Raw genomic sequence first — 57671 nt, 5'->3', positions numbered from 1 at the left:
CTCCTGGCCCCTGCCCTGACGGTTCGAGGTGTCCCGGCACCGGTCGGGACGGACCGGTGCCGGTCGGGACGGGCCAGTGCCGGTCCGTCACGACCGCTGCCGAGCGCTCCGCTCCGCCGGGTCAGCCCCGGCGGATGGTGATCGTCGTCCAGGCGCCCACGTGGACGCGGTCGCCGTCCTGGAGGGGGACCGGGACGAAAGGCTGGATGGGTTCCTCCGAGCCGTTGACCGTGGTGCCGTTGGTGGAGTTCTGGTCTACGACCGCCCAGCTGCCGTCCGGCTGCTGCACGAGCACGGCGTGCTGGTGCGAGACACCCGGGTCCTCCGGCGGCACCGACAGATCGATGTCGGGGGTGTCGCCGGTGGAGTGCCGGCGGCGGCCGATGGTGATCTGGTTGCCGGTGAGGGTGCGGTGCTGCTCGGGGGAGTACGCGGGCAGGTTCAGGCCGGCGGCCTCGGGGCCCGAGCGGTGCATCATCGCCATGAAGTACTCGCGGTCCGGGCCGATGGTCGCGCTCCAGGTCGACGGCGCCTGCGGGTACGCGGGGCCGGGCGGGGCCTGGGTGACACCGGGCTGCGGGTAGCCGTAGCCGCCGGGACGCGCTCCGGCGGAGCCGGGACCACCGGGGCCGCCCGGACCACCATGGCCGCCGGGGCCCGAGGACGGCGGGGAGATCACCCAGTCGTCGTCGCCCCCGAAGGCGGGGCCGCCCGGACCGCCGGGGCCACCAGGGCGTCCGGTCTCCTGCGGGAACGAGGGGGGAGCCGGCGGAGCCGACTGCTGGAACGCCTGGGGCGCCCCGCCCGCCGGGCCACCACCGGGACCACCAGGGCCACCGGGACCGCCCGGACCGCCACGGCCGGGCAGGCCGCCGGGCCCGCCAGGACCTCCGGGGCCACCCGCCGCACCCGGCGTCGGGCCGGGCGGGGGCGGGACCGGACGGGACGGATCGCCGCCGAAGCCGGAGGGGCCACCGGGCCGCGAGGGGTCACCGCCGAACGCCGGCGGACCGCCGGGCCGCGCGGGGCCACCGGGACCGGCCTGGCCGCCGGGGCCACCGGGGCCGGGGAAGCCGTCACGCCCACCGGGGCCGCCGGGCCCACCCGGGCCGGGGAAACCTTCACGCCCGCCGGGCCCACCGGGACCAGAGAAGCCATCCCGACCACCAGGTCCACCGGGTCCACCCGCCGAGCCACCGGGGCCGCCGGGACCGGGGAAGCCGTCACGCCCACCGGGACCGCCCGCCGGGCCGCCGGGCCCACCGGGACCGGGGAAGCCGTCGCGTCCGCCAGGCCCACCGGGGCCACCCGGACCGGGAAACCCGTCCCGGCCGCCAGGTCCGCCAGGTCCACCGACCCCACCCTGTCCCCCCGGCCCGTCCCCGAACGGCGGGCTCGGCGGGATCGGTTCGGCCGGGCGGTTCACCTGGGAGGGGCGGGAGCCCTGGTAGTCGTAGGCGTCACCGCCGTAGGAGGGCGGAGGCGGCTGCTGGAAGCGGAGCGCCGGGTTCCCGCCCGGACCGCCACCCGGGCCGCCCCCACCCGGACCGCCACCGGGACCGGGACCGCCAGGACCACCCGGCCCCCCGGGGCCCGGAGCGGGCGGGCGCGGCGCGGCCGGGGTGTAGGTCGTCGCCGTATTGGTGAGGAAGTTCCAGCGGCACTCCTCGCAGAAGGGCGCACCGCCTTCACGGGGCGTGCGGCACTGCGGGCAGAGCTCCGGCTCGGCACCGAGATGCGGGCGCGCGCCGCCGGGACCGCCAGGGCCTCCGGGGGGCGGGGGAGGCGAGCCGGGCGGCGGGTAACCGTAACCGGCGCCCGGGGGCGGCGGCGGTGGAGGCGGCGGCGGGGGCACGGCACCGGCCATACGGTGACCGCAGACCTCGCACCAGTCGTCGGAACCCGACTGGTGTCCGTTCGGGCAGGTCGGCATGTCGGCGCTTCCCCCTCTCCTTTCGGCCCCTCGGCCGGTTGTTGTGGCCGCGACGGGCCGGTGTGGCCGGTTCGCTCCGGGCCCCCGGTGGGGGAGCCGGGCTGACGTGCAGCGGTACGTTCCGGTTACTGCGTGTGCTACGGGTGTTACGGGTGTTACGGGTGTTGCGAGTACTGCGAGTACTGCGGGTGTTACGGGTACTACTGGTTCGTTCTCGGCACTTCTGTACTACTCGGCACTTCTCTACTTCTTTACACGAACAGTCTTTGTGGACCGCGTCTCAAGAGTCATCTCGTCCGCCTCCGTGACCTTCGCCTTCAGTCGCACAGTACCTGTCGCCGCGTCGACCACGTCCACCACCTTCGCAAGCAGTTTCGCAGTATCCGCGTTCCCCGACGCGCTGGCGAGCTGAACGGCTCGGCCCAGCTTGGCCGTTGCTCCGTCCATATCGCCCGCTTTGCGTGCATCAAGCCCCTGTTGAATGACTTGCGCCAGTTCGGCCTGACCTGTGTAGTGCGCGACCTGGGGGTTGATCGAGGTGGACGCGACCATGTCGTCGGTCCAGACGGCCTTCACCAGACCCTGGGCGCCGAGGTTCTGGGCGGTGCCTCCCCCACTCTCGGCTCCGCTCGAGCGGGAGGTGCCCCCAGGCTGGGGGATCACCAGGGAGACGCGGGCGGCGAGCATCTCCTGGTTGAGCGAGGCAGGCGGGACCTCGACGCACACGTGGTAGTCACGGGACTCATCTCCCCACGAGCCCGTCGGATAGTCCCCGGCGCGCGGGCCGGCCTCCGTGCGACGGTCGGTCAAGTCCTCGACGCTGGGCGCCACTTGCTTCACGAACTTGATCCGCGTACCGACCGGTGTCCACAGGCGCAGCGCGACATCGGCGACCTCCTTGCCCATGGTCGCCTCCATCATCTGTGTGAAGTCGGCGGACAGGGCGGCCGGGTCGGCGACGATGTCAGCCGTGCCGAGCAACGCGGACGCGATCTGGGTGACCTCCTTGACCTCCCAGTCGGTGCCCACTCCACGCGCGTCACAGGTGAACCGTCCGGCACAGGCGTCCAGCGCGGCCTTCAGATCCTCGGGCGACTCGTGCTCGTTGCGGCCGTCGGTGAGCAGGATGCCGTGGCGGATGGCGACATCGGCGGAGGCGAGGAGGCGGTCGGCGAGCTTCAGCCACGTACCGATCGCGGTGCCGCCGCCCGCGCTGAGCCTGCGCAGCGCCTGTTTGGCCTGGTCACGGGTGGAGGCATCGGCGACGGCGAGCCGACCGCCGCCGGGGTAGACCTCGCGGGCCACATGGGTGCCGTCGATCACCGCGAAGTGAACTCCGTCACGCAAGGTGTCGATCGCGGCGGCGGTGGCGTCACGGGCGTTGCGCATCTTGGTCGGCGGATAGTCCATCGACCCCGAGCAGTCGACCATGATCGCCACGGCGGCGGAGGGGCCCTGGCCGGGCGAGTACAGGTGCGGCGCGGTGACCGCGCTGCCGATGGTGCCCCCGCCGGTCGCCGAGACCGTCACGATGGCGTTGACCTCGCGGCCGCCCTCCGGCAGGTACTCGTTCTGGTACACGTCCACCGAGAACTGCGGCACGTTCGACTTCGAGAAATTGGCCATGCCTACCCTGATCCCCCTAGTGGCCCCACAGCACGTGGGGTGACGACTGTGCGTGCCCGTGTCCGGACCGGTCCCCTCCGGTCCGTCGGCCGTCCCGTCCGGCCGCCGAGGAGTCCACGGGCAGGGGGAGGACGCACCGCTGTGCGGCGGCCTCCCCGCCCATGAGTTCTCTCAGGCCGATCCTGCCCCCTGGGGAGGGGCCGGGAACGGCAGGACGGCCACTGTTACGTTGTCGTGGCCACCACCGTCGAGGGCCCGGCCCACCAGAACCTGGGCGCAGTGCAGCGGACGCGCCGCCGCGTCGAGGGGCACGGCCTCGGCCATCTCCTGTGCCGCCTCCGCGTAGTTCCACAGCCCGTCGGTGCACACCACCACCGCACCCGGCCGGTCCGGCTTGAACGAAGCGGTGTGCGGCTCCAGTTCGTACGCGTCCGCGCCGAGCCAGCCGGTGATCGCGTGGGCGCGCTCGTCGGCGTACGCCTCGGCCTCGCTCATCAGGCCGTTGGCCACCATCTGCGCCGCCCAGGAGTCGTCCTCGGTGAGGCGTGCCGAGGGCGCGGAGCGGTCGACGGGGACCCAGTAGGCGCGGCTGTCGCCGACCCACCCGACGACGAGCAGGCTGGGGGTCACCACGGAGCCGACGATCGTGCACGCCGGCGCGTTCTGGTGCGGGGCGTGCTCGGCGGCCGTCCGGGGCTCGTCGGCGAGGGCGTTGACGGCGCGCGCGGCGGCGACGATCGCGTCGTGCATGGCCTGCTGCGGATGCGTGCCGCGCGGCAGGGCTTCGAGGAGCGTCTCGTTGGCGGCGTGCGCGGCGGCCATGGAGGCGTCGTCGGGGCGGGTCGCGGACGACACGCCGTCGCAGACGATCGCGACGACCGCCGGCGAGCCGTCGGGCAGCGCGGTGGAGGAGATCGCGAACGCGTCCTCGTTGCGGTGGTGGCGCAGACCCCGGTCGCTGACCGCGGCGACGGCGCCCAACTCCAGCTCCATGTGGTCGCGTTCACGCGGCTGGGCGTGTCCGCAGTTCTCGCAGTAGCCGTCCCGGTCGACATGGCCGGCCCGGCAGGCCACGCACAGCTTCGTCCCGGGCGGCGGCGGTGCGGTCGGCTCGGCGGTGCGCGGGTCCGGCGGCTGGGGCGCGGCCAGCGGGTAGTCCTCGGGCTCACGGGGCCGGTCGAACCGTACGCCCCGCCCGGGGCCCGGTAGTTCGCCGCCGCCGGACTCGGTGCCCTGGAGGTCGGTGGGCAGGACCACCGGCGGGGTCGTCCCCGCGCTCGGCTCGGAGGCGACGGGCCAGGCCATGGGCGCGGCCTCGTCCGGGGCGGCGCCGGCCGTGCCGTTCAGGGCGATGGTCGGGTGGTCCTCCCGCTGCGCGGGCGCCACGGAGAGATCGTGTCCGCACGCACCGCAGAAGCGGTCGTCCGAGGCGAGCGGCCACTCGCAGATCGGGCACTTCGTCAGCGCGGTCGGCTGGGGCATCTGCGACATGAACTACACCCACGTCCGGGGGCGGTAACGGTTGGCACGTTCCACCAGGTCGATCCTCTCCTCGCCGCCCTGCGCGAGCCGGGCCAGCGTGCGGTACGAGCGCTCCAGGCCGAAGCGGAGGCCACGCTCGTCCAGGGCGCTGCCGAGCAGCACCCGCCCGGCGTCCGCCGGGGACGAGGCCCCCTGGGCACCGGAGAGTACCCAGTCCAGGGCACAGCCAAGGACCTCTGTGGACAACTGCTCGCGGCGCACCGCGTCCAGACCGTATCCGCCGAGCGCCTCGATCTGGCCCGCGGCGGCGACCAGATCGTCGAGGAACGGAGTATCGGGCACACCCTCGGCCGTGGTCTCCGCGCGGTGCCGCAGCCGGGCCCGTACGGCGGCGACCCGGGCCGCGGTGTAGTGGATGGACGCCTCCGGAACGGTCTCCAGGGTGCGTACGGCGTTCTGCCGGTCCCCGGCGGTCAGGCGGACCCGGGCGAGGCCGAAGGCGGCGCTGACATAGCTGGGGTCGGTCGTCCACACCAGCCGGTAGTACTCGGCGGCGTTGTCCATCTGCCCCAGCACCTCGGCGCACAGACCGAGGGCCAGCTTGGGGGCCGGCTCGCCCGGAAAGGCGTCGTAGATCGCGTCGAAGGACAGCGCCGCGTTCTCGTGGTCGCCGGTCGCGAGCGCGGCCACGCCCCGGTACCAGACCACCCGCCAGTCGTCGGGGTGGTCCCGCTCCAGCGCGTCCAGTGTGCTCAGCGCGATGGTGAACTCGCCCATCTCCAGCCGCGCCCGCAGCTCCCGCAGCCGCAACTCCAGCGACCCGGTGGGCGCCGCGTGCAACGCGGTGATCAACTCGGCGGGCGCCGAGGCGATGAGCCCCGCCAGGAACCCGGCGTTCGGGTCGCCCGGGTCCACGCGGGGGACGGGCAGCGCGAGAGCGGCGGCAGCGGTGTCGAGGGGTTTGGTGAGCTGGGCGGGGCTGGAAAACGAACGTTCGCTCGCGGAAGCTTGCCCCCCGTGGGAAAGCGAACGTTCGCTCGCGGAAGCCTGACTGTGGGAAAACGAACGTTCGCTCACGACAGCCCCGCCCGAAAGCGAATGTTCGTTCACGGCAACCGCCCCCGAAAGCGAACGTTCGTTCCGCGCCCGCACCCCCGCCTTCCCCCGCCGCACCCCCCGCCCTTCCCCGACGGCCCGCACCCCCAGCCGCGACACCTCCCCGTCCAACTCGGCGAACAACTCCGTGTCGGTGACCTTCAGTTCGGGCCCGAACAGTGTCGACAGCGCCGGCCGCGCACGCCCCGTCTGCAGTGAGACGACCTCCCGCAGCACACCTGTCAGCTGCTCGGACATCTCCTGGGCGGAGGCGAAGCGGCGGGCCGGGTCGGGGTCCGTCGCGCGGACCAGCAGCCGGTAGAAGGACTCGTACTGGCGGAAGACCTCAAGGTTGTCGGGGTCGGGCAGGGAGTCGACGAAGACATTCGTGTAGCCCTGGAAGTCGAAGGTGAGGACGGCGAGGGTGCGGGCGACGGTGTAGAGGTCGGAGGCCACGGACGGGCCCACGTCGGCGACTTCGGGGGCCTGGTAGCCGACCGTGCCGTAGATGGCCGACTCCTCGTCGTCCATCCTGCGCACCGCGCCCATGTCGATCAGCTTGAGCTGGTCCTCGGTCTGGATGGCGTTGTCGACCTTGAAGTCGCAGTACAGCAGGTTGCGGCTGTGGAGATGGCCGAGAGCCTCCAGCGCCTCGATGCCGTACGCGCACGCCTGTTCGACCGGCAGTGGATCGCGCCGGCCGTCCGCCGTGCGACGGCCGTTGGCGATCTCCTTGAGGGACTTGCCGCCGACGTACTCCATGACGATGTACCCGTCCAGCGAGCCGGTGCGCTGGTCGAGATGTTCGACGAAGTTGTAGATGCGGACGATGTTGTTGTGTTCGATCTCGGCGAGGAAGCGGCGCTCGGAGATCGCGGCGGCCATCGCGTCCTGGTCCCCGGTGTCGAGGAGGCCTTTCAGCACGACCCAGCGGTCCGAGACCGCCCTGTCTATCGCGAGATAGATCCAGCCGAGCCCGCCGTGCGCGAGACAGCCCACCACTTCGTACTGGCCGCGCACGATGTCACCGGTGTGCAGCTTCGGCACGAAGGAGTACGGGTGGCCGCACTTGGTGCAGAAGCCCTCCGTGCGCCCCGGCCGGTCACCGCGCGCCCGCCCCACCGGCGCCCCGCAGTCGGAGCGCGAGCAGAACCGCTTGCGCTCGGGCACCTCGGCGGTCTCCAGCACCATCGAACGCGGGTCCGGACGCGGTACGTCCGGCACCTGGACCAGGCCAACGCCCAGCCGGGCCCGGCCCGATGAGGCCGCGGTCTTGCCGGAGCTGCGGACCGACACCGAGCGGCCCGTCGACTTGCCCGACAGGGCGCGCGAGAGGCGCCCGGAGACCGAGCGGCGGGACTGCGAGGAGCGCGAGGACGGCCGGGAGGCGCGCGAGGAGCCGCCGGAGCCGGAGCCCCGTGAGTCCCGGCCGCCGCCGGTGATCCCGGTCGGCGGGGAGGCCACCATGCCGTCGGGCGAGACCACCGGCGCCAGACCGCAGGTGTCGCAGTACAGCTCGCCGCCACCGACGTCCTCGTACGATCCCTCGCAGCCGGGCCGCTGGCACGGCCGCTGCGGACCCTGCCCGCCCGTCTCGCCGCCGGTCTGTCCGCCTGTCTCCTGGCCCGTCTGTGCGCCTGTCCGTGCGCCCGTCCGGCTCTCGTCCGGCTGACTCACGATTCCTCCCCCCTCCGGTCCTGGGGCGCCCGCTGCGCGGGCACCGACTGGCCGAGCAGCTCGGCCGCCGCCTGCTGGTAGCGCAGGACGGCCTGCTCGGCGACGCGCAGATCGCAGGGCGCGCTCCACAGCATGCGACGCGCCACGTCGTACCGCTCCACCAGCAGCGAGTCCTCCGCGAAGCCGAACCGGGCGACCTTCGCCTTGTACGCGTCGAGTCGGCCGCGCAGCTCGGCGCGCACGGCCAGCGGCGCGGTGACCGCCGTCAACGACTCGCGGGCGCGCAGCAGTTCGTCGTCCGCCTTCTGCTCAAGGGACTCCAGCAGCGGTGACAGCCGGTGCCACTGGGCATGTCTTCTGTACTCGGCGGCCATCGCCAACTGCTCCTGCAGCACGGTCGGCGGGCCGCTCACCACGGGCACCTCGGTCGCGGCGATCTTCGCCAGCACCTCACCGCGCGCGAGCCGCGCCTCGGCGAGCGTACGGTCGGCGCGGCTGAGCACGTCCCGCAGTTTCACCAGCCGGGCCTCCGCGTCCTGCCGGACCGTCAACACCGCCTCGATCTCCCGCCGTACGTCGTCCAGGGCGCGCGCCTCACGGTCGTACGACGAGGTGTCCGGACGGCCGCCGCCGGGGGCCGAACTGCCGGGCGTCGGCAGCCAGAAGGCCAGCGGATCGGAGACGACCTGCTCACGGAGTCCGGTCAGGGTGCGGGTGATCCGCTCCAGGTCGTCGCCCGAGGGGTGTTCACCGGGGCGTACGCCCACGGAGTGCGCGAGTTGGCGGGTGCGCTGGAGCTCGGCGGACAACAGGTCGATACGGGCGGGCAGCGCGGACCACACCGCGTCGGCCGCCACGACCATGTCCAGCGAGGACGCGTACAGGTCGTTCATCCGGTCCACCAGGGCGGCCAGCGAGAACTGCTCGCTGAGGCGGCCCGCGCCCCGCAGTGTCGGCGCGTTCGCCATGGCGGTGGCCGAGCCGGCGACCGTGACGGCCTGGCCGCGCAGCAGCTCGGTCAGCTCCGCCAGGTCCTCACGGCTGGACCAGCGGCGGCGCGAACGGATCTCCCGGGCGCCGCGCAGGGCGTCCGTGTACGCGTCGAAGTAGGCCCACAGCAGCGTGATCGACGCCTCCGTGGACTCCCAGCGTTCCTTGGTGACGCCGGTCAGTTCGGCGCCCTCCAACAGCCTGCGGCCCGCGTGGTCCTGGAGGGCGAGCAGCGAGGTCTCGATGGCCTCGTGCTCCGCGCCGAGCCGCGCAAGCGCACGGTCCACCTCGTCCCGGTCCATCACCGGCCCGGTGGAACCCGCGACGCCCATCGATCACCTCTCGCTGCTGTCGGTGTCGGTCAGTTGAATACCGGTCGGTCGAGTGTCGGTCGGTCGGATATCGGTCGTCGGATATCGGTCGGTTGATCGGTCCTTGCGCGTGTTCCGTGCACCGCATCTCAGTCCCGGTAGCCCTGGTTCGTGGGCGGCCGGGAGTCCGTCGAGTCGCTGCCGAGGGTCTGGGACAGCCACTCGTCGTACGAGTCCTGCCAGCCGTCCTTGAGATAGTCCACCAGCACCTGATTGACCCGGCGTACCAGATCGTCCGCTTCCTTGTTCATCGCCACGCCGTAGTACTCGGTGGTGAACGGCTCGCCCATCAGCTTGACCGTGGGGTCCTGCGCCGCCTGGCTCGCGGCGAGCGCTCCATCGGTGATCACGGCGTCGGCTTCGCCGAGTTGGAGCCGCACCAGACAGTCGAGTTGGTTGGGGACTTCGATGATCTTGGTGGAGGTGGGCTCGCCCGGCTTCGGATCGGCCTTGAGCGCGCTCAGGGCGGTGGAACCGGAGGCCGCGCAGACCCGCTTGCCGGACAGTGTCGTGTCATAGCCTTCGATGTCCGAGGAGTTGGGGGCCAGGACTTGCTGGCCGGTCTTGAAGTACGGCTGGGAGAAGGCGACTTGCTGCATACGGCTGCAGCTGATCGTCATGGTGCGGACCACCATGTCGACATCCCCGTCCTGGATGGCGGGAATGCGTTGGTTGGTGGGAATCGCCTTGAAACGCACCTTGTTCGGGTCGTCGAGGATCTCCTCGGCTATGCGGTGCGCCAGATCGATGTCGAAGCCCTCCAACTCGGCGCCGGCCTCGGTGTTGTTCGGGTCGCGATAGCCCCAGCGGTAGCTGTTCTGGTCGACGCCGATGGTGATGACGTCGTTCTTCTTGATCCTCGCGATGGTGGGGCCGGACTCGTCCGACGAGGGCCGCAGGCTCTGGTTCTCCGGGTCCTTCATGGTGTCGCACTCGTCCGCCCGCGCCTGGGTCGCCCGGCCGACGCCCTGGCCGCCGGTGGCCTGGGAGCCGTCGCCGCGTGTTCCGCTGATCGGCAGCACCAGGGCGAAGATCACGGTCAGGGCGCAGAGGACCGCCATCGCGCCCACGCCGCCCCAGCCCCGGACACCGGCCCTCAGACGTCGTACCGCACTCATCGCTCCTCCTTCCACCGTGTCTCTTTCCGCCCGTCTCATCGGTACTCCGAAAGCCTGCGACCGATGCCCAGTACGGCGCCCGCGGCGGCCAGCACCGCGAGGACGGCGGCGCCGACCGGGAGCCCGGTCATGGCGCTCCGGCCACCCCGGGCGGCCTGCTCGAACTCGATCTTCTCGTGGTCGAGCGCGGCATCCAGATTGTCGTCGACCTTGTCGAAGCATTCGCCGGTCGGCTTGTCGCCCTGCGGGCAGTCCTCGGAGGCCTCGCCGCCGATCACCTGGTTCAGCGCACACTGGTAGTTGCCGTCGTCGTCGGCCGCGCGGGCGCTTTTGTGCCGGTCCTGCCACTCCTCCATGTTGCTGACGGCGGCCTTGACGGGCTGTTTGCCGCTGTCGTCGTCGGCGATCCGCTCGGCGGCGGCCAGCCGGGACTCCAGTTCCTTCATATTGGCCGAGAAGGTGTAGTCGAACTCGTCCACGTCCTCCTCCTCGCCGTCGACCTCGACCTTCTTGGTCTGCGCGCCCCGGCTGATCAGCGTCAGGTTCTCGTTGCCGCGGGCCGTGAGGGAGGCGATACGGGCGTCGTTGAGGACGGTCAGGGAGCGTACGCCGTTGTCGTACGAGTTGTTCAGGCCCGTACGGGCGAAGGTGTGACCGGCGGTCAGCCACAGCAGGACGATCGTGGAGGCGGCGGTCGCCGCGACCAGGCCGTGGTTCAACACCCGGTTGGTGCGGCGGTAGTTGCGGCGCTGGGCCCAGATGAGGGCGCCGATGGCGAGGGCACCGAGAACGATGGCCGCCCAGGGGTACGAGGTGGCGTCGGCGTAGTCGTCGCGCAGCCGCTCGTTCTCGTTGTCGTAGATCCGCTTCGCCTCCGGGAGCATCTCCTTCTGCATCTTGTCGTTCGCGTAGCGCAGATAGGCGCCGCCCAGGGGGTAGCCCAGCCGGTTGTTGGCTCGGGCCCGCTCGATCAGGCCCTTGTACTCGGGGAGCATCTTGTTCAGCTCGGCGATGCGCTTCTCGGTGTCCGAGCCGGGCTCCGAGGCGGCGGCGGCCGTGGCCAGATTGTCGGCGGCCTCCTTGATCTCCCGCTCGTATCTCTCGCGGGAGTCCTTTGTCTCCTGCCCGCCCGCGAGGAAACCGCTGGAGGCGGCGGTGTTGGCGTCGGCGAGGGAGCTGTAGATGGCGGCCGCGGCGGAGCTGAGGGGCTGGCTGCCGTTCAGTACGTCGTCGGCGGCGCTCGAACGGTCCGTCATCTGCCAGGCGGTGACCGAGCCGAACGCGACGACCAGGAAGGCGAGAACGGCGCCGATGATGCGCAGCCGGCCGGGCTCGGTGACCGCGGCCGCCCTCAACTGGTCGAGGCCTTCCGCGAACGCGGTCCGGCGGGGCGGTTCGCCGTCGGGACCGCCGGGGCCTCCGGCGGGCGGCACGGGTGGCCGGGACACGGGCTTGCCGCCCTGCGGCGGTACGGCCGGGAGCGTGCCCCCGTTCTGGCCCTGGCCGGAGGGCGGGACCGGCGGTGCCGGGCTGCCGTTCGGCGTATATGTCACGTGACCTCCCCCATGGTCATCCCTCGGTCACCTCCGCCCGTACGCCACGCCGACTCGACCGGGGTCCGGTGGCCGGGGCCGTGTCCGGCGCTCGGCACATGGGCGGAGGAGCGCGGTCGCCGCAAGTATCGCCGCCGGGACTGACATCCGCACAGGCCTTGACTCGATCTTGTTCCCCGATCGTGTCCGTATGGCTTTTCGGTACCAGTTCCTGCCCATGAATACGCGGTCCGATGTGCGGTGGTTCCCGCAGGCCGAGCCAACTCCCGGGGGCTGCCGCCCCCGTACCCCTGCGGGGGATGAGGGGGTGTCGGGTGTGTGAATGTCGTGTGCGGGTGGGTGGGGGTTGCTCGCGCAGTTCCCCGCGCCCCTAAAAGACACGGCCCCTGCGGGCCGAAAAGCCCAGCCCTTGCGGACCCTGATGACTGGCCCCGCAGGTCCTGAAGACGGCGGCCCCGCAGGTCCTGAAGACGGCGGCCCGGCGGGCCCGAAGACGCCGGCCCGGCGGGCCCGAAAACGGCGGCCCGGCGGGCCCGAAGACGGCGGCCCCGCAAGCTCGAAGACAGCGGGCCTCCGGGCCGGAAGATGCCAGCCTCCGGGCCCAAAGATTGCCCGGCCCTGCGGCCCGAAGACAGCGGCCCCGCAAGCCCGAAGACGGCGGCCCCGCAAGCCGGAAGACGGCGGCCCCGTAAGTCGGAAGACAGCGGCCCCGCAAGTCGGAAGACGGCGGCCTCGGGTCGGAAGACGGCGGCCCTTGAGCCTGAAGACGGCGGCCCTGAGTCGGAAGGCGGCGGTCCCCGGGCCAAAGACGGCGGCCTTGCGGGCCTGAGGACGGTGGCCTCGCGATTCTGAGGACCGCAGCCTCCGGGCCAAAGGACGGTGGTCCTGTGGGGCTGAAGGCGGTGGCCCCGTGGGCCGATGAAAAGGCTGGGCGCAGCCCGCGTTTTCAGGGGCGCGGGGAACTGCGCGGCCAGCCCCCACCCACCCGCACTCGCCTCACAACCCCACCCCCCACCCCCTGACGCGGGGGTCGAAGGGGCGTAGCCCCTGAGGATGGGACGGGTAGGGGCGGCGGGGGCGAAAACAGCTCACGCGCCCTCGAAACGCGCACGTACGCGCGCGTGCACCCCTTCCCCCGCCCCCACCCGATCCAACCCCAACAACGCCGCCCCCAACACCGGCGCGGCCACGACCACCTCAGGCACAGCCTTGGGAGCCACCCCGGCCAACAACTCCCGCACCCGATCATCGAGTCGACCATGACGAGCGGCGAGAACACTCCCCCCCAGCAGCACCGGAGTCTCCTCCCCCAACAGATCCAGCCGCGACAACGCGACCGCAGCCATGGCGACCACCTCCTCGGCCAGCCGATCCACCAGAGAACAGGCCACCGCATCCCCCGACGCCGCCACAGCGAACAGCACCGGCGTCAGCTCATGCCGCCGCACAGGATCGATCTCCTCCAGATGAAGCGCCTCGATCAACGCGTACATGGACTCCAGCCCGAAGTGCGCGGGCAGCGCCCGCGCGAGCGCCGTGGGCCCACCCCGCCCGTCCTCCGCCCGCGCCGCATGCCACAACGCCTCCTCGGCCAGCCCCCAACCCCCGCCCCAGTCCCCGGAGATACGCCCCAGCGCGGGAAAGCGGGCGGTACGCCCGTCGGGCCGCATACCGACGCAGTTGATACCGGCCCCGCACACCACGGCCACCCCCCGTGGCTCGGCGACACCGGCCCGCAGGATCGCGAACGTGTCATTGCGCACCTCCACGGACGCCCCCCACGCGCGCGCGTGCAACGCCCGCGCCAACCGCTCCTCCTCCACGGGGAAGTCGGCGTTGGCGAGACAGGCCGAGACATGGTCGACACGGCCGAGCCCCGCTGCCGCGAGGGCCGGACGGACGGCTTCGGCGAGGGCGTCCACCGCCGCGTCCACCCCGACCGTCGGCGGCCGGAACCCACCCCCACGAGCCGTGGCCAACACCTCCCCGTCCGGCGCGACCACGGCCACATCGGTCTTGCTGTTACCGGCATCGACGGCAAGCACACTCCCGCGCACAGCCCTGCTCACGCCCACGCGAGGTGCTCCCGGTTGTGCGCGATCAGCTGATCGGTGAGGGCGTCGGCGTACTCGTACTGGCCGATCAGGGGGTGGGAGAGAAGCGCCCGGAAGACCCGGTTCCGGCCACCCCGCAGAGCCGCCTCCAGTGCCAGGTCCTCATACGCCGTCACGTTCGCCATCAGGCCCGCGTACAGGGGGTCCACGGACGCTACGGGCAGCGGGGCCGCGCCCTCGGCGGTGATCGCCGCCGGTACCTCGATGACCGCGTCCGAGGGGAGGAACGGCAGCGTGCCCCGGTTCAGGGTGTTGACCACCTGATACGCGCTGCCCCCGTCGCCGAGCAGCGACGCGGCCAGGTCCACCGCGGCCTCCGAGTAGAACGCGCCGCCCCGCTTGGCGAGCAGCGCGGGCTTCTCGTCGAGCGCCGGATCGGCGTACATCTCCAGCAACTCCCGCTCCATCCGCGCCACTTCGGCGGCCCGCGACGGCTTCGTACGCAGTTCCCGTACGACCTCGTCGTGGGCGTAGAAGTAGCGCAGGTAGTAGGAGGGGATCACGCCCAGGCCGTTCAGGAGGGCGGGCGGCAGGCGCAGGTCGGCGGCGATCGTCTCGCCGTGCTCGGACAGCAGCTTGGGGAGGACGTCCTCGCCGGTCGGGCCGCCGAGGCGTACGCCGGTCTCCCAGGTGAGGTGGTTGAGGCCGACGTGGTCGAGGTGGACCTCGCCCGGGGTCACCCCGAGCAGCGCGGCGAACTTGCGTTGCAGGCCGATCGCCACGTTGCACAGCCCGACGGCCTTGTGGCCGGCCTGGAGGAGTGCCCGGGTCACGATCCCCACCGGGTTGGTGAAGTCGATGATCCAGGCGTCGGGGTTGGTGCGCCGGACGCGTTCGGCGATGTCCAGGACGACCGGGACCGTGCGCAGCGCCTTGGCGAGGCCCCCCGCGCCGGTGGTCTCCTGGCCGACGCAGCCGCACTCCAGCGGCCAGGTCTCGTCCTGCTCGCGTGCCGCCTGCCCGCCGACCCGCAGTTGCAGCAGTACGGCGTCGGCGCCCTCGACGCCCCGGTCCAGGTCGCCGGTGGTGACGATCCGCCCGGGGTGGCCCTGGCGGGCGAAGATCCGCCGGGCCAGGCCGCCGACCAGCTCCAGGCGCTCGGCGGCCGGATCGACGAGCACCAGCTCCTCGATCGGCAGCGTGTCCCTGAGCCGGGCGAACCCGTCGACGAGTTCGGGAGTGTAGGTCGACCCTCCGCCGACCACAGTGAGTTTCATACCAGTTTTAACCCTTTACTCCGGTCAGGGTGACGCCCTCGACGAACGCCTTCTGCGCGAAGAAGAACACGAGGATCACGGGGGCCATGACCAGCACGGTCGCGGCCATGGTCAGATTCCAGTCGGTGTGGTGCGCGCCCTTGAAGGACTCCAGGCCGTAGGAGAGGGTCCAGGCGGCGGGGTTCTCGGAGGCGTAGATCTGCGGGCCGAAGTAGTCGTTCCAGGCGTAGAAGAACTGGAAGAGCGCCACGGCGGCGATCCCCGGTTTCGCCATCGGCAGTACGACCCGCAGCAGCGTCCTGAACTCACCGCAGCCGTCCACCCGCGCCGCGTCCAGGTACTCGTTCGGGATGGTCAGCAGGAACTGCCGGAGCAGGAAGATCGAGAACGCGTCGCCGAAGGCCATCGGGATGATCAGCGGCCACAGCGAGCCCGACAGGTCCAACTGCTTCGCCCAGAACAGATACATCGGGATGACCACGACCTGCGGCGGCAGCATCATCATCGAGATGACCAGCATCAACGCCGCATTCCGGCCCCGGAAGCGGAACTTGGCGAGCGCGTAGGCGACGGGGACGGACGACACGACCGTGAGGACGGTGCCGAGGCCCGCGTAGATCAGCGTGTTCCTCCACCAGGTGAGGAAGCCGGGGGTGTCGAAGACCTGGCGGTAGTTGCCCCACTCCCAGGTGTCCGGGACCAGATCGCGGGTGAGCGCCTGCTGGCCGCTCATCAGGGACGTCAGTACGACGAACACGAAGGGGAGGGTGAAGAAGAGCGCGGCGGCCACGCCGAGGGAGTGGATGCCGATCCACTCCAGGAGCGCGCGCCGGCGCGCGGTGCGCTCGGCCGCCGGGGCCGCGCCCGACTCCACCGGCTTGTCCGTCACTTGTGCCTGCGCCTGTGTTTGAGTCATCGGGGTCAATGGAGTCAATGGGCTCATCGGGTCATTCACCTGCCTGGATCAGTCCGCCCCGGCGCCGCAGCAGCAGTGCGGTGAAGGCCATGGACAGGGCGAACAGCACCAGCGCGACCACACAGGCGGCGCCGTAGTCGAAGCGCTGGAAGCCGAGGTTGTAGACGAGCTGGGGGAGGGTCAGCGTGGACTTGTCCGGGTAGCCGGGCTCGAAGGACTGCCCCGAGCCGCCGATGATCCCGGAGGCGACCTTCCCGGCCACCAGCGGCTGCGTGTAGTACTGCATGGTCTGGATCACGCCCGTGACCACGGCGAACATCACGATCGGCGAGATGTTCGGCAGCGTCACGAACCGGAACCGCTGCCACGCCGAGGCCCCGTCCAGCTCGGCGGCCTCGTACTGCTCCTTCGGTACGTCGAGCAGCGCGGCCATGAAGATGACCATCAGATCGCCCACGCCCCACAGTGCGAGCGCGGTGAGCGCCGGCTTGGACCAGGAGGGGTCGGTGAACCAGCCCGGTGTCGGCAGTCCCAGGTCGCCGAGGATGGAGTTGACGGGCCCGGTACCGGGGTTGAGGAGGAAGACGAAGGCGAGGGTGGCGGCGACGGGCGGCGCCAGGTACGGCAGATAGAAGAGGGTCCGGAAGACCCCTGCCCCCGTCTTGATCTTGGTGATCAGCAGACCGACGCCGAGCCCGAACACGACCCGGCAGGTCACCATCACCAGCACCAGCCACAGGGTGTTGCGCAGGGCCGGCCAGAACATCGGGTAGTCGTTGAAGACATAGGACCAGTTGCCGAGGCCGCGGAAGACGGGGGTGCCGAAGCCGTCGTACTTCATCAGGGAGAAGTACACGGTGGAGATCAGCGGGTAGGCGAAGAAGACGCTGAACCCGATCAGCCACGGCGACAGGAAGGCCACCGTCCGAAGCGCAGACCGGCGGCGCTTGGCGCGGAGCGTGCCACCGGACGCGCGCGGGGGGCGCGCGGTCCGGGGCTCGATGGCTTGCGTGTGCGTGTGCGCGGACATGGGGGCGTACCGCTACTTCGCCTGCGCGATGTCGGTGTCGATCTGCTTCGCGGTCTTCTCCAGCCCCTCCCGCAGATCCTTCACCTTGCCGGACTCGTACTGGTAGCCGAAGTCCTGGAGGGTCGTCTGGTACGTGGAGCCGTTGATGGAGGCCGGAGGGGTGTTCGAGTGCTCGTTCTGGGCGATGTCCAGGAACGTCTGGAAGCCGGGGTCGACCTTGAGGTCGGGCGACTTCAGGGCCTCGAACGTGGACGGCACATTGTGGATGGCGTTGGCGAACGACACGACCGCCTCGGTGTCGGTGGTCAGATACTTCACCAGCTCCCAGGCCGCGTTCTGCTTCTCGCTCTGCGGGGCGATCCCGATGATCGTGCCGGAGAGGAAGCCCTTGCCGTACTCGTCGACCTCGTCGTCGGCCACGGGCATCGGGGCCGTACCGATCTCGAAGTCGGTCCCGGCGGTCTCCGCCATCCCGAGCCGCCACTCGCCGTCGAGCTGCATGGCCACCTGACCGGTCTGGAACGGGTGCTCGGCCCCCCACTCGTCACCGAAGGTGTTCCGGTACTTCTCCAGCTTCTCGAACCCGCCGAGCGAATCCACCAGGCTCTTCTGGTACGTGAACATCTCCGCGAACGCCGGGTCCTTGGCGATGTTCGACTTGCCGTCCTCGTCGAAGTACGCGTGGTCCCACTGGGACATGTAGTGGTCCACGACGGTCTCGTAGCCGTGGTAGTTCGGCATGAACCCGAGCTGCGAGTAGCTGTCGCCCTTGGTGACGGTCAGCTTCTTCGCGACCTTCGCGAACTCCGACCACGTCTTCGGCGGCGATGTGATCCCCGCCTTCTCGAACGCGTCCTTGTTGTAGTACAGCCCGTACGCGTCCCCCAGCAGCGGCAACGCACACCGGGTGCCCTCGAACTGCGTGTAGTCCAGCATCGGCTTCGGGATGATCGAGTCCAGGTCGAGCTTCGACTTCTCGATGAACGGCTTGAGATCGGCGAAGGCCCCGGACGAACAGAACTTCCCGATGTTGGAGGTGGTGAAGGACGACACCACATCCGGCCCGTTCGAACCCCCGGCCCGCAGCGCCTGGTTGAGCTTGTCGTCGTTGATGTTCCCGACGACCTTCACGGTGATGTTCGGGTGCGCCTTCTCGAACCGGTCGACGTTCTCCTGAATCGCCTTCGCCTCGGCGGGCGCACTCCACCCGTGCCAGAAGGTGATGGTGGTTTCGGCGTTGGGGTCGTCGGAGGCGTTGGAGGAGGACTGTCCGGTACAGGCGGTGGCGAGGAGGGAGAGGGCAGCTGTGGCGGCGAGCGCAATCGCCGTGTTCTTGGATATTCCGGGCATGGCAGGGTCTCCTGAGGGAGGGAAGAGGGCGACATGTGACGGAGGGGTGCGCCCTGGACACCTAGGGGCGCGGGGAACTGCGCGACCAGCCACGACGGACCGGCAGTCAACAAACAACCTGCGGTAGCGGAACGAACCTTCGTTTTGCGACGAACGACGAACGACGAACGGTCAGCGAGACGTGTCAAAAACCTCGTCACGCACATTGGTGAGCGCGCTCTCCAACGCCCCCCGCAGCACAGGGCGTTCAAGCACATCACCAAGAACAAGCCGAGGCTGGGAAGCGGCAAGCTCCCCCAACTCGCTCTGGACCAACGCCCTCAACCGCTCCCCGCCGGAGGCAAGCGCACTGCCACTGAGAACGATCAACTCAGGGTCGAGTACGGACACAAGCGAGGCCAACCCGGTCGCGACCCCGGTGGCGTACGTGGCCAGAAGTCGCCGATGCGGACCGGAGTCGACATCGGCGGCCCGCGCCACCAACTCCGCAGCGACCTCGGCGTAAGGCCCCTCGGGAATGTCGGTGATCCCCAACTCCTGGGCGAGCCGGGGAATGACCTGCGACCCGGCGAGTTCCTGGAACCCGCCGCTGTTCGCCTTGGTGACCTGCCGGACCAGCGGAGCGCCCGGCACGGGAAGGAAGCCGACCTCCCCGGCACCCCCGGTGAACCCCCGGTGCAGCCGTCCGCCGAGGACGACGGCGGCGCCGAGGCCGCCCTCGTTCCACAGCAGTACGAAGTCGTCGTGGCCCTTGGCCGCGCCCAGCCGCTGTTCGGCGAGGGCGACGAGGTTGACGTCGTTCTCGTACTCCACCGGCATGGGCAGCGCGGCGGCGAGTTCGTCGAGGAGGGTGGGGGAGTGCCAGCCGGGGAGGTGGGAGGCGTAGCGCAGCCGCCCGGTGCCGGGGTCGAAGGCGCCGGGGGTGCCGATGACCAGGTGGCGGACGTCGGACCGTACGAGCCCGGCGGCTTTGACGGCCCCGTCGAGGGCGGCGGTGACCTGCTGTACGGCAGGCTCGCCGGGGCGGCGTCCGGGGGTGGGGACGGCGCACTCGCCCACCGTGCGGCCGGTGATGTCGGCGACGGCGGCGAGGACGCGCTCGGGGGTGACGTCGAGGCCGGCGGCGTACGCGGCGGTCGGGTTGACCGCGTACAGCTGGGCGTTGGGGCCCGGTCGGCCCTCGCCCCCGCCGGTCCCGCCGGTGCCCGTGGCGATCACGAGCCCGGATGCTTCGAGCCGGGCCAGCAGCTGGGAGGCGGTCGGCTTGGACAGCCCCGTCAGCGCGCCGAGCCGGGTGCGGGACAACGGGCCGTGTTCCAGCAGGAGTTCGAGCGCGGCCCGGTCGTTCATGGCGCGCAGCACGCGGGGGGTTCCGGCCATGTGTACGCCACCTGCCCAACTGTTAGGAAAGTTTCCTATCGGATGCCAGGAAGATAGGACTAGACCAGCTGCCCGTCAATATCCGGCCACCAAAAAGCCCCCGGGCAACGGATTCGTTACCCGGGGGCGATGCCGGCCGTGAGGCGGATCGGTGTTACTTCACATCGACGTAATCGGCGGCCGAGGTCTTGGCCGCCGTGGTGGACGTACCGGCGAACGTGAAGCGGTACGAGCCGTCCTTCGACGCCTTCACGGTGGTGGACAGGGCCCCGCCCGTGCCGGAGGTGATCGTCTTGACGTTGGTGTAGGAGGCCGCGCCCTTGGCCTTGAACTGGAGGGTGACCTTCTGGCCCTTGTAGCCGGTGAAGGTGCGCTTGGCCCAGTCGGCGCGGGTGAGCTTGCCCTTGACGGTCAGGGTCTTGCCCTTGACGACGGGCTCGGGGGTGGCGTTGGTGCCGAGGCCGGCCTTGCGCTGGATCTTGGCGGTGCCGAGGTTGCCCCAGATGTCGGCGCCGGTCTCGAAGCTGATGTGGTCGTCGGAGTCATCCATGTCGATGGATGTGCGGGCGTAGCCGATGGCGGCCTTCCATGTGGTGGCGTCCGCAGCGCTGCTGAGCTGCTCACGCGGGTTGATCGTGAGCGTCGTCGTGCACGACTCGGTGACCGTGGTGTCCGTCGTCGCGGTGACGGCGCACTTCGGCGCCTTGGAGGAACTCTCCAGGGCGTTTTCGAGGTTGGTGAGCTTGCCGCGGTACAGGATGACGCCGAGGAAGTTGTTCTCGTAGTCGATCACGAGGTCCGTCGGGCGGGTGAAGCTGTAGGCGACCGGCACGGTCACCTTGCTGTTGGTGCCGACGACGATCGCCTTGCCGTTGTTCACGGTGACGGCACCGAAGGTCAGGTCCGGCGAGTCGGCCAGCGCGGCGGGCGCGGCCAGACCGGTGAGAGCCAGGGCGCCGGACATGACGGCACCTATGGCGAGCTTTCTCATGAGTCCCCATTCGAGCGGGCCCCCGGGCGACGTCGCGCTCCAGAACAAGGGCCCGCTGTTGAGGCGACACTAGGGGATCACCGGTGTGTGGGGAACGGGGGGATGCTGTGAATCCCGCGAGAGGTCAGGGCTGTGGCTGGCCCGGGACGGTGGTGCACGGTGGATCGCCCTCGCGCCCGCTCGCCGGGTACGCCCCGAGGGGACGTGCCCGGCGGGGCATGCCCTGCCTCGCCGGGCACGTCCTGGAGGCGCGAGGCATACAAAAACCCGGACCTCAGGCGGAGATGCCGTCGATCCGGGCCAAGGCGTCGTCCGCGCCGTACGGCTGCAGGTAGGGCAGCCAGCGCGGGTCCCTATGGCCTGTGCCGATGATGCGCCAGGCCAGGCCGGTGGGTGGGGCGGGTTTGTGGCGGAGCCGCCAGCCGATCTCGACGAGGTGGCGGTCGGCCTTGACGTGGTTGCAGCGGCGGCAGGACGCCACCACGTTGTCCCAGACGTGCTTGCCCCCGCGGCTGCGCGGGATGACGTGGTCGACGCTGGTTGCGACGCCACCGCAGTACATGCACCGGCCCCCGTCCCGCGCGAACAGCGCACGACGGGTCAGAGGAACGGGCCCCCGATAGGGAACCCGGACGAATCGCTTGAGCCGGACCACGCTGGGTGCGGGGATGGTGACGGTTGCGCTGTGCATGAAGGCGCCGGATTCCTCCAAGGCGACTGCCTTGTTCTCCAGGACGAGGACGAGCGCGCGGCGGAGCGGTACGACGCCGAGCGGCTCGTACGACGCGTTGAGGACCAGGACATGCGGCACGGATGCCTCCTTGTACGCCGGCGGCGCGTGGCTCGCGCCGTGGACGATCCGTAGTCAGTCTCCCCTCAGGCCTGGTGGAAGCGCCACCATGTCCCGGTAACGGGCTGGGAGTGTTTTCGACCACACCCTGATTCATCCCCCACCCTGTGCGCCCTTCACTCCCTGGTGAGCGCCCTGTGTGCCTCGAACGTGGCGGCGACCTCCACACAATGCCCCGTTAGTGTGGTGAGCCTGCCCGTCCGGTGACCGTTCCGTGATCAGAACGGTCTTGACTGCCGCAGCGCCGCGGTGGCACTGCGGTGGCACCGCCGTGCCGGAGGGCGGACAACGCACCTGGAGGTACCCGTCGTGTCGCCCGTTTCGTCCCTGCCCCTTCTACTGGCCGCCGCGTCGCCGTCGCCGTCTCCCTCGGAGACCGAGACGACGCCCGCGGTGCCCTCGCTGGAGGACGCCCAGGAGAGCGCGACCAACGCCGCAAGCTGGGTGGAGGAGAACTGGTCCACATGGCTGGCCATCGGTCTGCGGGTGCTGCTGATCCTGGTGATCGCGGCGGTGCTCAGAGTGGTGGTGCGGCGGGCGATCACCAAGCTCATAGACCGGATGAACCGCTCCGTCCCGAACGTCGAGGGCTCCACCCTCGGCGGACTGCTGGTCAACGTCGAGCGCCGCCGGCAGCGCTCGCAGGCCATCGGCTCGGTACTGCGCTCGGTGGCGTCCTTCCTGATCATGGGCACGGCCGCGCTGATGGTGCTGTCCGCCTTCGAGATCAACCTCGCCCCGCTGCTGGCCTCCGCCGGTGTCGCGGGCGTCGCCATCGGTTTCGGCGCCCGGAACCTGGTCACCGACTTCCTCTCCGGCGTCTTCATGATCCTGGAGGACCAGTACGGCGTCGGCGACACCGTCGACGCGGGCGTCGCCTCCGGTGAGGTCATCGAGGTCGGCCTGCGCGTCACCAAGCTGCGCGGCGACAACGGCGAGATCTGGTACGTCCGCAACGGCGAGGTCAAGCGCATCGGCAACCTCTCCCAGGGCTGGGCCACCGCCGGCGTCGACGTCACCGTCCGTTACGACGAGGACCTCGACCGGGTCCGCCGCACCCTTGTCCAGGTCGGCGAGGAGATGAGCAAGGAGGACCCCTGGAACGAGCTCCTCTGGGGCCCGATCGAGGTCCTCGGCCTCGAAGACGTCCTCCTGGACTCCATGGTCGTCCGTGTCTCCGCCAAGACCATGCCCGGCAAGGCCCTCACCGTCGAACGCGAACTGCGCTGGCGCGTCAAGAAGGCCTTCGACGCCGCCGACATCCGCATCGTCGGCCGCCTCCCGGAGCAGTCGGACCCCACGGACGACGACCCGGCCGCCGGTGTCTCCGCCCCGTCCGTCTACTCCAACACGACGTCCCCGCAGTCGGAGCGGGCTACACCCATTACGCCGACCACGAAGTAGGACCTGCGGCCGCTCATGACCACGGCGTCCCGGAAGCACCCCCGTGCCTCCCGGGACGCCGGGCTTCGTGGCTCCCCTTTGCTTACGTGGCTTCCTGCGCGGCCCTCACGTGTAGCGCAGCTCGGCCGGTCGTACCGTGCGGCGGAGCAGGGGCAGGGACGTGGCCGCGACCAGGAGGCAGAGCCCATACACCGCGAGGGGGACCAGGAGGGCGCCGTAGGGGATGACCAGGGCGCCGCCCAGGGCGGAGGCGTAGCCGACGGCGATCGTGATGCCGCCGAGGCCGGCGATCAGGAGCGACGGGGCCAGCGGCAGCGCCGTCTCCAGCAGCAGGGCCCGGCGCAGCACCTCGTACGGCACCCCGGCCGCGACCTGGGCGGCGAGCCCGCGACGGCGGGTGGCCAGGGACTCGGCGGTGCCAACGGCCAGCGCGAAGAAGGTGATGGCGAAGCCGACGAGGATGGCGGCGGCGGTGAGGTTCAGGCCGGTGATGTAGAAGTCCCGGCTCTCGGCCAGGTACTTCTCCGCTTCGATGTCGGCCCGCAGCGCGTGACTCACACCGAGGAAACCGGCGCCGGCCACCGTCCCCATGAAGACCGCCGCGTGGGTGCGCGCCGCCGCCCACGGGTCGTCGCGCAGCCGCTCCGCGGCGATCAGGACCGCCGGGCTCCCCGTCCGGGAGGCGAGCAGCCGGCCGGTGAGCTTCGCGACCACGCCCGACATCAGGACCGCGCCCGCGCCCACCGCGAGCAGCGCGCCGCAGAGCGTCAGCGGGGCCTGCCCGCTGGAGCTGTTGGGCGAGTTGCGGCTGGTGTTGGCGACGGCGAGCAGCGCCGCGAGCACCAGCAGACCCACCGCGCCCAGGAACACCCAGGCCGACCCCCGGCCGGAGGCCGAGCCCGTCCGCCGTACCCAGCCCAGCGGGGAGGCCACCACCCGGCGCAGCGCCAGCACGCTCACCGCCGCGCCCAGCGCCGGCACCCCCAGCGCCACCAGGACGATCCCGGCCCAGGCCAGGGCCGGAGGGTTCCGCCACCCGATCACCACGAACAGCACGAAGAAGACCGTGACGACCAGCGAACCGATCAGACACGCCACCCCCGTCTCCAGCGCGGCGATCCGGCGCACCTGACCCGCCGACGCCCCCGCGAGCCGCAGCCCGGCCAGCCGCCGGTCACGGTGCACGGCGCCCACGCGGGCGCACTGCCCGAGGAGCCCGAGCACCGGGACCAGCAGAAGCAGCAGAGTGGCGATCACCCCGGAGCGCTCCCCGGGGTTGTCCAGCAGACCGCTCAGCATGTTCACCCGGTAGTGGCCCTCCAGCGACGCCAGCGCGGCCGCCGCCATCCCGAACCCCGTCGCCAGCGCCGCCCCCAGCGCCGTCAACGTCACCCGCCACCACTCCCGGCGGTCGGAACCCCGCGTCAGCAGGACGGCGAGACGGAAGTCACCGGCCAGCGTGCCCGCCCTGCTCGCCGTATTCACCGAGCTCGTCGTATCCGCCGTGTTCGTGTTCGTCGTAATCACCGAGTTCGTCGTGTTCGCCCTGCTCATCGGGACGCCTCCAGCGGCGCGTCGGCCTCGGCGACCACCACGCCGTCCTTCAGCGCGATCTCGCGGTCCGCGTACGCCGCCACCTGTGCGTCATGCGTGATCAGCAGAACGGCCGTACCGGACTCACGGGCCGTGTGCACCAGCGCCGCCATCACCTGCTCACCGGCCAGCGAGTCCAGCGCGCCCGTCGGCTCGTCCGCGAACACCACCTTCGGCCCCGTCACCAGCGCCCGCGCCAGCGACACCCGCTGCGCCTGGCCGCCGCTCATCTCACCGGGCCGCTGCTCCTCCTGCCCGCGCACCCCGAACCGTTCCAGCCACTCCCCGGCCAGCGCCCGCGCCTGAGGCCGGGCCGTGCCCGCCAGCAGCAGCGGCAGCGCGACATTGTCGACGGCCGTCAACTCCGGGATCAGCTGCCCGAACTGGAACACGACCCCGAAGTCCGTCCGCCGCAGCTCGCTCAGCGCCCTCTCTGGCAACTGGTCCAGCCGCTTCCCGGCATACGTCACCGAACCCCCGTCCGGCCGCGTGATCCCCGCCAGACAGTGCAGCAACGTGGACTTACCGCTGCCGCTGGCCCCCGTGACGGCCAGCAGCTCGCCCTCGCGCAACTCCAGCGAGGCACCGCGCAGCGCCCGCGTCCTGCCGTGCGCCTTGACGAGGTTCCGGGCCGCGAGCAGCGGCACAGCCTTCTCGATCCCGCTGTCGTGCTCGCCACGGGAAGTGCTCCTGTGGTGTTCGCTCATGCCCTGTTCGCTCATGCCCTGTTCGCTCATGCCGTGTTCGCTCATGTCGCGTCGATCTCCTCGGTCAGGGTGATCAGCCGGGCCGCGGTGGTGTTCATCCAGCGGAGATCGGCGTCGAGGTGGTTGAGGGCGTAGTCCGCCGAGAGGACGGTCGACAGATCCGCGCCCGGTGTGGTCTTCACGGCGGTCAGCTCCCGCATCCGCGTCATGTGCGCGGTGCGTTGCGCCCGTAGATAGGCGGTCGGGTCGCCGCCGGAGAGGATCGAGACGACGAGCTTGGCGAAGATCTCGTTCGTCACGAACGGCGCGGGCGGCGCGATCTCGCCGGCCCACTTGGTCAGCTCGCGCGCCCCCTCGTCCGTCGAGCGGTACATCGTCCGCTCCGGGCCGCTGTCCGCCTCGGTGCCGTCCACCTCGGCGAGACCGTCCCGGACCAGTCGTTGCAGGGTCGTGTAGACCTGGCCGTACGCCAGTGGCCGGGCCTGCGGAAAGCGTTCGTCGTGCCGCCGCTTGAGGTCATAGCCATGGCTCGGCCCAGCGGCGAGCAGCCCCAACAGGATGTGACGGGTGCTCATGGGGACCAGTATGCACTGAGTACATGTACTGAGTGAATAGTGGGCGGGAGAGAGCGGCGAACGAGGTCCGGGAGGGCGTGGCGAACGAGGTCCGGGAGTGACCGGGGTCACGATGTTCGGCCGGTCGCGTCTGTCAGGGCGTTCACTGGGTAGGGCTGGAATACCGCGAACCCGCACGACGCCATGGCCGTACAACGGACAAGGAGCCCCCTCATGGCCGCACCGGCACACCTCACGCCCCGAACAGGTTCCCCGACGGGCGAGGCGAAACCGTACGTTCCGGAGCCGCGCGGTCCGGAACCCCCTCACTGCGTCTTCAGCGCGGAGGGGGCGTGCGCCGAGGCGCCCCTCACCAGTGAGCCCCCGCTCCCGGACGCCGAGCCCCTCACCAGCGAGCCGCCCCTCACCGACGCGGCCCCCCTCACCAGCGAACCGACATCCAACGGCGCCGCATCGGGGGTCTAGATGGCACGACGACCGGCTGCCGCCGGGGAACCACCACGACCGGAGGACCTCGCGGAGTCCCCGCTGGCCCGGCTGGCCGTCCTGCACGGTGTCGCCACCTCCTACAGCCCCTCCCCGGACCGTACGGTCGCCGCGTCGGAGGACGCGGTGGTGGCCGTGCTCGATGCGCTGGGCGTCGACGCGAGTACGCCCGAGTCGGTGGCCGCCGCTCTGGCCGCGCGCGAACGGGAGCTGGGGGAGCGGCTGTTGCCGCCGACCGTGGTCCGCTGGGGCGACGGCCCGACGCCCGCCGCGCTCGCGGCCCTCCCCGCCGGCACGCGGCTGCACATCCGCACCGAGCAGGGCGAACTCCGCTCCGGCATCGAGGAGTTGCCCCAGTCGCCGGAGTTGCCCCCCGGCGTCCACGTCCTCACCGCCACCACCCCCGACGGCCGTACCGCCGACGCCCACCTCGTCGTGGCCCCGCCCCGCCTCCCCGCCCCGCCCGGCCGTGTCCACGGCCTCCTCGTCCAGCTCTACTCCCTGCTCTCCCACCGCAGTTGGGGCATGGGCGACCTCGGCGACCTGGCGGAACTCACCGCCTGGTCCGGCCGCGCCCTCGGCGCGGGATTCGTCCAGGTCAACCCCCTGCACGCCGCCGTCCCCGGCACCCCCACCGACCCCTCCCCCTACCGGCCCTCCTCCCGCCGCTACCCCGACCCCGTCCACCTCCGCGTCGAGGACGTCCCCGAGTACCCGTACGCCTTCGGGAGCGGCCGGGACCCGGAGGGCGACCGCCTCCGTACGCTGCCGGAACGCGCCGCGCGCCTGCGCGAAGCCGTGCTGGACAAAGGGGAGTTGATCGACCGGGACGCGGTGTGGGCGCTGAAACGGGAGGCGCTGGAGGTCGTACGGCGGGTGCCGCTCGGGCCCGGGCGGAGGGCCGCGTACTGCGACTTCCTCGCCGAGGAGGGCGAGGCGCTGGAGGACCACGCCACGTGGTGCGCGCTGGCGGAGGTGCACGGCCCGGAGTGGCAGCGGTGGCCCGAGGGCCTGCGCGACCCGCGTTCGGCGGCGACCGCCCGCGCCCGCGCCGAGCTGATGGACCGCGTCGACTTCCACACCCGTCTCGCCTGGCTGACCGACGCCCAGCTCGCCGCCGCGCAGCGCTCCGCCCGTGACGCCGGTATGCCCATCGGCCTCGTCCACGACCTGGCGGTCGGCGTCCACCCCGGCGGCGCCGACGCCTGGGCCCAGCAGGAGTACTTCGCCGCCGGAATGTCCATCGGCGCGCCCCCCGACGCCTTCAACTCCCGTGGCCAGGACTGGGGTCTGCCCCCCTGGCGCCCCGACCGCCTCGCCGAGTCCGGCTACGCCCCCTACCGCCTCCTCCTGCGCGCCCTCCTCCGCCACGCGGGCGCCCTGCGCATCGACCACGTCATGGGCCTGTTCCGCCTCTGGTGGGTACCGCAGGGCAAGCCGCCGACGGAGGGCACGTACGTCCGTTACGACGCCGACGCCATGCTCGCGATCCTCGTCCTGGAGGCCTCGCGGGCCGGGGCGCTGGTGATCGGCGAGGACCTCGGGACGGTGGAGCCGGGGGTGCGTGAGGCGCTGGACGCGCGGGGGGTGCTCGGTACGTCGGTGCTGTGGTTCGAACGGGACTGGGACGGCACCGGCCGGCCCCTCCCGCCGGAACGCTGGCGGGCCAACTGCCTCGCCACCGCCACCACCCACGACCTCCCGCCGACCGCGTCCCGCCTCACCGGCGACCATGTCACCCTCCGCCACGGCCTGGGCCTGCTGACCCGCCCCCTGGAGGTCGAACGCGCCTCGGCCGCCGCCGACGCCGGTGAATGGCTGGCCCTCCTCACCCGTCTGGGCCTGCTCCACGGCACGCAGGGCTGTACGTCCGCCACGTCTCAGGAGGCCCAGATCCAGGCCCTCCACCGCTTTCTGCTCCGCACTCCCGCGCGGATGGTCGGCCTCTGGCTCCCCGACGCGGTCGGCGACCGCCGGCCGCAGAACCTCCCCGGCACGTGGGACCAGTACCCGAACTGGCGCCTCCCCATCGCCGACGCGACCGGCCGCCCGGTGACACTGGAGGACTTGGCGGCGTCGCCTCGGCTGCATGGGTTGGTGGATGTGTTGCGGGGCGCCTGAGGGCTCGGGGGTGCGGGTTTTCTCGGTGGCTGCGGGTGGGTGGGGGCTGATCGCGCCCACGCGGCGGAGCCGCAGATCGACACAGCCCCGCGCCCCTGAAAATGCGGGGCTGCGCCCCATGCATTTTCATCCTCCCGCGCACCTCGCACGTTCTGGCCCGCACGCCTCCCGCCCTTCGGGCCTGCGGCCCGATAAAAGCGGGGCGCAGCCCCTGCTTTTAAGGGGCGCGGGGAACTGCGCGACCAGCCCCCACCCACCCGCACCCGCCGAATCACCTGCCGCCCCCACCCCTTAGGCACCCCCAACCAACCGAAGCGCACCCCCGTTGGTTAACGTTGCCTCGTGGACAAGAAGAACGCCCTGCGAGCCGGCGCCCTGGCCGCCGGTACGACGCTGATGATGCTGCTGATGTCGTCCCCCGCCCTCGCGCTGATCCCCGACGACGGCGACGACCCGGGCCCGGGCCTCAGCGTGGTCGACACGCTCGGCCTCTACGTCGTGGCCCCGATCGCCATCTTCGCGGTCATCACCGGCCTCGTCATGGTGCTGGACAGGTCCACGGACCGTCAGCCCAAGGTCAAGGCGAAGGCGAAGGCCTGACCCCACCCTTTCCGCAGCGCGTCCATCGAGGGCACCCTCCGCACACCTGTGCGTCGAGGGCGCCCTCGACGCGTTTCCGGTCCGGCGCCCGACTCCGGTACGCGGCTGAAGGCGCCGGGGCCCGTCGCGGGGCTCCTCAGGGATACGGCGTCGGATAGGGCGCCGTGAGATAGCGCTGGACCGTCGGCCCCAGCCACTCCACGATCTCCTCCCGCCCCAGCCCCACCGCCGGCTGGAATCGCAGCACATAGCGCGCCAACGCCATCCCCAGCATCTGTGAGGCGACCAGCACCGCCCGCGTGGCCGCCTGCTCGGGGTCGGGACAGACATGCCGGGCCAGCGGCAACAACTGGTCCCGCAGCACACCCTGCATCCGCTCCGCCCCCGCCGGGTTGGTGACGCCGACCCGGAGCAACGCGGTGAGCACCTCGTTCCGCTCCCAGAGGTCGAGGAAGTGGCCCACCAGCACCCGGCCCGCATCCCCCGCGTCGAATCCGGTGGGCTCGGGCAGCCGTAGATCGATGGCGATCGCCGCCGCGAACAGCCCCTCCTTCGAGCCGTAGTACCGCATCACCATCGACGGATCGATCTTCGCGTCCCTGGCGATCGCCCGAATGGTCGCCCGCTCATAGCCGTCCGCCGCGAACCGCTCCCGCGCCGCGAGGAGGATCGCGTTCCGCGTCGCGTCGGACCGTCGGGGAGGTGCGGATTCGGTGGGTTCCGCGGATTCCGTGTCATCCATGCCAACAAGCGTAGGCCAACACGTGTTGACAGGCCAGGGGTGTCCTCCTATGTTGGCAAACAAGCGTTGGCCAACAAGCGTTGACCAAGCGGACGTTGACCAGCAGACGTTGGCCAACAAGCGTTGGCAGGAGGCCGCCATGAACGGAGCGAAGGGCACCACCGGAACCGACATCACCGACATCACCAGGACCGCCGACATCACCGGCACCGCCGGCAACCCCGGCACGCCCCGCGAGGTGATCGTCGTCGGGGCCGGCCCCACCGGGCTGTTGCTGGCCGGGGATCTCGCGGCGGCCGGTGTCCCGGTCACCCTCGTCGAGAGGCGGCAGCGGCAGATCAGCAACCTGTCGCGGGCGTTCGCCGTGCACGCCCGCACCCTGGAGCAGCTCGACGCCCGTGGCCTCGCCGACGAACTGGAGGAAAAGGGGCGGCGGTTGGACCGTATCCGGCTGTTCACCCGGCTCGTCGTACGGCTCGACACGCTCCCCTCACGCTTCAACCACGTCCTCGTGATCCCCCAGTACGAGGTGGAGAAGGTCCTGCTGCGGCGGGCGGTCGAGGCGGGGGTGAGGTTCCGGTACGAGACCGAGGTGACGGGGATCGACCAGGACGCCGACGGGGTCACCGTTCACGTGCGCGGGCCGCAGGGGGAGGCGGAGTCGCTCCCCGCCGCGTACGCCGTCGGGGCCGACGGGCATCGCAGTGCGGTGCGGACGGCGATCGGGCAGCCGTTCCCGGGGAAGTCCGTCATCCGTTCCGTCGTCCTCGCCGATGTGCGGCTGGACGAGCCGCCGGAGGAGTTGATCGCCGCGAACGCCGTCGGCGACGCCTTCGCCTTCATCGCGCCCTTCGGCGACGGCTACTACCGCGTCGTCGGCTGGCACCGCGGCCGTGACGTCCCCGACAGCGAGCCGCTCGACCTCGACGAGGTCAGGGAGATCACCCGGCTGGCCCTCGGCCGTGACCACGGTATGCGCGACGCCCGCTGGATGTCCCGCTTCCACAGCGACGAGCGCCAGGCCCCGGCGTACCGGGTCGGCCGGGTCTTCCTCGCCGGGGATGCCGCGCACGTCCACACCCCGGCCGGCGGCCAGGGCATGAACACCGGCCTCCAGGACGCCGCGAACCTCGGCTGGAAGCTCGCCGCCGTCCTGCGCGGCCACGCCGCCCCCGCCCTCCTCGACACCTACCAGGCCGAACGCCACCCGGTGGGCAAAGCGGTGCTCCGCAGCAGCGGCGGCATCATCCGGCTCGCCATGGCCAAGTACCCCTGGACGCGCGCGTTCCGGGCCGTGGCCGCCACGGTCGTCAACCACGTCGGCCCCGTGCGCACCCGGATGACCGGCCAGGTCACCGGCATCGGCTACGCCTACCCGGCCCCGCGCGGCGCCCACCGCCTCGCCGGCACCCGCGCCCCCGACATCGCCCTCACCGACGGCGGCCGCCTCTACGAGGCCCTCCGCGCCGGCCGGTTCGTCCTCATCACCCCGCGCGACACCAACCGGTCGCCCCTCGCCGACGCACACAAGGAACTGCTCACCACGACGAACTGGGCGAGCGACCGCCGTACGGCCCTCCTGGTCCGCCCCGACGGCTACGTGGCCTGGGCGGCGGAGGGCCCGGAGGGCACGGACACGCCGACGATCGAGGCGGCCCTCGGTGCGGCCCTCGGCGGCGCGGCCCTCCCCGCGACCGCCTGAGCGGGTCGGGCGAAGCCCGCCGCGACTCGGCGGCACCCTGAAGCGGCGCGGGGCCGCGGGGGATGTGCGGCCGGCGCCACGCGGGCGGGACAGGCAACGACGGCGTCGCAGCCGACGGACGGCACGCCCCGGCCCTGCGTCGGAGCCGCGATCGACCCGGTGGTCGAAGCACCTGGCGAGGCCCGATCGACGGGACTCGGAACCGCCCATCGACGAGAGCCGACGAGACTGGAACCGCCCCCCACAGGCGAGGCCGGTCGGCGGACTCGGGACCACATCCGGCGAGGGGCGACGGGACTCGGGGCCGACAGCCGACAGCCGACAGCCGACAGCCGACAGCCGACAGCCGACAGCCGGCGAGACTCGGACCCGTCGGCCCGCGCCGCAGGCCTACGCCCCCGTCCCCACCACCAGTCTTCGCAGCAGGTCGGCCAAGTGGCCGGCCTGTTCGGCGTCGAGGTGGGAGAGCGCGGCCGTCTGTTCGGCGAGCCCCGCCTCGACCGCGCGGTCGACCAGGCGGAACCCCTCGTCCGTGAGGGTGACCCGGAGCGCCCGGCGGTCGTGCGGATCGGGGGAGCGGCGCAGCAGACCGGCGCGTTCGAGCTTGTCGAGGCGGCCCGTCATCCCCCCGGTGGTGAGCATGAGCGTCGAGGACAGCTCGCGCGGCGAGAGGGCGTACGGCTCGCCGGAGCGCCGGAGCGTCGCCAGGACATCGAACTCGCCGCGCGAGATCCCGAACCGGGCGTACGCCTTGTCCATCCGGTCCCCGAGCGTCCGCGCGAGCCGGTAGACCCGTCCGAAGACCTCCATCGCGGTGGTGTCGAGGTCCGGACGCGTCACGGCCCACTGGTCGATGATCGCGTCGACGGGATCACGGAGGGGCACGTCGGACTCGGTTCCGCCGGTCTCGTCGGGTGTGGGGGTCGCGTTCATGGACCGAGTATCGAGCCGAGATCACTCAGTCGCAAGAAAGCCACGGCGAAGTAGCTTGACGATAATTAGCTTAGAGCTAAGCTAATCGATGGCAAGCTAATTGCCGCCAAGGTAATTGCCGCCGGTCGACATCCCGCCGTCGCGAAGGGCCCGCCCCTCCCATGTCCGCGAACCGCCTCCCAGGCCTCCCCCTCATCGCCCTGACCGCTCTCGCCCCGATCTCCTGGGGCACGACCTACGCCGTCACCACGGAGTTCCTCCCGGCCGACCGTCCGCTGTTCACGGGGCTGGTGCGGGCGCTCCCGGCCGGACTGCTGCTGCTCGCCGTCTCCCGCAGACTGCCGCGCGGCATCTGGTGGGCGAAGGCGACGGTGCTGGGCGCGCTGAACATCGGTGCCTTCTTCCCGTTGCTGTTCCTGTCCGCGTACCGCCTGCCGGGAGGCATGGCAGCGGTGGTCGGCTCGGTCGGGCCGCTGTTCGTGGTGGGCCTCGCGGCCGTGCTCCTCGGTGAGCGGCCGACCCCGCGCACCCTGCTCACCGGTGTCGCGGCGGCCCTCGGCGTCAGCCTGGTCGTGGCGAAGGCGACCGGCGCGCTCGACCTCGTGGGCCTGCTCGCCGCGGTCGCCTCCACGGCGTCCATGTCCGCCGGCACGGTCCTCACCAAGCGCTGGGGCCGCCCCGAGGGCGTGGGCCCGCTGGCCCTCACCGGCTGGCAACTGACCACCGGCGGTCTGCTGATCGCGCCGCTCGCCCTGCTGGTCGAGGGGGCGCCCCCGGCCCTCGACGGCCCGGCCGTCGGCGGCTACCTCTATCTGGCCCTCGGCAACACGGCCGTCTCGTACTGGCTGTGGTTCCGGGGCATCGGCCGGCTCCCGGCCACCCAGGTCACCTTCCTCGGCCCCCTCTCCCCGCTGACCGCCGCCGTCATCGGCTGGGCGGCCCTCGGCCAGTCCCTGACCCCCCTCCAACTCCTCGGCATGGCCATCGCGTTCGGCGCCACGGTCCTCGGCCAGCTCCGGCCGCCGAACCGAGGACCCGCCCCGCGAGAGCCGCAGCCTTCGCCACCCTCCCGGACAGCCGCCCGCCCGGCCGAGGAGACCGGCGTGCGCGCGTAGGAGGCGGACGAAAGGGGGCGCCCGGTGATCACACCGGACGCCCCCGTCGTCGTACGACCGCCTGCCGGCCCTACGGAGTCGGCTACTCCACGGTTTCCGCGGCCGCCGCGTCCGTGGCCTGGGCCTTCAGGGCCCGCTCCACTCCCGCGCGGGACTCGGAGACCAGGCGGCGGAGGGCCGCGTTGGGCTCGGCGGAGGCGAGCCAGGCGTCCGTCTTGCGCAGGGTCTCCTCCGAGACCTGGATCGTCGGGTAGAGACCGACGGCGATCTGCTGGGCGATCTCGTGGGAGCGGGAGTCCCAGATGCCCTTGACGACCTCGAAGTACTTGTCGGTGTACGGCGCCAGCAGCTCGCGCTGGTCGGTCTGGACGAAGCCGCCGATGACCGCCTCCTGAAGGGCGTTCGGAAGCTTGTCCGACTCGATGACCTGGGACCAGGCATCCGCCTTGGCCTCCGGCGTCGGACGGGACGCGCGGGCGGTCGCCGCGTGGCGCTCACCGGCGGCGGTCTTGTCGCGCTCGTACTCCCCGGCGATCTCCGCCTCGTCGTAACGGCCCACCGCCGCCAGCCGCTGGACCAGCGCCCAGCGCAGCTCGGTGTCGACGGCCAGCCCCTCGATGGTCTGGGTGCCCTCCAACAGGGCCTCCAGCAGGTCCAGCTGCTCCGGCTCGCGGGCGGTCGCCGCGAAGGCGCGCGCCCAGGCGAGCTGGTGGTCGGAGGACGGGGCGGCGGTCCGTAGATAGGCCAGCGTGGCGTCCGTCCAGCGCGTGAGCAGCGCCTCGCGCCCCGTCGGGTCGGCGTACAGCTCGATCGCCAGCTTCACCTGCCGTTGCAGGGACTGCACGACACCGATGTCCGACTCCTTGCCGATGCCGGACAGCACGAGGGACAGGTAGTCGCGCGTGGCGAGTTCCCCGTCACGGGTCATGTCCCAGGCGGAGGCCCAGCACAGGGCGCGGGGGAGGGAGGACTCGAAGTCGCCGAGGTGCTCGGTGACGAAGGCCAGCGACTGCTCGTCCAGGCGGACCTTCGCGTACGACAGGTCGTCGTCGTTGAGGAGGACGACCGCCGGGCGGCGCTTGCCCACCAGCCCCGGTACGGCGGTCAGTTCACCGTCGACATCCAGCTCGACACGGTCGTCGCGGACCAACTTGCCGCTGGCGCTTTCTGAACTGTCCAGTTCGTACAGGCCGACCGCGATGCGGTGCGGGCGCAGTGTCGGCTCGCCCTTGGCGCCGGTGGGCAGGGCCGGGGCCTCCTGGCGGATCGCGAAGGAGGTGATGACACCGTTCGCGTCGGTCTCGATCTCGGGACGGAGGATGTTGATACCCGCCGTCTCCAGCCACGCCTTCGACCACGCCTTGAGATCACGCCCGGAGGTCTCCTCCAGGGCGCCCAGCAGATCGGACAGGCGCGTGTTGCCGTACGCGTGCGCCTTGAAATAAGCCTGTACGCCCCGGAAGAACTCGTCCATGCCCACATACGCGACGAGCTGCTTCAACACGCTCGCCCCCTTCGCGTAAGTGATGCCGTCGAAGTTGACGAGGACGTCGTCGAGGTCGCGGATCTCGGCCATGATCGGGTGGGTGGACGGCAGCTGGTCCTGCCGGTACGCCCAGGTCTTCATGGAGTTGGCGAACGTGGTCCAGGAGTGCGGCCAGCGCGAGCCGGGGGCGTACGCCTGGCAGGCGATGGACGTGTACGTGGCGAACGACTCGTTCAGCCACAGGTCGTTCCACCACTCCATCGTCACGAGGTCGCCGAACCACATGTGGGCCAGCTCGTGCAGGATGGTCTCCGCGCGCATCTCGTACGCGGCGTCCGTCACCTTGGACCGGAACACGTACTGGTCGCGGATGGTCACCGCGCCCGCGTTCTCCATCGCGCCCGCGTTGAACTCCGGTACGAACAGCTGGTCGTACTTCTTGAACGGGTACGCGTAGTCGAACTTCTCCTGGAACCAGTCGAAGCCCTGCCGGGTCACCTCGAAGATCGCGTCCGAGTCGAGGAACTCGGCGAGCGAGGGGCGGCAGTAGATGCCCAGCGGCACGCTCTGCCCGTCCTTCTCGTACACGCTGTGCACGGAGTGGTACGGGCCGACGATCAGCGCGGTGATGTAGCTGGAGATCCTCGGGGTCGGCTCGAAGACCCAGACGTCGTCCTTGGGTTCCGGCGTCGGCGAGTTGGAGATGACCGTCCAGCCGGTCGGGGCCTTCACCGTGAACTGGAAGGTGGCCTTCAGATCGGGCTGCTCGAAGGACGCGAAGACCCGGCGGGCGTCCGGGACCTCGAACTGCGTGTACAGGTACGCCTGGTCGTCGACCGGGTCGACGAACCGGTGCAGACCTTCACCCGTGTTGGTGTACGCGCAGTCGGCGACGACGCGCAGGACGTTACGGCCCTGGAGCAGGCCGGGCAGCGCGATCCGGGAGTCCTTGAAGACCTCGTCCACGTCCAGCGGATCGCCGTTGAGGGTCACCTCGTGGACGGTCGGGGCCACCAGGTCGATGAAGGACTGGGCGCCGCTCTCCGATACATCGAAGCGCACCGTGGTAACGGACCGGTAGGTCCCGCCCTCCTGCGCGCCGGAGAGGTCGAGATCGATCTCGTACGAGTCAACGCTGAGCAGCTCCGCCCGCTGCTGAGCCTCATCGCGGGTCAGGTTTGTGCCAGGCACGCGGTCATCTCCTCGTTATGTGTGGGTTGCGCCATCCTTCCATGCCGCCTTGCGAGCCTGCCGCACACCAAGGCCCACCGGTCGACCGGAGCCGGTGGGCCTTGGTGTGTGAACCGGCGTCAGCCCTTCAGCTCCGCCGCCACCAGTTCCGCGATCTGGACGGCGTTCAGGGCCGCGCCCTTGCGGAGGTTGTCGTTGGAGATGAACAGGGCGAGGCCGTTGTCGACGGTCTCGTCCTTGCGCACGCGGCCGACGTACGAGGGGTCCTGGCCGGCGGCCTGGAGGGGGGTCGGGATGTCGGAGAGGGCCACGCCCGGGGCGCCCGCGAGGAGTTCCGTGGCGCGCTCGGGGGAGATCGGGCGGGCGAAGCGGGCGTTGACCTGGAGGGAGTGGCCCGAGAAGACCGGGACGCGCACACAGGTGCCGGAGACCTTCAGCTCCGCGATCTCCAGGATCTTGCGGGACTCGTGGCGGAGCTTCTGCTCCTCGTCCGTCTCGTTCAGCCCGTCGTCGACGATCGAACCGGCGAGCGGCACGACGTTGAAGGCGATGGGCCGCTTGTAGACGCCCGGCTCGGGGAAGTCGACCGCGCCGCCGTCGTGCGTCAGCTTGTCCGCGTCCGCGACGACCTTCTGGACCTGCCCGTGCAGCTCCGCCACGCCAGCGAGCCCGGACCCGGACACCGCCTGGTAGGTGGCGACGACCAGCGCCTCCAGCCCGGCCTCCGCGTGCAGCGGGCGCAGGACCGGCATCGCGGCCATGGTCGTGCAGTTCGGGTTGGCGATGATGCCCTTGGGGCGGTCGGCGATCGCGTGCGGGTTCACCTCGGAGACCACCAGGGGTACCTCGGGGTCGCGGCGCCACGCCGAGGAGTTGTCGATGACGACCGCGCCCTGGGAGGCGACCTTCTCCGCCAGCGCCTTGGAGGTGGCGCCGCCCGCCGAGAACAGCACGATGTCGAGGCCGCTGTAGTCCGCCGTCGCCGCGTCCTCGACCGTCACCCCGTCGATCACCGACCCGGCCGAGCGGGCCGACGCGAACAGGCGCAGCTCCGTCGTCGGAAAGTTCCGCTCCTTGAGGATGCTCCGCATGACCGTGCCGACCTGCCCGGTGGCTCCGACGATTCCGACCCTCACGGCGACTCCCTTTACGTGGCTTGTATGTGTCTGCGGCATGGCCGAGGCGTTTCCATCATGCGGGCAGCCCCGGTCCGCGTGTCCAATCGTTTGACCGCCCGGCTCGTTCCATGGGACGTCCACGGCGTACGACGGCTCCGGGTCCGTCCCCGGTTCTTCGTTCGTCAACCACGCTGAGCTGGAGAAATTCCCCCGGGGGCGCCCCCGTGCCGAAAGCTGTGCTGCCCCGACCCTGCCCATCTGCCCGACCCGCACGCGAAGGTGTGACGTACGCCTCTGCGGGCCCCCGGAAAAACTCGGCCGAGCCGTACGAACGTTTCGGCCCACCCCGGCGTCGTAGGGGAAACGCGGGTGGGGAGGGGTGGCTGTGCTGCGCAGAAAGGCGCGTCGCGTCCAGGAGGTGGACGATCCGCGCGACACGGGGGCCGCCGCGCCGGCCACCGGCACCGATCCGCTCGACGCGGCCCAGGAGCGGCGGGTGCGGGCGGTGCTCGCGCTCGGCGGTGTGCCGCAGACGGACCTGCCGGACGGGGTGCAGCAGGTGAGGCTGCGGCTGCTGGAGCGGGCCGCGAGCGGCAGGGAGGCGCCGAGGGACGTGTCCGCGTGGGCGGCGGTGGTCGCCTCCAACCTGGCGATGGACTGGCACCGGGCGAGGCGCCGCCAGGAGCGCCTCGGTGAGCGCCTGGCCTCGCTGCGCCAGCCGGAGCACTCCCTGCACGCCTTCGGCGAGGACTCCAGCGTGCTCTCGCTCGCCGTCGCCCGGGGCCTGGACGAGCTGCCCGACGCCCAGCGCCAGGTTCTCGTCCTGCGCTTCTACGCCGACCTGCCGGTACGCGGGATCGCCGAGGAGCTGGGCATCCCCGAGGGCACGGTCAAGAGCAGGCTCCACTCGGCGGTCCGCGCGCTGCGCGCCCGCCTGCACGAGGACGAGGTGGTGTGACGTGTCCGCCCGGGACGACAGCCGGCGCGACGCCGGGTACGACGAGGTCGAGGCCGAGTTCGACGGCCCCGTCCACAACGGGATGGACGCCCTCCTGTCCGCCCTCACCGACGCCCCCCTGCCCGAAGAGGCCCAGACCGACCAGGAGTTCATGACGGCCCACCGCGCGGCCACCACCGACCTGGCTTTGCTGAGGGAGCAGCTGGGGGCCATCGGGGATGCGTTGGCTGATTTGGGGGCGGGGGCGGGGAGTGGCGTGGGGGTCGGGGCGGGGAGTGCTTCGAAGGTCGGCACGGGGAGTGACACAGGGGCCGAGGCCGGCGGCGATACGAGGGGGGACAGGGGGGCCCACCGGTGGGCCGCGAGCGGGAGGGGCGCGGACGCGGTGCGGGGCGCGGAGGCGGATGCCGGCCGGGGCGCTCGGGACGCGGAGGGTGACCTGGGTGTTCGGGATGCGGAGGGTGGCGCGGGTGTTCCGGCCGGGTACGCGGATGCCGGCCGGGGTGTCCGGGACGCGGAGGGTGACGCGGGTGTCCGGGGTGCGAAGGCTGACCCAGGTGTCCCGGACGAGGACGCCGACGCGGGTGCCCCGGACGCGGAGACCGGCGTACCGCCGGGGCGACCCGGGGCCGCGCGGCCGGGGCACGTGGCCGGCATCGAGACGGAACTCGGACGGGGGTCGGGGCCGGGACGGGAGCCGGGACTCGGATGGGGGTCGGGGCCGGGACGGGAGCCGGGACCGGGACTCGGACGGGAGCCGGAACTCGGACAGGAGTCGGAACCCGGACGGGACCCGGCGCTCGGGCAGGAGGCGGGGCGTGGCCAAGCGGTGGTGGCTGGGGAAGCCGCGGGGGTGTGGCTCGGGGAAGGCCGGGGGACGGGGGCCAGGGAGGCGCCCGGGGAGGAGCTCGGGGCCGGGGGCCGGGAGGCCCCCCTCGCGGGCGTGACCCCGCTGGGCTCGCGGGTGAAGCGGCGTCGGCGTGCCCGGCGGGGACTGACCGTCGCTGCCGGCGCGCTCGCCGCCGCGGCCGCCGCCTCGTTCGTCCTCGGCGTCGGCTGGCTCGTCGTCCAGGCGGGCGGCGGCGTGGACAGCACGTCCTCGTCGGACTCCGGCTCACTCGCGGACACCGACGCGGGGGCCGGTCAGGACGACGCCAAGCGCGGCCGGGCCGGTTACCTCGCCTGCGCCCGCCTCGTCTTCGAGGGCACCGTCGTCTCCCGCGAACGCGTCCCCGGCACCGGACAGGACCGCGTCACCGTCGACGTGGACCGCTACTACAAGCCCGCCGAGGGCGCCGACGAGGCCGTGTTCCCCATGGACGAGAACCTCACCCCCCGGCTCAAGGCCGGCGACCACGTCCTCATCGGCATCCCCCACAACAGCGCCGAACCCGACCTCTGGACCACGGACGAGGCCGAGATCGCCCGCGAGCGGACCTGGATCGAGAAGGAACTGCCGGCCGGCGAGAACCTGGCCTGCGAGTGAGTCCGACCCGGACGCCCAACGGCCCGTCGGGGAATCCGACGGGCCGTTGTGAAGCAGCGCGGTGGGCTCAGCTCACTCCTGGTCGTCCCACGTCCACGTCGCCTTCTCGCCGGGGACGACCACATCCGTGAGGTCGTCCGCCGCCACGACCGTCCGGTCGGCGGGGGAGACGGAGATACCCGTGGAGCCGCCGACGGTGAGGACCATCGCGGCGGAACCCAGAGCGAGCAGGGCGAAGCCGCTCAGGCGCCGCGCCTTCTTCGAGGAATGCACAACCGTTCCTCTTTCGTGTGGGGATACGAGTGAGCCCCCGAACGGGGGCACGACCGATCATCGGGGATCGACATGGGATTCGTACGCGTCTCCCCTGTCCTATTGCGGCCATGTCCGGACGCGGCCACATGCCCCGGACGATCACCGGGTAGACGACTCGATGGGCTCTGCCCAATCCCTGACATCTCCAGAGCAACCCCAGGGATGTCCGGGGAACCAACCCCAGGATGCCCCTGGAGCCAATCCCGGGATGTCCCTAGAGCCAACCCCGGCGCACGGCCTCGGCCCCCGCCTCGAAACGGCTCTGCGCGTCCAACCGCTTCATCAGGTCCGACATCAGCCGGCGGATCGTCCGCACGGACAGCCCCAGCTTGCGGGCGATCCCCTGATCCGTCATCCCCTCGGACAGCAGCTTCAGCAGCACCCGGTCGCGTTCGCTGGCCTCGTTCCCCGGCGCCGGCCGGCCCTCCTCCCCGAGCGGCACCCCCTGCGCCCAGACCAGCTCGAAGAGCTCGGCGAGGGCCCGTACGACGCCCTGGTAGCGCACGACGAGGGCGCCCTGCCGGCTGTCCTCGGCGTTGACCGGCACGACGGCGACCTCACGATCGCAGATGATCATCCGCATCGGCACCGCGGGGACCGTACGGACCTGGCCGCCCATCGAGGTGAGCCAGGTGGCGTACTCGGAGGTGCCGGGGTCGTTGCGGACGCTGTCGAGGTAGACGGACCGCATACGGACGCCCCGCTCGAAACACTCCTGGTCCAGGGGGCGGGCCGACTCCCGTCCGGCCGCGCTCACGGCGCCGCCCGGCGTGAAGGTGCAGACCTCCTGCACCGCGTCCCGGGACAGCTGCTCCAGCCGGGTACGGACGGCGTCCACACCGACGAGATGCTCGGCGCCACCGGTGTTCCGCAGGCCCAGCGCGACATAGTCGGCGGTCAGTTCGGCGACCGTGGCCTGTCTGCTCGTCAAGTCGGCGCGCGCGGCGTCCAGTTGGGCCTCGCGGCGGCGCAGGGCCGGACCGAGGACCGTGTCGGGGTTCATCGGCAGGAACGTGGTCTCCGTGACCGGGCTGAGCAGGGACAGCCCCGCGAGCCGGTCGACGGCGGCCCTCACCTCCTGCACGGACAGGTCGGTGTGTTCCTGGATGTCCTGGAGTGTCCAGGACGGATTGGTGAGAAAGGTCCGATAGATACGGAGGGCCTGGGGGTCGGATTCCAGAAACTCGTCCAGCATTTTTGCCCCCTTACCTCCTCTTTTCCCAGAAGCGAATCCTAGTTCGATCAACGCGGATTCAACAGCGAATCCAGGATCTTGGCAGCACAGTGCCATGGCTGGAGGCGGCCACCCTCGAAGCCTGGCGCACGGGTTCTTCACAAGCCGAAGATCGTGGCGCAGCGAACCGGAAGGGCGGGTGCCACGGGGGTGTATCCGCCCTTCCCGTGCTGGTCGGCGTCGAGTCGTTCAGTAACGTCTGCGTATGCGCGAGGACTTGCGGGTGGCGGCCTACGCCGTATGTGTACGGGACGGACAGATCTTGCTGGCCCGCTGGGTGTCCAGGGAGGGCGTCAAGCGGTGGACGCTGCCGGGCGGGGGCATGGACCACGGCGAGGACCCCTACGACACGGTAGTGAGGGAAGTCACCGAGGAAACCGGCTACGAGGTCGAGCCGACGACCCTCCTCGGCATCGACTCCATGACCCGCGACAGCTCCCGCCGCCTGGCCGGCCGCGCCACCTTCCACGCCCTCCGCATCCTCTACGAGGCCGACATCACCGCCGGCACCCTCCGCAACGAGGAGAACGGCTCGACGGACATGGCGGCCTGGCATGCCTTGGCGGACGTCCCGAACCTGGACAGGGTGGACTTGGTGGACGCGGGCCTGGCCCTGTGGCGGGCCCGCCCAAGGAACGGCCACTTGTCGCTACCGGCCAGCTCCTAGGTTGTTAGGGGCGCGGGGCTGTATCGATGTGCGGCTCCGCCGCGTGGGCGCGACCAGCCACGACGAACCCGCACTCGCAAACCCACAAACCCCCCACGGCGAAGAGGCGTGATGCCCGCCCACATGAACAAGCAGTGACCATCCCCCTTCCAGTCAACCTCGCATTCGCCAACCCTCAGCCACGCGCCGCGTACTCCGTGATCCACGTACCGTGATCGGCGCCCCCCGTTGTCACCTCGTTAACGCCCAGGTCACCCCCACTGCCAAGCATCCAGTACGAGCGGGAAACACCTCACGGGCCGACCCCGGCCGGAGGCCCCCGCGACCACTGCCGAAGCGTTCGCACTCGGGGAGACCGCGCCATGTCGCGCATACGCTCAGTCGCTGCCGCCGCCACCCACCCTGACCGCCGCGCCTTCCTCGCCACCACCGGCGCGGTCGGGATCGCGGCGGGCATCGGCCTCGCCCTGCGGCCGGAGACCGACCCCGCCCACGCGGCCACCCCCGCCCGCGCGGAACCCGTGTCGCTGTCCAACCGCGAGGCCCCCGCCGCCCCCCTCACCCCGTACACCCGGGGCACGACCCTCGCCTCGGTCGCCGCGCCCCGCAACACGTCCGGCTACCGCCGCCTCGGCGACGGCGCCGGCTGGGAGCGGGCGGTGCGCGCCGACCTCGCGACCCCCAAGTCGGGCCGGGAGAGCCGCCGTACGACGCTGGCGTCGTTCGTGCAGTTCACCGACCTGCACGTCGTCGACGTCCAGCACCCGCTGCGCTACGAGTACCTGCGCGCCCAGACCGCCAGCGCCTGGCGTCCGCAGGAGGCGCTGTCCGTGGCGGGCGCGGTCTCGCTGGTGGAGCGGGTGAACGCGCTGCGCGGTGCCCCGGTCACCGGCTCCCCGCTGCACTTCGTGATGACGACCGGCGACAACACCGACAACAACTCCAAGACGGAACTGGACTGGTTCCTGAAGGTGATGAGCGGCGGCCGGATCACCCCCAACTCCGGTGACCCGCGCCGCTACGAGGGCGTCCAGAACAGCGGTCTCGACCTCTACTGGCAGCCCGACTCGACCGTCCGTGACTCCGACAAGGCCCTCGGCTTCCCGCACCTCGGCGGCTTCCTGGCCGCCGCGATCCGCGAGGTCAACAGCCCCGGCCTGAACGTCCCGTGGTACTCCACGGTCGGCAACCACGACTCCCTGCCCGGCGGCTGCTACGCCCCCGGCGACTCCTTCTTCGCCGAGTACGCGGTCGGCGGCAAGAAGCTGATGACGCTGGACGAGCAGGTCGGGAAGGCCATCTGGGACAACGTCAAGAGCGGCGGCGACCCGCGCGGCGCCGAGTGGAAGGACATCCTCAAGTCCCAGGCGAGGAAGATGCGTTCGGTCACCCCGGACGAGAACCGCGCCCCCTTCACACCCCTTGAGTATCTGAAGGCCCACCTGGACCCGGCCCACCAGGGCTACGGCCCGGTCGGCCACGGCTACTCGCAGGCCAACCTCGACGCCGGCACCCAGTACTACGTCTTCCGTATCGCCGACGACGTCATCGGCATCAGCCTGGACTCCACCGACCCCGGCGGCCACTACGAGGGCTCGCTCGGCACGGCCCAACTGAGGTGGCTGGACCGTACGCTGAAGGACGCCGCCAAGGACGGCTCGTACGCGGTCATCTTCAGCCACCACACCAGCAAGTCGATGCGCAACCTCAACAAGGACCCCGGACGTCCCGGTGAGGCCCGCCACGGCGGTGACGAGGTGCTGTCCCTGCTGGGCCGCCACCGCAACGTCCTGGCCTGGGTCAACGGTCACTCGCACCGCAACCGCATCACCCCGCACTCGTCGGCGGGCGGCGGCTCCTTCTGGGAGATCTCCACCGCGTCGCACATCGACTTCCCCCAGCTCGCCCGGGTGATCGAGCTGGTGGACAACAAGGACGGCACGATCTCCCTGTTCACCACGCTGATCGAGTCCGCCGCCCCGCACACCACGGACTTCGCCGACCTCAGCCAGACCGGTCTCGCCGCCCTCTACCGCGAGCTGTCCTACAACGCCCCCGGCCGCCGCGACACCCTCACCGGCACCGCCGGCGACCGCAACACGGAGCTTGTACTCCGAAAGGGTTAAAAACCGCTCAACCATCCGTAGCAGTTCAACCATCGCAACAAGCACCGTGTCCCCCTTCGTGACCGAACGTTGTCGAAGCCGACGAACTTCTCGTGATCTCTCGGCTGTAGACAAAGGATTCGAAGGGGGAGAACCCATGTCAGTACGTACGCGACGGCTGGCCGCGGCGCTCACGATCACGGCGCTGGCGGCATCGGCGGCGCTGACCGCGCCCGCGGTGGCGGCACCGCCGTCCCCCGGCGGAGGGGGTCACCGGGCCGTCCGTGAGGCGATGGACGCCAATGTGAAGGACGGCGTCGTCGGCATCGCCCTCCAGGCGAAGGACGAGCACGGCGTCTGGAAGGCCACGGCGGGCGTCGGCGACCTCGCGTCGGGCGCCCCGCGCAGCGCCCATGACCGCTTCCGCGCGGGCAGCATCACCAAGTCGTTCGTCTCCACGGTCCTGCTGCAGTTGGAGGCCGAGGGCCGTCTGTCGCTGGACGACACGGTGGACACGTGGCTGCCGGGCCTGGTCCGGGGCCACGGCCACGACGGCCGCGAGGTGACCCTGCGCCAACTCCTCAACCACACCAGCGGAATCGCCGACTACACCTCCGACGAGCAGTTCGTGAAGGACGTCTTCCTCGCCGACGGCTTCCTCAAGAACCGCTACCGCACCTGGACACCGGCCCAACTGGTCGGCATCGCCATGAAGCACAAGCCGGTCTTCGCCCCCGGCACCGACTGGAGCTACTCCAACACCAACTACGTCCTCGCCGGCATGGTGATCGAGAAGGCCACCGGCAACCCGTACGGCGACGAGGTCCGCCACCGCATCATCGAACCCCTCCGCCTGCACGCCACCAAGATCCCCGGCACGCGACCAGGACTCCCCGACCCCCACAGCCGCGCCTACTCGAAACTCGCCGAGTCGACGACCGGCAAGACGTACGACGTCACCGACCTCAACCCCTCGATCGCCTACGCGGCGGGCGAGTTGATCTCCAACCCGGCCGACCTCAACCGCTTCTTCTCCGCCCTGCTGAAGGGCGAACTCCTCCCGAAGCGCCAGCTCAAGGAGATGAAGACCACGGTCCCCGTGGACGACCTGCACGGCGGCTACGGCCTCGGCCTCATCACCTACAAGCTCTCCTGCGGCATCCAACTCTGGGGCCACAGCGGCGGAATCCACGGCTCCCTCTCCGAAACCACCACCACCGAGGACGGCACCCACTCCCTCACCTACAACTTCAACAGCGACTGGGCGGGCGACAGCCTGTCGATCGTGGAGGCGGAGTTCTGCGGGAACTAGAACTCCGCCCCCTCCGGCCGAACTCGCGTCACCCGAACGCGAGTTTGGCCGCCCATCCGCTGGAGGCACTGATCACCTCGACCCCACTGCCGAGCGCCTTGGCGCCCCCGGCATAGACCTTGACGCTGCCGCCACTCGTCAGCGTCCAGATGTCGGGGATGCCGTCGCCGGTGACATCGGGAGTGCCGTAGAGCAGATCGGGCTCGCCGTCCGCGTTGTGGTCGCCGAGACTGACCAGGTCACGGTCGGCCAAGGCGCTGACGGCGATCCGCGTCGCCGTGGTGAAGGCCGCGCCGGTGTAGCCGGTGAAGGCCCACATGCCGCCGCTCCCGGTGGTGGCGAACATGTCGACGCGACCGTGCGACGGATGAGGAGGCCCAGCTGTTCGCGGCCTATGTGGACGCCGCCAATGACGCCTTTGCTCAGGGGCAGATGTCGTCCACGGGCAGAGTCTCCACTGCTGCTGCCATCAGGAGGGAAGCGGCTCGTGAAGCAGCGCAAGAGCGGCGCCGTGCAGCAGAGGCCGGGACGCCTTACCCCGGGTGTCGCGGAGATCGCGACGGTGACGCACTGTCCTGTCGACCCCGAGTATGCCGATTTCCTGCTGCATGCGAATGGTTGGCCTGCGCGATGAGGGCGCTTGCCATCGCAGCCGCCGCGCTCACCAGTCGGCGGGTGGTACTGGTGACCGACCAGGGCGTCGTTGTGCTGGAGTACGGGCGGTTCGGCGGGGTGAAGCCGAGGCGGGTTCTGGCGTGGCTGCCGCGAGGGACGAGTCTCGGCGCGTTGCACCGCGGCGGCGAAGAGCCCCACGACGGCCCGCTTGCGAGTGAACCCTCCGCCAGGTCGCCCCGGCCCCAGCTCTCGTGCGACTGTCGTAGCCACAAGCCCGGTTCGAGCCGTCGTGTCGTCCGCATCCACGTTGGGCCGCCATGCGCACTGTCCTTGTGTCGCGGCCCGAGGTGGGCGAGACCGTTCGGGCCCGGCTCGGCGCCGGGTGAAGTGAGGGGCCACATCGGTACATTCGGATATCTGTCCGTCGTATCGTGATCAGCGCAGGGCCCCCGACCGCACCACATGCCACGTGCCATGTCCCACGTGCACCACCGAAAGGCCGCCCCACGCCGATGAGAATCGACATCTTCAGCGAGATCCAGGACCCCCGCCCCTGGCCGGAGAGTGATGACCGCGCAGCCGGGCATGAGCATGTCCGTATTCGGCAGGCCATCGAACAGGCCGTGCTCGCCGATGAGTTGGGCTATGGATGCTGGTGGCAGGTCGAGCATCACGGGGCGGAGGAGTTCAGCCTCTCGTCCGCGCCCGAGCTGCTGCTGGCCGCGCTGTCGCAGCGGACCTCGCGGATACGTCTCGGCCATGCCGCCGTGCTGGCCCCGCGCGAGATCAACCACCCCATCCGGATCGCCGAACGCGCCGCGATGCTGGACCACTTGAGCACCGGCCGCGCCGAGATCGGCCTCACCCGGTCCACCCCACCGGAGTGGCGGCTCTTCGGCGCCGACCCGGCGACCGTGCGGGACCGCACGAGCGACGCCTTCGAGGTCGTACCGAAGATGTGGACCGGCGACACGAGTGTGAGCGACGGGGTGCCCGTCCTGCCCGCCCCCTACCAGCGCCCCCACCCGCCCCTCTGGCAGGCCGCCTCCAGCCCGGCGTCCTTCGAGGAGGCCGGACGGCGGGGTGTCGGGGTGCTCGGTACGACCCTCTGGGAGCCGCTGGAACGGGTGGCCCGGCTCGTCGAGCTGTACCGGGCCGCCGCTGACGACTGCCGTCAGCCCGTCGGGTCCTTCGTCAACAACCAGGTCGCCTTCTTCACCTTCGTGCACTGCGCGGACACCGACGAGGAAGCCATGCGGGGCGGCGCGGCGACGGCCGCCGCCTGGTACACGGCCCGCGCGCTCACCTTCTTCGAGGCCGCCGACGCCTTCATGGAGACGAGGGCCAGGGAGCAGGCCCTCATCGACGACCCGTCCGGCGGTGGTCTCGCTGGGGAGTTCCTCCGCAAGGAGATGGCGGCGGCCGGCACCCCCAGCGCCGCCCTCATGGTCATCGGCCGCATCCTCCAGGGCGAACAGGTCCCCGACGACGAGGTCTTCGACGCCCTCGCCGGCCAGGACTCCCTGATCGTCGGCAGTCCCGAGACCGTCCGCAAGAAGCTCCGCGCCTACGCCGACCTCGGCATCGACCGCCTGATGTGCTTCCACCAGGTGGGAGCGCTACCACACGAGGCCGTACTCCGCAGCATCCGCCTCGTGGGCGACCTCATCCCGGAGTTCGACCAGGAGTAGGCCGGCGCGTCAGGCCTAGGAGGCGTATGAACGCACGTCAGGCCATGAAGGCGCGTCAGGTGTATGAAGGCACGTCAGACGCATGAGGAAGGGCCGCCGAAGTCCATGACGGCGGCCCTTCCTCTCCCCTCCTCCTGGTCACCGGCCCCCACCGGCGACCTGGTCATCAAGTCATCCAGTCACCCCGGTCATCGCGGCAGCACCACCACATACGCCGCCGGATCGCGGTCGCACGACGCCATCAACGCCGTACGCACCACCGTCGCCTGCTGCTCCAGCGACTCGCGGAGCTTCTTCGGAGTGATGTGGACGACGGTGATGCCGAGCCGCTCCAACGTCTCCCGCTTACGGGCGTACTCGGACCACAGGGCGTCGTCCTCCTGACGCGGCGCCCGGGTGTCCAGCTCGACGGCCACGGCCTGCTCGGGCCAGTACGCGTCGAGACCGCCGAGGTGCGGGCCGCCGGGCAGCCGCAGATCCACGTTCCACACCGGGTCGGGGAGCGCGTACTCGCGGACCATCCGGTACAGGTGGTCCTCCGCGATCGCCCGCCCCTCGGCGAGCAACGAGTCCACGGCGTCCACGACATGCTGCCGGTTCAGCAGCCTCGCCTGCGTCAACTCCCGTACGACGGCCGCCGGTTCCGTGTGACCGCCGCGTACCGCCTCCGTCAGCAGCCGGCGTACGGCGACCGCGTCGGTCAGTTCCGCGACGGCGTCGGCGAGGGCGCGCGGCACCGGGGCGACGGGCAGGCCGGTGATGTACGACGGGGTCGGCATGGCGGGCGTACGGACGATCCGCGCGCATCCCACGCTCCGCAGGCGCCGCATACGGGGGACCAGGACGTCGATGGTGTCCAGGGAGAGCAGCGGGGGAGCGGACGAGAAGCCGTGCAGGGTGAGGGCGGCGAGCCCCGTGATCACCGCGTCCGTGTACCGGGCCGGGGGCTGGGCCTGGTGTTCACCGCGGTTCGGCTGCGCGGGGACTCCCGGCGCGGCCTCCCGGCCCCGGGTCGCGTACGACAGCACCGCGTGCAGCCGCTCCTCGGGGGTGGCCGGGCCCGGGTGCAGCAGGTACACCCCCGGGAGGATCAACTGCCAGGCGCCGCCCGGGCGGCACTGCTCGCTCATCTCTGCGGGGGTGACGCCCTGCTGCCGCAGCTGCGCGGCGGTGAGCACACGGCGGCCGACGTCGGCCGGGCGGCGGAGGGGGCGGGGGGAGAGCGGGGTGTTGTGGTTCATGCCCGGGAGCTTCCCGTGCCCGGGGCGCGTCATGAGCGCTGTTACAACTCCGTCGACAAATCCGGACAAGACAGCACTAAAGCACGTCCGTTCGAGAGCCGATAATGCCGCCCAATAGCTCGGGGGTGCGGGTTGTCTGGCGACTGCGGGTGAGTGGGGGCTGGTCGCGCAGTTCCCCGCGCCCCTTACGGGGCGCTCAACTGCGGGCAGTCGTGCCGCTGGGGCGATGGGGGTACCGCCCGCGCGAGCGAAGCCGAGCGTGGGGGAGGGTGGGCGCAGCGGCACCTCGTAGGCGCCGAGTTGCGCGGCCCACCCCCGCCCAGCTCCAGCTGCCGGGTGCCCAATCCCCCCAGCTCAGCGGTAGCTGCTCGCCGCCGCATCACATTCCTGCCCCCGCAACCCGCGCGCCAAATCATCCCGAGCCTCGATGACCAGCCTCCGCAAGGCAGGCGCCGCTGACTCGTGCGTGGCCAGCCACGCATCCGTCGCGGCCAGCGTCTCCGGGGAGTCCTGCAGCGACGGGAACAACCCCCGCACCACATCCATCCCGATCTGGATCGACCGCTCGGCCCACACCCGCTCGATCACCTCGAAGTACTTCGAGGCGTACGGCGCGATCAGCCCCCGCTGGGACGGTCGCGCGAACCCGGCGATCGTCGCCTCCACCAGTGCGTTCGACAGCGTCTCCGACTCCACCACCGTCGCCCAGGCCTGCGCCTTCACCGCCGCGGACGGCCGCGCCGCCAGGCACCGCACCTGGTGCCGCTTCCCGGACGCCGTGTCGTCCCGGGCCAGCTCGGCGGCCAGCACCCCCTCCCCGGCGATCCCGTACGTGGCCAGCGGTTCGAGGAACGCCCACCGCAGCTCCTGGTCCACCTCCAGCCCGTCGACCTTCTCGGTCCCGGCCAACAGTCCTTGCAGTACGCCGAGATCACCCTCGGAGGACGCCACGGCCGCGAAGAACCTCGCCCAGGCCAGCTGATGCTGACTCCCGGCCTCCGCCGCCCGCAGCTCACGCAGGGCGCCCTCCGCCAGCAGCCGGCCCCCGGTCTCCCGCCACTCGGGCGCCGCGTAGAACGTAAGGGCCGAGTTCGCCCAGGCGTGCAGCGTCTGGAGCACCCCGATGTCGGACTCCCGCCCGGCGAACCGCAGCACGAGGTCCACGAAGTCACGCGCCGGCAGCAACGCGTCCCGGGTCAGATTCCACAGCGCCGACCAGCACAGCGCCCGCGCCAGCGGATCGGTGACATCCCCGAGCCCGGCCCGCAGCGTGTCCAGCGAACCGGCGTCGAAACGGATCTTGCAGTAGGTCAGATCGTCGTCGTTGACCAGCACCAGCTCGGGCGCCCCGGCCCCGGCCAGCTCACCCACGACCGTACGCGGCCCGTCCACATCCACCTCGACCCGCGCATACCGCTCCAACGCGCCCCCGCCACCGACCTCACCCCCGCCCGTACGCCGGTACAGCCCGATCGCCACCCGGTGCGGCCGCTCCTCGGGGTGCGACTCGGGCGCCTCCTGGACGACGGCCAGCTCGTCGATCCGGCCCTCGGCGTCGAGGAGCACCTGCGGTGTCAGGGAGTTCACCCCGGCCGTCTGCAGCCACGCCCGCGACCAGGCCGCCATGTCCCGCCCGCTGGTCTCCTCAAGCACCGACAGCAGATCGCCGAGCCGCGTATTGCCGTACGCGTTCCGCTTGAAGTAGCGCCGCGCGCCCTCCAGGAACGCCTCGCGCCCCACGTACGCCACCAACTGCTTGAGCACGGACGCGCCCTTGGCGTAGGTGATGCCGTCGAAGTTGAGCTTGGCGTCCTCCAGGTCACGGATGTCGGCCGTGATGGGGTGGGTGGAGGGCAACTGGTCGGCGCGGTACGCCCAGGACTTGCGGTTGTTGGCGAAGGTGATCCAGCCGTCGGTGAAGCGGGTGGCCTCGGTCAACGAGAAGGAGCCCATGAAGTCGGCGAAGGACTCCTTCAGCCACAGGTCGTCCCACCACACCATGGTCACCAGATCGCCGAACCACATGTGCGCCATCTCGTGCAGGATGACGTTGGCCCGCCGCTCGTACGACGCCCGGGTCACCTTGCCCCGGAAGATGAACTCCTCGCGGAACGTGACCAGTCCGGGGTTCTCCATCGCGCCGAGGTTGTACTCGGGCACGAACGCCTGGTCGTACTTCCCGAACGGGTACGGGTAGTCGAAGTGGTCGTGGAAGAAGTCCAGGCCCTGCTTGGTGATCAGGAAGACGTCGTCGGAGTCGAAGTGGGGGGCGAGCCCCTTGCGGCACAGGGCGCCGAGGGGGATCTCCAGCGTCGTACCGTCGTCGAAGGTCCGGGAGTAGGAGTCCGTGACGTAGTGGTAGGGGCCGGCCACCACACAGGTGATGTACGTCGAGATCGGCTTGGTCTCCGCGAAGCGCCAGACGCCGTCCGTCAGCTCGCCGAGCCCGTTGCTCCACACCACCCAGCCCTCGGGCGCCCGCGCCTCGAAGCGGAACGGGGCCTTCAGGTCCGGCTGTTCGAAGCCCGCGAAGACCCGGCGGGAGTCGGCGGGCTCGTACTGGGTGTAGAGGTAGACCTCGCCGTCCTCGGGGTCGACGAAGCGGTGCATGCCCTCGCCGGTGCGGGAGTAGGCGCACTGGGCGTCCACCACCAGCTCGTTCTCGGCGGCCAGGTCGTCGAGGGCGATCCGGGTGCCGTCGAAGACCTCGCTCGGGTCGAGGTCCTTGCCGTTGAGGGAGATCGCCGTCACACTCGGCGCGATCAGATCGGCGAAGCTGGAGGCGCCCGGCTCGGCGCAGCGGAAGCGGATGGTCGTCACCGAGCGGAAGGTGCGCGGGCCCCCACCCGGGCCGCCGGGGCCGCCGGGGCCGCCCGGGTCGCCGGAGGCACCGACGGCGGACCGCAGGTCGAGGGAGACCTCGTAGCCGTCCACGGACAGCAGCGCTGCCCGCTCCTGGGCCTCGTCGCGGGTCAGATTCTCACCGGGCACGGGCGGCACTCCCTCGGGGTGGTGTTCAGAATGCGGACAGCCCGATCCTCCCATGTGCCACGGGAATGGCCGGGGTGGTCCTCGGTGTTGCCGAGGTTGTTGACCCGTAAACCGACCCTCAACGGCCTTTCCTCCGAGGAGAAGCATGTCCGAGCAGTCCACCGGCAAGACGCCCGTCGACTTCTGGTTCGACCCCCTGTGCCCCTGGGCCTGGATGACCTCCCGGTGGGTCCTGGAGGTGGAGAAGGTCCGCGACATCGAGGTCCGCTGGCATGTGATGAGCCTCGCGGTCCTCAATGAGCCCAAGATCGACGAACTGCCCGAGGAGTACCGCGAACTCCTGGCGACCAAGGCGTGGGGGCCGGTGCGGATCGTCATAGCCGCTCAGGAGGAGCACGGCGCCGAGGTCCTCGGCGACCTCTACACCGCGATGGGCACCCGTATCCACAACCAGGGCGAGGGCCCCGAGAAGGAGACCGTCGCCGCGGCCCTGAAGGACGTCGGTCTGCCCGACTCCCTCATGGACCACTGGGACGCCACCCCGTACGAGCCGCAGCTGCGCGCCTCGCACAAGGAGGGCATCGACAAGGTCGGCCAGGACGTCGGCACCCCGGTCATCGCCGTCCCCGGCTCGGACGGCGAGCAGATCGCCTTCTTCGGCCCGGTCGTCACCCCCACCCCGCAGGGCGAGGAGGCCGCCAAGCTCTGGGACGGCACCCTCCTCGTCGCCTCGGTGCCGGGCTTCTACGAGATCAAGCGCACCCGCACCAAGGGCCCCGACTTCAGCAACCTGGTCTGAACCCATACCGGAGAACCCCCGCGAGTCACGTCCTCGCGGGGGTTCTCCTTCTGTCCGCCTGCCCGGTGAGCGGTGAGAAGACGATCACGAGCAGGACGTCCCGGACTGCCCCCCTCTCCGCCTCACGGAGTCAGCAGCAACACATCGGCGCGGGATGTGGCCGCCGCGTAACGCCGGGCCACGTCCTGCCAGTTGACGACCGCCCACATGGCCTCGATGAAGTCGACCTTCTGGTTCCTGTACTGCAGATAGAAGGCGTGCTCCCAGGCGTCGAAGACCAGGATCGGGGTCGAGCCCTGGCCGACGTTGCCCTGGTGGTCGTAGACCTGCTCGACGATCAGCCGCCCGCTCAGCGGCTCGTAGGCGAGGACGCCCCAGCCGGAGCCCTGGGTGGTCGCGGACGCCTTGGACAGCTGGGCCTTGAAGTGCGCGAACGACCCGAAGGACTCGGTGATCGCGTCCGCCAGCTCGCCCACGCCGTCCTCGGCCAGCGGCTCCCCGCCCCCGTCCTTCGGGCCGGTCATGTTCTGCCAGTAGACGCTGTGCAGGATGTGCCCGGAGAGATGGAAGGCCAGGTTCTTCTCCAGCCCGTTGATGGAGCCCCATGTCTCCTTGTCCCGCGCCTCCGCCAACTGCTCCAACGTGTCGTTGGCCCCCTTCACATACGCCGCGTGGTGCTTGTCGTGGTGCAGCTCGATGATCTCGGGGCTGATCACGGGCGCGAGCGCGGAGTAGTCGTACGGCAGTTCAGGAAGCGTGTAGACGGGCATGTGGGGTCCCCTCGGGCAGTTATTGCAACCTACTTGCAAATGCAGGCTAACAGCAAGAGTCTCTTGAGGGCCGTGCTGCGCCGCCCCCGAGGTGCAGTGCGAGGCGTCGCCCTCGATCGAGTAGCAGTGGCGGGTCCCGGTGGGCCGCCGCCGAGTTGGCGATCAGGGTCGCGTCGCCGTACGGCGGGACGGTGATGCTGCGGAGGGTGGTGGCCTTCGGCGGGTTGAGGACGAAGGTGACATCGGTGCGCCAGTGGTCGGCGCGGCCCCGCTCGCTGTCCACACAGCACACTCCAGCAGCTCCGCGAGCCTGACGGCGGCCCGCTCCAGTACGACGGGGCATGGCGATCTTCCTCGGGAACGGGTCCGACGCTGCGCCGACTTGAGAGGCGGGGCAGCCGGAGCCGCCTCACCCGGAGCGGCGACAGGCGGCCGTACCGACGCGTCGCGGATCGACACGGCGACGCGACGTGAAGTACCGGGCCTGGGCAACCAACCATGTGCTCGAAGCCGGCAACACCGGCCCACCGCTGCCGAGACGGCGATCGACGGGCGAGGCGGCGACCGCCAGGGGCGAGGCGGGGACCGCCAGGGGTGAGACGGTGATCGATCGCCACGGGCGAGCGGGTGATCCATCCCCTTTGGTGAAACCCTACAGACGCCGTCGCCACCACCCGCGTGGCGAAGGCCACTCCACCTCAGTGACCGGTATCACGCCGTACCCGGTGTAACCCGCCCTCTTTGTTGAGAACCCATCAAGCAGGCGTTCGGCCCCTTGTCGAGTGCTGACGGTGTTCGGCGCACGGCCTCCGGGATACCGTCGCCGTGGTTCGTTGCCGTCTACACCGGCATCGCGCCCTCACCCTCACTCTCACCTCGCGGAGTCCCCATGAGTACGGCCGTCGCCCCCGCCCGCACCGGACAGGTCCTCGCCGATCTGCTCCCCGCCTCCCGCGTACGGGACATCGCGCTGGTGGTCGGCGGTGCCGCGCTCACCGGGCTCGCCGCCCAGATCTCCGTGCCCGTGCCGGGCTCCCCGGTCCCGGTGACCGGCCAGACCTTCGCCGCGCTCCTCGTCGGTACGGCCCTCGGCGCCGGACGCGGTGTCGCCTCGCTGGTCCTCTACGCGCTGGCCGGACTCGCCGGTGTGCCGTGGTTCGCGGGCGGTGCCTCCGGCGTGAGCGTGTCCTTCGGCTACATCCTCGGCATGATCCTCGCCTCCGCCGCCGTGGGCGCCCTCGCCCGCCGGGGCGCCGACCGCTCGATGCCGCGCATGGCCGGCACGATGGTCCTGGGCTCGGCGATCATCTACGCCATCGGCGTCCCCTACTTGGCCGTCACCGCCGACCTCTCCCTCTCCGCCGCCGTAGCCGCCGGCATCACCCCCTTCCTGATCGGCGACGCCCTCAAGGCGGCCCTGGCGATGGGCCTGCTGCCGACGGCCTGGAAGCTCCTCAAGAAGTGACGCGGCTCAAGAAGTGACCATGCTCAAGAAGTGACCCTGCTCACGAAGTGGCACGGCGAATGAAGTGACGGGCCTCAAGAAGCGAGGCCCGTCACTGAGTCGTGGTCCTGCGGATTCGGGGCTTCCCCCGCCCCATGACCCGCCTCAGCGCACCGAGTCGCCGACCTTGTCGGTGCCGGCGCCGCTCACCTCGGCGGTGCTCCCGCTCACCTCGGCGGCGGCCTTACGCCCCCCGACGCTCTCCTTCACCAGCGCGATCCCCACGACGACCGCCGCGACCAGCAGTGACAGCAGCAGGATCTCGCGATTGCCGTGCTCGGTGTCGGTCAGCATGTAGCCGAGGACGAAGAGGATCAGCCCGATGGTGGCCCAGGTCAGATACGGGTACAGCCACATCCGCACGACGAGCTTCTCCGGACTCTCCCGCTCGATGATCTTCCGCATCCGCAGCTGCGAGAAGCAGATCACCAGCCAGACGAACAGGGCGACGGCACCGGAGGAGTTGACCAGGAAGAGGAAGACCCCCTCGGGGAAGAAGTAGTTGAAGATCACGGCCACGAAGCCGAAGACGACCGAGGAGAGGATCGCGGCCATCGGCACACCCCGGGCGTTCGTACGGCCGAAGGCGGCCGGCGCGTCCCCGCGCTCACCCAGCGAGAACGCCATCCGGGAGGCGGTGTAGAGACCGGAGTTGAGACAGGACAACACCGACGTGAGCACGATGAAGTTCATGATCTGCCCGGCGTGCGCGATGCCCAGGGAGTCCAGGGCGGCGACGTAGGAGCCCTTCTCCTTGATCGACGGGTCGTTCCACGGCAGCAGCGCCACCACGACGAAGATCGAGCCGAGGTAGAAGACGGCGATCCGCCAGATGATGCTGTTGGTCGACTTGGTGACCGCCCTCTGCGGGTTCTCGGTCTCCCCAGCCGCCAGCGTGGCGATCTCGCTGCCCATGAAGGAGAAGACGACCAGCAGCACACCGATAAGGATCGCGCCGGGCCCGTTGGGCAGGAAGCCGCTGTGGTCGGTCAGATTGGACAGCCCGGCCTTCTCGGCGTCGACGCCCGGCAGCAGCCCGAAGATCGCCAGTCCGCCGACGACGATGAACGCGGCGATCGCGACGACCTTGATCCCCGCGAACCAGAACTCGAACTCCCCGTAGGAGCCGACGGAGACGAGATTGGTGGCGGTCAGCACCACCATCACGATCAGTGCCCAGCCCCACTGGGGCACCTGCGGAATCCAGCCCTCCAGGATCACCGCACCCGCGGTCGCCTCGACCGCGAGCACGACGACCCAGAAGAACCAGTACAGCCAGCCGATCGAGAACCCCGCCCAGCGCCCCAGCGCCCGGTCGGCGTGTGCGGAGAACGACCCCGAGGTCGGATGGGCGGCGGACATCTCGCCCAGCATCCGCATCACCAGCACCACCATCGTGCCCACCAGGGCGTACGACAGCAGGATGCCGGGACCGGCGGTCGCGATACCGGAGGAGGACCCGACGAACAGGCCCGCTCCGATCACACCACCGATCGCGATCATCGACAGATGACGGTTCTTCAGTCCGGCGTGCAGACCGGGCGACGACGAGGTGGGGGAGTCGGGGGAACCCGGGGAGCCCGTCGGGGGCGGCAGAGTCGGCTGTGAGGCCATGGGGACTTTCCTTACGCCGTGGGGGACGTGGGGTTTGAGCGTCTACCCAGTGAATCGGAGGTAAAGAGAATCCAGAACCTTTGAATCCTGATTGTTACTTGAGGTTTACTTGAGGTTCTGTGGTGAAGCTCATGTTTTATCGGGCGCCTCCCCGCGCGCGCCCCATCGAAACCGGCGTGTCACACTCTGACCATGCGCGTCTACCTCGGCTCGGATCACGCCGGATACGAACTCAAGAACCACCTCGTCGAGTGGCTGAAGGCCGCCGGCCATGAGCCCGTCGACTGCGGGCCCCACATCTACGACGCCCAGGACGACTACCCGCCGTTCTGCCTCCGCGCGGCCGAGCGTACGGCCGCCGACCCCGGGTCCCTCGGCATCGTCATCGGCGGCTCCGGGAACGGGGAGCAGATCGCCGCGAACAAGGTCGCCGGCGTCCGCGCCGCTCTCGCGTGGAGCGAGCAGACCGCCGCGCTGGGCCGTGAGCACAACAACGCGAACGTCGTGGCCGTGGGTGCGCGCATGCACTCCCAGGAGGAGTCCACCAAGTTCGTGGAGATCTTCCTCAACACGCCGTTCTCCGGCGACGAACGGCATATCCGTCGCATCGACATGCTGACCGCGTACGAGACCACGGGCGACCTCCCGGCGATCCCGGCGCACCACCCCCAGCAGTAGGGCTGCGCCGCTGGGCCGCCGCGTGAGAACTCGGGGGTGCGGGTCGTATGGCGTCTGCGGCTGCCCGCGTGGTCGCTCACGCAGTTCCCCGCGCCCCTGAAAAACCGGGCCGCACCCATGCTTTTAGGGGCGCGGGGAACTGCGCGACCAGCCCCCCCCCCCCCCCCCCCACCGGCCCCCCCCCCCCCCCCCCCCGGCCGGGCGGGGGGGCGGCCCGGGCGCGGG

General features: G+C 70.9%; 45 protein-coding genes and 1 pseudogene (1 of these 46 only partly in view). 16 read left to right on the top strand and 30 right to left on the bottom strand.

The features are described 5' to 3' along the window. Nucleotides 1-19, top strand: the final stretch of a protein-coding gene (locus ACWD4G_RS27675) for a methyltransferase domain-containing protein (RefSeq protein ID WP_451297971.1). 965 nt of this gene lie to the left of the window's left edge; the window shows 19 of its 984 coding nt (coding positions 966-984); the start codon falls outside the window, past its left edge; the stop codon is at nt 17-19. Nucleotides 20-121: 102 nt separating this feature from the next. Here the strand turns inward: ACWD4G_RS27675 and ACWD4G_RS27670 are convergent, their stop codons facing one another. The 15 genes from ACWD4G_RS27670 to ACWD4G_RS27600 form a co-directional block, all read right to left on the bottom strand. Continuing rightward, nucleotides 122-1933, bottom strand: coding sequence for an FHA domain-containing protein (locus ACWD4G_RS27670; protein ID WP_451297969.1), 1812 nt, complete (start codon nt 1931-1933; stop codon nt 122-124). Nucleotides 1934-2176: 243 nt separating this feature from the next. Beyond that, the gene (locus tag ACWD4G_RS27665) at nt 2177-3559 is read right to left on the bottom strand and encodes a vWA domain-containing protein (RefSeq protein WP_451297967.1); all 1383 of its coding nucleotides are present in this window, start codon (nt 3557-3559) and stop codon (nt 2177-2179) included. Nucleotides 3560-3730: 171 nt separating this feature from the next. After that, nucleotides 3731-5050 (bottom strand): PP2C family serine/threonine-protein phosphatase, encoded by a 1320-nt coding sequence (locus ACWD4G_RS27660; RefSeq protein ID WP_451297965.1) that lies wholly within the window; start codon nt 5048-5050, stop codon nt 3731-3733. 3 nt (nt 5051-5053) lie between these two features. After that, entirely contained in the window at nt 5054-7813 is a 2760-nt protein-coding gene (locus ACWD4G_RS27655; RefSeq protein ID WP_451297963.1) for a tetratricopeptide repeat protein, read from the bottom strand. Beyond that, a complete protein-coding gene (locus tag ACWD4G_RS27650; protein WP_451297961.1) occupies nt 7810-9135 on the bottom strand; it encodes a hypothetical protein in 1326 nt (441 codons plus the stop codon). Before ACWD4G_RS27650 ends, ACWD4G_RS27655 begins: the two co-directional genes overlap by 4 nt. Before the next feature lie 128 nt (nt 9136-9263). Then, complete coding sequence (locus ACWD4G_RS27645) at nt 9264-10292, bottom strand: glutamate ABC transporter substrate-binding protein (RefSeq protein WP_451297959.1); 1029 nt, start codon at nt 10290-10292, stop codon at nt 9264-9266. Between the two features lie 35 nt (nt 10293-10327). Then, nucleotides 10328-11845: a hypothetical protein gene (locus tag ACWD4G_RS27640; RefSeq protein WP_451297957.1), complete on the bottom strand. Its 1518-nt coding sequence runs from the start codon at nt 11843-11845 to the stop codon at nt 10328-10330. Between the two features lie 1088 nt (nt 11846-12933). Then, the gene (locus tag ACWD4G_RS27635; RefSeq protein WP_451298051.1) at nt 12934-13890 is read right to left on the bottom strand and encodes an N-acetylglucosamine kinase; all 957 of its coding nucleotides are present in this window, start codon (nt 13888-13890) and stop codon (nt 12934-12936) included. Nucleotides 13891-13910: 20 nt separating this feature from the next. Continuing rightward, the gene (locus tag ACWD4G_RS27630) at nt 13911-15176 is read right to left on the bottom strand and encodes a 6-phospho-beta-glucosidase (RefSeq protein WP_451297955.1); all 1266 of its coding nucleotides are present in this window, start codon (nt 15174-15176) and stop codon (nt 13911-13913) included. Between the two features lie 7 nt (nt 15177-15183). Further along, complete coding sequence (locus tag ACWD4G_RS27625; RefSeq protein WP_451297953.1) at nt 15184-16092, bottom strand: carbohydrate ABC transporter permease; 909 nt, start codon at nt 16090-16092, stop codon at nt 15184-15186. A gap of 31 nt (nt 16093-16123) precedes the next feature. Further along, complete coding sequence (locus tag ACWD4G_RS27620) at nt 16124-17014, bottom strand: carbohydrate ABC transporter permease (RefSeq protein ID WP_451297951.1); 891 nt, start codon at nt 17012-17014, stop codon at nt 16124-16126. Between the two features lie 120 nt (nt 17015-17134). Then, nucleotides 17135-18472, bottom strand: a complete 1338-nt coding sequence (locus tag ACWD4G_RS27615) for an ABC transporter substrate-binding protein (protein ID WP_451297949.1) — start codon at nt 18470-18472, stop codon at nt 17135-17137. Nucleotides 18473-18643: 171 nt separating this feature from the next. Further along, a complete protein-coding gene (locus ACWD4G_RS27610; protein ID WP_451297947.1) occupies nt 18644-19852 on the bottom strand; it encodes an ROK family transcriptional regulator in 1209 nt (402 codons plus the stop codon). A gap of 154 nt (nt 19853-20006) precedes the next feature. Then, nucleotides 20007-20843, bottom strand: a complete 837-nt coding sequence (locus tag ACWD4G_RS27605; protein WP_451297945.1) for a hypothetical protein — start codon at nt 20841-20843, stop codon at nt 20007-20009. Between the two features lie 274 nt (nt 20844-21117). Beyond that, nucleotides 21118-21654 (bottom strand): HNH endonuclease, encoded by a 537-nt coding sequence (locus ACWD4G_RS27600; protein WP_451297943.1) that lies wholly within the window; start codon nt 21652-21654, stop codon nt 21118-21120. Nucleotides 21655-22002: 348 nt separating this feature from the next. Here ACWD4G_RS27600 and ACWD4G_RS27595 point away from each other — a divergent pair, with 348 nt between their 5' ends. After that, nucleotides 22003-23097: a mechanosensitive ion channel family protein gene (locus ACWD4G_RS27595; protein WP_451297941.1), complete on the top strand. Its 1095-nt coding sequence runs from the start codon at nt 22003-22005 to the stop codon at nt 23095-23097. 105 nt (nt 23098-23202) lie between these two features. On the opposite strand, the gene ACWD4G_RS27590 is transcribed toward ACWD4G_RS27595, so the two are convergent. From ACWD4G_RS27590 to ACWD4G_RS27580, 3 genes are read right to left on the bottom strand one after another with little or no spacing between them, the layout of a single operon-like run. After that, nucleotides 23203-24651 carry an ABC transporter permease gene (locus ACWD4G_RS27590; protein WP_451297939.1) on the bottom strand — a complete coding sequence of 483 codons (1449 nt, stop codon included), beginning with the start codon at nt 24649-24651 and terminating at the stop codon, nt 23203-23205. Then, nucleotides 24648-25397, bottom strand: a complete 750-nt coding sequence (locus ACWD4G_RS27585) for an ABC transporter ATP-binding protein (RefSeq protein WP_451298049.1) — start codon at nt 25395-25397, stop codon at nt 24648-24650. The genes ACWD4G_RS27590 and ACWD4G_RS27585 overlap by 4 nt, the downstream gene beginning before the upstream one ends. A 41-nt stretch (nt 25398-25438) precedes the next feature. Continuing rightward, nucleotides 25439-25972, bottom strand: a complete 534-nt coding sequence (locus ACWD4G_RS27580) for a PadR family transcriptional regulator (protein WP_451297937.1) — start codon at nt 25970-25972, stop codon at nt 25439-25441. Nucleotides 25973-26185: 213 nt separating this feature from the next. Between ACWD4G_RS27580 and ACWD4G_RS27575 the strand changes: the two genes are divergently transcribed. The 3 genes from ACWD4G_RS27575 (at nt 26186) to ACWD4G_RS27565 (ending at nt 29179) form a co-directional block, all read left to right on the top strand. Then, a complete protein-coding gene (locus tag ACWD4G_RS27575) occupies nt 26186-26437 on the top strand; it encodes a hypothetical protein (RefSeq protein WP_451297936.1) in 252 nt (83 codons plus the stop codon). After that, nucleotides 26438-28579: a 4-alpha-glucanotransferase gene (gene malQ / locus ACWD4G_RS27570; RefSeq protein WP_451297934.1), complete on the top strand. Its 2142-nt coding sequence runs from the start codon at nt 26438-26440 to the stop codon at nt 28577-28579. Between the two features lie 342 nt (nt 28580-28921). After that, nucleotides 28922-29179, top strand: coding sequence for a hypothetical protein (locus ACWD4G_RS27565; protein ID WP_451297932.1), 258 nt, complete (start codon nt 28922-28924; stop codon nt 29177-29179). Between the two features lie 136 nt (nt 29180-29315). On the opposite strand, the gene ACWD4G_RS27560 is transcribed toward ACWD4G_RS27565, so the two are convergent. Continuing rightward, nucleotides 29316-29921, bottom strand: coding sequence for a TetR/AcrR family transcriptional regulator (locus ACWD4G_RS27560; protein ID WP_451297930.1), 606 nt, complete (start codon nt 29919-29921; stop codon nt 29316-29318). 139 nt (nt 29922-30060) lie between these two features. On the opposite strand from ACWD4G_RS27560, the gene ACWD4G_RS27555 reads away from it, so the two are divergent. Continuing rightward, nucleotides 30061-31623: an FAD-dependent monooxygenase gene (locus ACWD4G_RS27555; RefSeq protein WP_451297928.1), complete on the top strand. Its 1563-nt coding sequence runs from the start codon at nt 30061-30063 to the stop codon at nt 31621-31623. 390 nt (nt 31624-32013) lie between these two features. Here the strand turns inward: ACWD4G_RS27555 and ACWD4G_RS27550 are convergent, their stop codons facing one another. After that, entirely contained in the window at nt 32014-32556 is a 543-nt protein-coding gene (locus ACWD4G_RS27550) for a MarR family winged helix-turn-helix transcriptional regulator (RefSeq protein WP_451297926.1), read from the bottom strand. 161 nt (nt 32557-32717) lie between these two features. Between ACWD4G_RS27550 and ACWD4G_RS27545 the strand changes: the two genes are divergently transcribed. Beyond that, nucleotides 32718-33671: an EamA family transporter gene (locus ACWD4G_RS27545; protein ID WP_451297924.1), complete on the top strand. Its 954-nt coding sequence runs from the start codon at nt 32718-32720 to the stop codon at nt 33669-33671. Between the two features lie 82 nt (nt 33672-33753). On the opposite strand, the gene pepN (ACWD4G_RS27540) is transcribed toward ACWD4G_RS27545, so the two are convergent. Both pepN (ACWD4G_RS27540) and ACWD4G_RS27535 read right to left on the bottom strand, forming a co-directional pair. Continuing rightward, nucleotides 33754-36348 (bottom strand): aminopeptidase N, encoded by a 2595-nt coding sequence (gene pepN, locus ACWD4G_RS27540; protein ID WP_451297922.1) that lies wholly within the window; start codon nt 36346-36348, stop codon nt 33754-33756. Between the two features lie 119 nt (nt 36349-36467). After that, nucleotides 36468-37484, bottom strand: coding sequence for an aspartate-semialdehyde dehydrogenase (locus ACWD4G_RS27535; RefSeq protein ID WP_451297920.1), 1017 nt, complete (start codon nt 37482-37484; stop codon nt 36468-36470). A gap of 367 nt (nt 37485-37851) precedes the next feature. Here ACWD4G_RS27535 and ACWD4G_RS27530 point away from each other — a divergent pair, with 367 nt between their 5' ends. Both ACWD4G_RS27530 and ACWD4G_RS27525 read left to right on the top strand, forming a co-directional pair. Continuing rightward, nucleotides 37852-38424, top strand: a complete 573-nt coding sequence (locus ACWD4G_RS27530) for an RNA polymerase sigma factor (protein ID WP_451297918.1) — start codon at nt 37852-37854, stop codon at nt 38422-38424. Nucleotide 38425: 1 nt separating this feature from the next. Further along, nucleotides 38426-39910, top strand: a complete 1485-nt coding sequence (locus ACWD4G_RS27525) for a hypothetical protein (RefSeq protein ID WP_451297916.1) — start codon at nt 38426-38428, stop codon at nt 39908-39910. A gap of 72 nt (nt 39911-39982) precedes the next feature. On the opposite strand, the gene ACWD4G_RS27520 is transcribed toward ACWD4G_RS27525, so the two are convergent. Then, on the bottom strand, nt 39983-40183 hold the full coding sequence (locus tag ACWD4G_RS27520) for a hypothetical protein (RefSeq protein WP_451297914.1): 201 nt from the start codon (nt 40181-40183) through the stop codon (nt 39983-39985). A 256-nt stretch (nt 40184-40439) separates the two neighbouring features. After that, nucleotides 40440-41420, bottom strand: coding sequence for a LuxR C-terminal-related transcriptional regulator (locus tag ACWD4G_RS27515; protein WP_451297912.1), 981 nt, complete (start codon nt 41418-41420; stop codon nt 40440-40442). Nucleotides 41421-41664: 244 nt separating this feature from the next. Between ACWD4G_RS27515 and ACWD4G_RS27510 the strand changes: the two genes are divergently transcribed. The 3 genes from ACWD4G_RS27510 to ACWD4G_RS27500 all read left to right on the top strand — a co-directional run bounded on the left by ACWD4G_RS27510 (nt 41665) and on the right by ACWD4G_RS27500 (nt 45543). Next, a complete protein-coding gene (locus ACWD4G_RS27510; protein ID WP_451297910.1) occupies nt 41665-42126 on the top strand; it encodes an NUDIX hydrolase in 462 nt (153 codons plus the stop codon). Nucleotides 42127-42488: 362 nt separating this feature from the next. Further along, nucleotides 42489-44252: a TIGR03767 family metallophosphoesterase gene (locus ACWD4G_RS27505; RefSeq protein ID WP_451297908.1), complete on the top strand. Its 1764-nt coding sequence runs from the start codon at nt 42489-42491 to the stop codon at nt 44250-44252. Between the two features lie 136 nt (nt 44253-44388). After that, entirely contained in the window at nt 44389-45543 is a 1155-nt protein-coding gene (locus ACWD4G_RS27500) for a serine hydrolase domain-containing protein (RefSeq protein WP_451297906.1), read from the top strand. A 28-nt stretch (nt 45544-45571) separates the two neighbouring features. Here ACWD4G_RS27500 and ACWD4G_RS27495 read toward each other — a convergent pair whose 3' ends face one another. After that, a complete protein-coding gene (locus ACWD4G_RS27495; RefSeq protein ID WP_451297904.1) occupies nt 45572-45889 on the bottom strand; it encodes a hypothetical protein in 318 nt (105 codons plus the stop codon). 781 nt (nt 45890-46670) lie between these two features. Here ACWD4G_RS27495 and ACWD4G_RS27490 point away from each other — a divergent pair. Then, the gene (locus tag ACWD4G_RS27490; protein ID WP_451297902.1) at nt 46671-47849 is read left to right on the top strand and encodes an LLM class flavin-dependent oxidoreductase; all 1179 of its coding nucleotides are present in this window, start codon (nt 46671-46673) and stop codon (nt 47847-47849) included. Nucleotides 47850-48037: 188 nt separating this feature from the next. On the opposite strand, the gene ACWD4G_RS27485 is transcribed toward ACWD4G_RS27490, so the two are convergent. Together ACWD4G_RS27485 and pepN (ACWD4G_RS27480) are read right to left on the bottom strand one after the other, a co-directional pair. Beyond that, nucleotides 48038-49090, bottom strand: a complete 1053-nt coding sequence (locus tag ACWD4G_RS27485; RefSeq protein WP_451297900.1) for a hypothetical protein — start codon at nt 49088-49090, stop codon at nt 48038-48040. Between the two features lie 354 nt (nt 49091-49444). Further along, nucleotides 49445-52081 (bottom strand): aminopeptidase N, encoded by a 2637-nt coding sequence (gene pepN, locus ACWD4G_RS27480; RefSeq protein ID WP_451297898.1) that lies wholly within the window; start codon nt 52079-52081, stop codon nt 49445-49447. A 145-nt stretch (nt 52082-52226) separates the two neighbouring features. Here pepN (ACWD4G_RS27480) and ACWD4G_RS27475 point away from each other — a divergent pair, with 145 nt between their 5' ends. Beyond that, entirely contained in the window at nt 52227-52880 is a 654-nt protein-coding gene (locus ACWD4G_RS27475) for a mycothiol-dependent nitroreductase Rv2466c family protein (RefSeq protein ID WP_451297896.1), read from the top strand. Between the two features lie 122 nt (nt 52881-53002). Here the strand turns inward: ACWD4G_RS27475 and ACWD4G_RS27470 are convergent, their stop codons facing one another. Together ACWD4G_RS27470 and ACWD4G_RS27465 are read right to left on the bottom strand one after the other, a co-directional pair. Next, on the bottom strand, nt 53003-53650 hold the full coding sequence (locus ACWD4G_RS27470; protein ID WP_451297894.1) for a superoxide dismutase: 648 nt from the start codon (nt 53648-53650) through the stop codon (nt 53003-53005). A gap of 97 nt (nt 53651-53747) precedes the next feature. Then, nucleotides 53748-53993: pseudogene (locus tag ACWD4G_RS27465) on the bottom strand (TauD/TfdA family dioxygenase); the annotation flags it as partial. A 546-nt stretch (nt 53994-54539) separates the two neighbouring features. Between ACWD4G_RS27465 and ACWD4G_RS27460 the strand changes: the two are divergent. Further along, nucleotides 54540-55115: a biotin transporter BioY gene (locus tag ACWD4G_RS27460; RefSeq protein ID WP_451297892.1), complete on the top strand. Its 576-nt coding sequence runs from the start codon at nt 54540-54542 to the stop codon at nt 55113-55115. Nucleotides 55116-55259: 144 nt separating this feature from the next. On the opposite strand, the gene ACWD4G_RS27455 is transcribed toward ACWD4G_RS27460, so the two are convergent. Then, nucleotides 55260-56768: an amino acid permease gene (locus tag ACWD4G_RS27455; protein WP_451297890.1), complete on the bottom strand. Its 1509-nt coding sequence runs from the start codon at nt 56766-56768 to the stop codon at nt 55260-55262. 192 nt (nt 56769-56960) lie between these two features. Between ACWD4G_RS27455 and ACWD4G_RS27450 the strand changes: the two genes are divergently transcribed. Then, on the top strand, nt 56961-57446 hold the full coding sequence (locus ACWD4G_RS27450) for a ribose-5-phosphate isomerase (protein WP_451297888.1): 486 nt from the start codon (nt 56961-56963) through the stop codon (nt 57444-57446). Nucleotides 57447-57671: the final 225 nt, after the last annotated feature.

It is taken from the genome of Streptomyces sp. NPDC002643 (genome assembly GCF_053592555.1).
Note: the sequence above shows the minus strand (reverse complement) of the source record. Positions and strands in the feature narration are given on the sequence as shown.

Coding starts and splice junctions, on each gene's coding strand:
- ACWD4G_RS27670 (WP_451297969.1), bottom strand. CDS start 1,933: ATGCCGACCTGCCCGAACGGACACCAGTCGGGTTCCGACGACTGGTGC.
- ACWD4G_RS27485 (WP_451297900.1), bottom strand. CDS start 49,090: ATGAACCACAACACCCCGCTCTCCCCCCGCCCCCTCCGCCGCCCGGCC.
- ACWD4G_RS27510 (WP_451297910.1), top strand. CDS start 41,665: ATGCGCGAGGACTTGCGGGTGGCGGCCTACGCCGTATGTGTACGGGAC.
- ACWD4G_RS27470 (WP_451297894.1), bottom strand. CDS start 53,650: ATGCCCGTCTACACGCTTCCTGAACTGCCGTACGACTACTCCGCGCTC.
- ACWD4G_RS27585 (WP_451298049.1), bottom strand. CDS start 25,397: ATGAGCGAACACCACAGGAGCACTTCCCGTGGCGAGCACGACAGCGGG.
- ACWD4G_RS27630 (WP_451297955.1), bottom strand. CDS start 15,176: ATGAAACTCACTGTGGTCGGCGGAGGGTCGACCTACACTCCCGAACTC.
- ACWD4G_RS27460 (WP_451297892.1), top strand. CDS start 54,540: ATGAGTACGGCCGTCGCCCCCGCCCGCACCGGACAGGTCCTCGCCGAT.
- ACWD4G_RS27610 (WP_451297947.1), bottom strand. CDS start 19,852: ATGGCCGGAACCCCCCGCGTGCTGCGCGCCATGAACGACCGGGCCGCG.
- ACWD4G_RS27545 (WP_451297924.1), top strand. CDS start 32,718: ATGTCCGCGAACCGCCTCCCAGGCCTCCCCCTCATCGCCCTGACCGCT.
- ACWD4G_RS27605 (WP_451297945.1), bottom strand. CDS start 20,843: ATGAGAAAGCTCGCCATAGGTGCCGTCATGTCCGGCGCCCTGGCTCTC.
- ACWD4G_RS27625 (WP_451297953.1), bottom strand. CDS start 16,092: ATGACTCAAACACAGGCGCAGGCACAAGTGACGGACAAGCCGGTGGAG.
- ACWD4G_RS27575 (WP_451297936.1), top strand. CDS start 26,186: ATGGCCGCACCGGCACACCTCACGCCCCGAACAGGTTCCCCGACGGGC.
- ACWD4G_RS27650 (WP_451297961.1), bottom strand. CDS start 9,135: ATGGGCGTCGCGGGTTCCACCGGGCCGGTGATGGACCGGGACGAGGTG.
- ACWD4G_RS27580 (WP_451297937.1), bottom strand. CDS start 25,972: ATGAGCACCCGTCACATCCTGTTGGGGCTGCTCGCCGCTGGGCCGAGC.
- ACWD4G_RS27505 (WP_451297908.1), top strand. CDS start 42,489: ATGTCGCGCATACGCTCAGTCGCTGCCGCCGCCACCCACCCTGACCGC.
- ACWD4G_RS27665 (WP_451297967.1), bottom strand. CDS start 3,559: ATGGCCAATTTCTCGAAGTCGAACGTGCCGCAGTTCTCGGTGGACGTG.
- ACWD4G_RS27645 (WP_451297959.1), bottom strand. CDS start 10,292: ATGAGTGCGGTACGACGTCTGAGGGCCGGTGTCCGGGGCTGGGGCGGC.
- ACWD4G_RS27490 (WP_451297902.1), top strand. CDS start 46,671: ATGAGAATCGACATCTTCAGCGAGATCCAGGACCCCCGCCCCTGGCCG.
- ACWD4G_RS27560 (WP_451297930.1), bottom strand. CDS start 29,921: ATGGATGACACGGAATCCGCGGAACCCACCGAATCCGCACCTCCCCGA.
- ACWD4G_RS27495 (WP_451297904.1), bottom strand. CDS start 45,889: ATGTTCGCCACCACCGGGAGCGGCGGCATGTGGGCCTTCACCGGCTAC.
- ACWD4G_RS27475 (WP_451297896.1), top strand. CDS start 52,227: ATGTCCGAGCAGTCCACCGGCAAGACGCCCGTCGACTTCTGGTTCGAC.
- ACWD4G_RS27500 (WP_451297906.1), top strand. CDS start 44,389: ATGTCAGTACGTACGCGACGGCTGGCCGCGGCGCTCACGATCACGGCG.
- ACWD4G_RS27590 (WP_451297939.1), bottom strand. CDS start 24,651: ATGAGCAGGGCGAACACGACGAACTCGGTGATTACGACGAACACGAAC.
- ACWD4G_RS27615 (WP_451297949.1), bottom strand. CDS start 18,472: ATGCCCGGAATATCCAAGAACACGGCGATTGCGCTCGCCGCCACAGCT.
- ACWD4G_RS27455 (WP_451297890.1), bottom strand. CDS start 56,768: ATGGCCTCACAGCCGACTCTGCCGCCCCCGACGGGCTCCCCGGGTTCC.
- ACWD4G_RS27550 (WP_451297926.1), bottom strand. CDS start 32,556: ATGAACGCGACCCCCACACCCGACGAGACCGGCGGAACCGAGTCCGAC.
- ACWD4G_RS27555 (WP_451297928.1), top strand. CDS start 30,061: ATGAACGGAGCGAAGGGCACCACCGGAACCGACATCACCGACATCACC.
- ACWD4G_RS27450 (WP_451297888.1), top strand. CDS start 56,961: ATGCGCGTCTACCTCGGCTCGGATCACGCCGGATACGAACTCAAGAAC.
- malQ (WP_451297934.1), top strand. CDS start 26,438: ATGGCACGACGACCGGCTGCCGCCGGGGAACCACCACGACCGGAGGAC.
- ACWD4G_RS27660 (WP_451297965.1), bottom strand. CDS start 5,050: ATGTCGCAGATGCCCCAGCCGACCGCGCTGACGAAGTGCCCGATCTGC.
- ACWD4G_RS27515 (WP_451297912.1), bottom strand. CDS start 41,420: ATGCTGGACGAGTTTCTGGAATCCGACCCCCAGGCCCTCCGTATCTAT.